This is a genomic window from Nocardia sp. NPDC050408 (assembly GCF_044458905.1).
Taxonomy (GTDB): domain Bacteria; phylum Actinomycetota; class Actinomycetes; order Mycobacteriales; family Mycobacteriaceae; genus Nocardia.
The window spans coordinates 782,898-837,867 of record NZ_JBITIL010000002.1; the positions used below are offsets into that span (position 1 = coordinate 782,898).

Below are 54,970 nucleotides of genomic sequence, written 5' to 3' on the forward strand. Positions count from 1 at the left end.
CGTCCTCACCGGAACAGGGCTGACCGCGGCGACGGCGGTGAACTTCGGCGCCACACCGGCAACCTCGTTCACCGTCGATTCCGCCACCCAGATCACGGCGGTCGCCCCTGCGGGTGCAGCGGGAACGGTGCAGGTCACCGCCACCACAGCGGGTGGAACCAGTAACGGCATCGGCTTCACCTATATCGCGGTGCCTACTCTGACCACCGTGGTTCCCAACGTGGGGCCGGTGGCCGGTGGAACAACAGTGGTCCTCACCGGAACAGGGCTGACCGCGGCGACGGCGGTGAACTTCGGTGCCACACCGGCAACCTCGTTCACCGTCGATTCCGCCACCCAGATCACGGCGGTCGCCCCTGCGGGTGCAGCCGGAACCGTGCAAGTCACCGCCACCACAGCGGGTGGAACCAGCAACGGTGTCGGCTACACCTATATCGCGCTACCCACCCTCACCACAGTCGTTCCCAACGTGGGACCCGTGGCCGGTGGAACAACGGTCGTCCTCACCGGGACGAACCTGACCGCGGCGACGGCGGTGAACTTCGGTGCCACACCGGCAACCTCGTTCACCGTCGACTCCGCCACCCAGATCACCGCGGTCACCCCCGCAGGAACCGGAACCGTACAAGTCACCGCCACCACAGCGGGTGGAACCAGCAACGGTGTCGGCTACACCTATATCGCGCTACCCACCCTCACCACAGTCGTTCCCAACGTGGGACCCGTGGCCGGTGGAACAACAGTCGTCCTCACCGGAACAGGGCTGACAGGAGCCACAGCGGTCAACTTCGGTGCCACACCGGCAACCTCGTTCACTGTCGACTCCGCCACCCAGATCACCGCTGTCGCCCCTGCGGGTGCGGCGGGAACGGTGCAGGTCACCGCCACCACAGCGGGTGGGACCAGTAACGGTGTCGGCTTCACCTATATCGCGGTCCCCACCCTCACCACGGTCGTTCCGAACGTGGGACCGGTGGCCGGTGGAACAACGGTCGTCCTCACCGGGACAGGGCTGACAGGAGCCACAGCGGTCAACTTCGGTGCCACACCGGCAACCTCGTTCACTGTCGACTCCGCCACCCAGATCACCGCCGTCGCCCCCGCTGGAACCGGAACGGTGCAAGTCACCGCCACCACAGCGGGTGGGACCAGTAACGGTGTCTCCTACACCTATGCAGCGGTCCCCACCCTGACCACGGTCGTTCCGAACGCCGGGTCGGTGACCGGTGGAACAACGGTGGTCCTCACCGGAACAGGGCTGACAGGAGCCACAGCGGTCAACTTCGGTGCCACACCGGCAACCTCGTTCACCATCGACTCCGCCACCCAGATCACGGCGGTCACCCCTGCGGGTGCGGCCGGGACGGTGCAGGTCACCGCCACGACCGCTGGTGGAACCAGCAACGGTGTCGGCTACACCTATATCGCGGTTCCCACCCTGACCACGGTCGTTCCCAGTTCAGGGCCGGTAAGCGGTGGGACAGTCGTTGTGATCACCGGAACAGGCCTGACAGGAGCCACCGCGGTCGACTTCGGCGCGACACCGGTGACCTTGTTCGCGGTCAACTCCGACACCCAGATCACGGCCCTCGCCCCTGCGGGTGCGGCCGGAACGGTGCAGGTCACCGCCACCACCGCTGGTGGAACCAGTAATGGTGTCTCCTTCACCTATGTCGCGGTCCCCACCCTCACCACGGTCGTTCCGAACGTGGGACCGGTGGCCGGTGGAACAACAGTCGTCCTCACCGGGACGAACCTGACCGCGGCGACGGCGGTGAACTTCGGTGCCACACCGGCGACCTCGTTCACCGTGGACTCCGCCACCCAGATCACGGCGGTCGCCCCCGCAGGAACCGGAACCGTGCAAGTCACCGTAACCACAGCGGGTGGAACCAGCAACGGTGTCTCCTACACCTATGCAGCGGTCCCCACCCTGACCACGGTCGTTCCGAACGCAGGCCCGGTAAGCGGTGGGACAGTCGTTGTGATCACCGGAACAGGCCTGACAGGAGCCACCGCGGTCGACTTCGGCGCGACACCGGTGACCTTGTTCGCGGTCAACTCCGACACCCAGATCACGGCCCTCGTCCCCGCGGGTGCGGCGGGAACGGTGCAGGTCACCGTCACCACCGCTGGTGGAACCAGTAATGGTGTCTCCTTCACCTATGTCGCGGTTCCCACCCTCGCCACGATCGTTCCGAACGTGGGACCGGTGGCCGGTGGAACAACGGTCGTCCTGATCGGAACAGATCTGACCGGAGCCACGGCGGTCGACTTCGGTGCCACACCGGCGACGTCGTTCACCGTGGACTCCGCTATCCAGATCACCGCCGTCGCCCCCGCGGGTGCGGCCGGAACGGTGCAGGTCACCACCAGCACCGTAGGTGGAACCAGCAACGCCGTCGGTTACACCTATGTTTAGGATCCGGAAGTCTGATAGCTGATGGACTGGGCCGTCGGCGAGCTATTGCCGACGGCCCGATATCAGCTCCCCCCGAACACTGGAATAGACAAAATCCCTTGCGATGCAAGGGATTTTGTCATTTCAAGCGCGTCGCGCCTGCAGAACTGTCGGAAGGTTACGCCACGCCTGCGCCAGGTCGAGCAGTTTCTCGAGGTCGGTATGGAAATCGCCACCACCGATGGGCGACTGCGATGCAACCGTCGAGTACATAGGAGCAATGCCCGTCATCCTTGCTCTCGCCGCGTGTGCGATCCGCTTCGCGTAATCCTCGGGGTTTCCGCCACTTTCGACGAGCGGCCGCAGTCCGGCAGGCATATAGGGCGCGAGATGCATCAGCGCGTCACGTATTTCGACCGTCATCCGGAAAACTCGCGTGGCCGGATCGCGCGGGGCTCCAGTGTCGACCGCCGGGTGCATCACGATCTCCGGGACCGCCGCCGTGAGATCCCGCCACAGCGGATCCAGCCGACGACACACCCGTCCCTCGCGATCCAGGCCCACTGCACGCATAAACGCCATCGACAACGGGAACGCGGGTGCTATGCCGTTGACCACGACGCCGACCGTGAATGCCAGCTCTGCCCGCGGCATATGAGGTCCGAGTTGGGGCCACCCGGTGGTCAATTGAAGACCGGAGAGTAGCAGAGTTCCCCAGACGAACATCATGCTGAGGATCATGCCCGCACCGACAACCCTTTCCGCTGCGGTGCGATCGTCGGCGCGGTACTCGCGGACGACCATTCGAACGAAGACCGCCGTGTTTATCGCGGCCGGCGCGCCGACCGCGATCGCGATGACGATCCCGTCCCACGCGAGGCTCATGTCGACCGGGCGCCCTTCGCTGCTTGCCCTTGCGCCCGCGATCAGAACCGCGACCGTCGATATCAGGGCGACGAGACTGCATCGACGCAGACGACCCCGCAGGGTGTCCGGGGCGATATCGCTCAGGCGGACGCACCCGATGGCGTAAAGGTACGTTGTCGCCATCACGACGCAGCCCAGCGCCAGCGCCAGCGCGGATACCGGACCGGAAGCACCCGACATGGACGCGAACCGGTAGAGGAGCATCGCCGCCGCGCTCCATGCGTACAGCCGATTGATGAGCCGGTCGACGATCCTGTCCCGGAACAGCAGGAAACGGCCCACCGCAAAGACCGCGACGCAGACGGTCAGCGGCCAGGCGATGAATCCGGGAATCAACGATGACAAGGACCTACCCCTCCGGCCGAGCGAATATGTTCTCGCGCACAGTACGCGGCTGTCCGCCACCAGGGTGATAACAAGATGATCCATTGCCCATCGTTTGCGGTCATGGCCCGCCGGTCCGCCCTGGCCGCGGCGTAGGATCCATCCCAGGGCTTGTCGAAAGGCGAGGTCGGGATGCATGAAATGGCTATTACCCAGTACCTTGTCGACGCCGTCTGTGAGCATGCGCAAGGGCGCCCGGTGCACCACGTGACGGTCGAGGTCGGCGCGCTGTGTGCTGTGGTGCCCGAGTCCATGCAGTTCTGTTTCGAGCTTGCCACCGAGGGGACGATCGCTCAGGGAGCACGATTGGACCTGCGCATTGTCGACGGGGCAGCGCATTGTCGGAGCTGCGGGGCGGAATTCCTTCTGCCCGACCTCATCGTGCTGTGCCGTTGCGGCAGCGCCGAGGTCGAGATCACTGCGGGGCGGGAACTTCGAATCGTATCTATGGAGGTGAGTGAGCGATGTGCGCAACCTGCGGCTGCGAAGGCGACGGGGTCGCCGTGATCACCGTCGGACATCAGGACCACGATCACCCGCACGATCATGGCCACCATGAGCATGGTCCCGGGCATGAACACCAGCACTCCCATGAGCACCCTCTGACCACACTGACCCTCGAACAGAAGGTGCTCGCCAAGAACGATGAACTCGCCGCGGCGAATCGTGCGCGATTGCGCGAATGTGGGATCTTGGCACTGAATATGACCAGTTCACCGGGGGCGGGGAAAACGACCCTGATCGAGCGAACCATCCGCGAGTTCGAATCCGTTCCGGTGGCCGTCATCGAGGGTGATCAGGCCACCGTGCTGGATGCGCGGCGCATCGGGGCAACCGGATGCAAGGTCGTACAGGTGAATACCGGCGCGGGCTGCCATCTCGACGCGGACATGATGCGGCGCGCTCTCGACGCACTGGAACCGGCGCCGGGCAGCCTGCTGTTCGTGGAGAACGTGGGCAATCTGGTCTGTCCGGCATTGTTCGATCTCGGCGAGGCGGGCAAAGTCGTGATCATCTCGGTCACCGAGGGCACCGACAAGCCGTTGAAGTACCCGCATATGTTTGCCGCGGCGGAGCTGGTGCTGATCAATAAGACCGATCTGTCGCCATATGTGGACTTCGATCTAGAGCGGTGCGCGGAGTATGCGCAGTCGGTGAATCCGGGCGTAAAAATCCTTCCGGTATCGGCGACCACCGGCGACGGGCTGCCCCTCTGGTACGACTGGCTCGCCGCCCGGCTAACCGTTGGCATCCCAACGCCTTGAAAGCGGTTAGCTCTCAGACCTAGACTCATGTGATCAGATTCACACGCGGAATAGTCGACGTAGCTAACCGGAGATGTATCCGCGTGCCCCCGCTGCGGAAGGTGGCAGTCCGATGCCAACTCAGGAAGCAGTAAAAGCCGAAGACACCCTGATCCACGTCCTCTGGATCAATGCCGGACTCAGCTGTGACGGCGATTCGGTGGCCCTCACCGCCGCCACCCAGCCGAGCATCGAAGAGATCGCACTCGGATCACTCCCCGGTTTACCGAAGATTGCCGTGCATTGGCCGCTCATCGATTTCGAATGCGGTCCGGCCGGCGGCGCCGACGATTTCCTGGAGTGGTTCTTCAAGGGAGATCGGGGCGAACTGGATCCGTTCGTTCTGGTCGTCGAGGGGTCGATCCCCAATGAGCAGTTGCACGACGAGGGTTACTGGTGCGGCTTCGGCAACAATCCTGCGACCGGTCAGCCGATGACGACGAGCGAATGGCTCGATCGGCTGGCGCCCAAGGCGACCGCGGTGGTCGCCGTAGGCACCTGCGCGACGTACGGAGGTATCCACGCCATGGCGGGAAATCCGACCGGCGCGATGGGTGTCCCGGACTATCTCGGCTGGGATTGGAAGAGCAAAGCGGGCATTCCGATCGTCTGCGTGCCCGGCTGTCCGATCCAGCCCGACAATCTGTCCGAGACTCTTACATACCTTCTCTATATGGCCACGGGCCAGGCGCCGATGATCCCGCTCGACGATGCACTGCGCCCGAAGTGGTTGTTCGGCGCCACCGTCCACGAAGGTTGCGACCGCGCGGGCTACTACGAGCAGGGTGATTTCGCCGAAGAGTACGGATCGCCGAAATGCATTGTGAAGCTGGGCTGTTGGGGTCCGGTCGTCAAGTGCAATGTGCCCAAGCGCGGCTGGGTCAATGGTGTGGGCGGGTGCCCGAATGTGGGTGGCATCTGCATCGGCTGCACGATGCCGGGATTCCCGGACAAGTTCATGCCGTTCATGGACGAACCGCCGGGCGGCAAGATCTCCTCGACCGCTTCCGGGCTGTACGGGTCAGTGATCCGCAGTCTCCGCCACATCACCGGCCGCACCGTCGACAAGGAACCGCGCTGGCGGCACAAGGGCGGGAAGCTCGAATCCGGCGCGACACGCACCTGGTAGGGAGATATTTCGATGACAGAGATCATTCCCGATCCGTCGCTTCGCAAGATCGAACCCGACGCCCTGGTAGAGATGGCCTGGGATCCGATCACCCGCATCGTCGGCAGCCTGGGCATCTACACCAAGATCGACTTCAACAGTCGCGAGGTGGTCGAGTGCCACAGCACCTCGTCGATCTTCCGCGGCTATTCGATTTTCATGAAGGGCAAGGACCCGCGCGACGCGCACTTCATCACCAGCCGCATCTGCGGCATCTGCGGTGACAACCACGCGACCTGCTCGTGTTATTGCCAGAACATGGCCTACGGGGTCAAACCACCGCCGATCGCCGAGTGGATCGTGAACCTCGGCGAGGCCGCCGAGTACATGTTCGACCACAATATTTTCCAGGAGAACCTGGTCGGGGTGGACTTCTGCGAGAAGATGGTCGCCGAGACCAATCCCGGTGTGCTCGAACGCGCCGAACGCGCCGAGGCGCCGCACGCCGGTGACCACGGCTACCGCACTGTCGCCGACATCATGCGGGCGCTCAATCCGTTCACCGGCGAGTTCTACCGGGAGGCGCTGCAGGTCAGTCGGTACACGCGCGAAATGTTCTCCCTGATGGAGGGCAGGCACGTGCACCCGTCGACGCTGTATCCCGGTGGGGTCGGCACGGTCGCGACAATTCAGCTGATGACCGACTACATGTCGCGGCTGATGCGGTATGTGGAGTTCATGAAGAAGGTCGTGCCGATGCACGACGACCTGTTCGACTTCTTCTACGAGGCGCTGCCGGGCTATGAGCAGGTGGGCCTGCGCCGCACACTCCTCGGTTGCTGGGGATCTTTCCAGGATCCCGCGGTGTGCAACTTCGACTACAAGGATATGGAGCAGTGGGGTCGGCGGATGTTCGTCAGTCCCGGCATCGTGGTGGACGGGAAGCTGATCACCACCTCGCTGGTCGATATCAATCTCGGCATCCGGATCCTGTTGGGCAGTTCGTATTACGAGGACTGGACCGATCAGGAAATGTTCGTCACGACCGATCCGCTCGGCAATCCGATCGACCGGCGCCACCCCTGGAATCAACACACCAATCCGAAACCGCAGAAGCGCGACCTGGACGACAAGTACAGCTGGGTGATGTCCCCGCGCTGGTTCGATGGCAAGGACCATCTCGCGCTCGACACCGGCGGTGGGCCGCTTGCTCGCCTGTGGACGACGGCGCTGGCCGGGCTGGTGGATATCGGTTACGTCAAATCCACCGGATCCAGCGTGCAGATCAACCTGCCCAAGACCGCGTTGAAGGGCCCGGTCACCTTGGAATGGAAGATCCCGACGCACGGCAGCAACACGATCGAACGCGACCGGGCTCGGACCTACTTCCAGGCCTACGCGGCGGCGTGCGCACTGCACTTCGCCGAGCAGGCGCTCGGTGAGATCCGGGCGGGCCACACGAAGACCTGGGAGCACTTCGAGGTGCCCGACGAGGGCATCGGCTGTGGTTTCACCGAGGCGGTGCGCGGTGTGCTGTCGCACCACATGGTCATCCGGGACGGCAAGATCGCCAACTACCACCCGTATCCCCCGACGCCGTGGAACGCCAATCCGCGTGACTCCTTCGGTACACCGGGGCCCTACGAGGACGCGGTACAGGGGCAGCCGATCTTCGAGGAGAACGATCGAGAGCACTTCAAGGGCATCGACATCATGCGCACGGTGCGCAGCTTCGATCCGTGCCTGCCCTGCGGGGTGCACATGTATCTGGGCAATGGCGTAACCCTGGACAAGGTCCATTCACCAACGCAGACGCTCACCGCGGAATGACGGGTCCTGCCGACGACGGGAGGTACAGCGTGGATGGTCGCCCGCAGCAGCGAGCCGGACCGACCGACGACAACCAGTGGCGGGGCGCGGGTGATCGGATCGACACCCTGCTGGATGCCTGTTCGGCAGGCGGCCCGATGGCGCGCGAGCGCGCCGAGCGTCTTGTGCGTGAGGTCGTCGACCTCTACGGCGCGGCACTCGGCCGGGTTATGGCCGTGCTCGACGACCGGACCGTCGAGGAGCTGACCCGCGACGATCTGGTCGCGAGCCTGCTGTTGGTGCACGGCCTGCACCCGCACGACGTGCGAACGAGGGTGGCGACGGCGCTGGACAGCGTCCGCCCCTACCTCGGCTCGCACGGCGGCGATGTGACGCTCATCGATGTCGCCGACGCTGTCGTGCGGCTCGAGCTGTCCGGCAGCTGTCGCACGTGCCCTTCATCGTCGGTGACGCTGGAACTGGCGGTGGAGGATGCGGTGCGCGCGGCCGCGCCGGAAATCGAGGCTATCGAGGTGGTCGCCGCGGCGGCACAGCCACAGGCGGGGGTGATACCGGCCGAGGCGCTGTTCGCGCGGGTGCACACCGGCGATCCGCCCGCGGGCAGCTGGATCTCGGTCCCGGAGCTCGCGGACCTGGCGGCAGGCGAGGTCTGCGGGTTCACGGTGGCGGACGTGCCGGTACTGGCCTGCAGGGTCGGCACGGACCTGTTCGTCTATCGCGACCGCTGCGCGGCCTGTGGGCGTTCGATGGCGGGGTCCGCGCTGCACCGCAGGATGGGGGCCCCGGCAGGCTCGGCGGTGCTGCGCTGTCCGGGATGCCAGGCCCATTTCGATGTTGTGCACGCCGGAACGCGGCTGGACGGCGACGGGCATCTGGAGCCGCTGCCCGTGCTGGTGCGCTCCGGTGAGATCTCGGTGGCGGTACCCGCGGAGGTCCGCGGATGAACCAGAGCCTGCGCGCACTGCGCCGCATCGCGACCGACCCGACCCCGCCCGCGGCGGCCGGAGAGCGGTGCGAAATGTGCGCCGAACCGGTCGGTGCACAGCACCGCCATGTGGTGGATATCGAAGGCAGACAGCTGATGTGCGTATGTGTGGGCTGCTATCTGCTGTTCACCGATCAGCAGGCCGCGCTGCGCTACCGGGCGGTGCCCGACCACTACGTCTCGTTCCCGGACTGTGTGATCGGTCAGGGTGAATGGGATACCCTCGACATCCCGGTCGGGCTGGCGTTCTTCTTCGTCAATTCGACGCTCGGGCGTACTGTCGCGTTTTATCCGGGACCGGCCGGGGCCACCGAATCCGAACTGCCGCTGCAGGATTGGCGGGCGATCCTGGATCGCCATCCCGAACTCGACCGGCTCGCGCCGGATGTCGAGGCGCTGCTCATCCGGATGCCGGAGCGCGGCGGTCCCGGCGCGGTGCTGCTGCTGCCGATCGATGCCTGTTACGAGTTCGTCGGACGGATGCGGATGTTGTGGCGCGGATTCGACGGCGGCAAGGAAGCCCGAGACTTCATCGCGGAATTCTTCACCGCGATGTCGGCTCGCGCCCGGCCGGAGGTGGCGTCATGAGTCCGGCCTATGCGATGACCTTCGCGGTGCTCGAGGTGCGGCCGGAACCGTACGCGGTCGCCCCGAATCTGTCCGCGCGCATCGGCATCGCCGCGCTGGCCGAGGAGCCGGTGCACGCGATCGCGCTGCGCGCCCAGGTGCGCATCGAACCCTTCCGGCGCGGCTACTCCGACGCCGAAGGCGCGGGGCTGCTGGACCTTTTCGGCCCGCGCGAACGCTGGCACGAAACACAGAAGTCGTTCACCTGGATGCACTGCGCCACCATGGTGTCCGGCTTCTCCGGCGGCGCCGAGGTGGAACTGCCGATGCCGTGCACCTACGACTTCGAGGTCACCGGATCGAAGTACCTGCACGCCCTGCGCGAGGGCACCGTGCCGCTGATATTCCTGTTCAGCGGCACCGTATTCATCAGAGGGGAAACGGGTTTCGCGGTTCAGCAGGTGCCATGGGACCGCGAGGACAAATTCGATATGCCGGTCGCCGTGTGGCGCGATCTCATGGACACCCATTATCCGAACTCCGGCTGGGTGCGGTTGCGCAGGGAGAATGTGGAAGCGCTGGCTGCCTACAAGTCCTCGCACGGTTTGCTCGGATTCGACGACGCCGTCGCGAAACTTCTCACCGAGGAGTCCGCGTCGTGAACGCCGCCATGACCCGCGCCCGTGCCGTCGCCGACGCCGTGCTGTACGAGGGGTATCTGCTGTACCCGTACCGGTCCGACGCCCGAAAGAACCAGTCCCGCTGGCAGTTCGGTGTGCTCGGGCCGCGCGACGCGGCCGCGGCCGGATTCGGTGAGGACGACTCGCTTGCCGCCGAATGTCTCGTCCGCGCGTCCCGAGCCACGCGGATCACGCTCACCGCACGGTTCCTGCAACTGCAGCGCCGAACAGTCGAACTGGACGGAAGCGCGCGCGCCGAACTGATCGTCGACGGTCGCCGATGGGTCAGCTGGGACGAGGCTACCGAATGCGAAATCACCTGCGGCCCCCGGCCTTTGGCGGATTCGACGATGCCGATCGAAGTACCGGGCTGGCAGGCGGTCGAACCGATTCCGGGATCGACGGCGGGCATGGTGGTACGCACCCGAGCACAGATCGAGGGCACACTCGAATTGACCGTCGTCCCCGAGGGCGACTATCGACGCGTCGGAATACGACTGCGCAACAGCGGCGCTGCGGCCGCCGACTCGGACGACGCCACCGTCCGCTCCATGCTCGGCGCCCACGTGATCGCCGAACTCGACGGTGGTGAGTTCATCTCGCTCCTCGATCCCGAACCCGGCGCCGAGACGGCCGTCGAGCACTGCACCCAGCACCGCTGCTTCCCGGTATTGGCCGGCCCGCCCGGCCATAACGGCGTTGTCCTGGTGTCGCCGATCATCCTCTACGACCATCCCGAGATCGCCGAGCAGAGCGCGGGTCAGCTGTTCGACTCCACCGAGATCGACGAAATCCTCACGCTGCGCGTGATGTCGCTCACCGATGACGAGAAGGAACGGGCCCGCGCCACCGACCCGAAAGCCGCCGAAATCATCGACCGCTGCGATCGCATGACGCCCGAGGCCATGCACGACCTGCACGGGCTGTGGCGCGAGCCTGCGCCGCGCCTGGTGCCCGAGGTACCGGAGGACATGAGCTGGTGGGATCCCGCAGCCGACGGCGCGGTGCGCCCGGAGTCCGACGCGATCCCGATCGCCGGGGTGCTCGTACGCAAGGGCAGCCGGGTTCGGCTGCGCCCGACGCGACGCGCCGACGCACACGACCTGTTCTACGCGGGCAGGGCGGCGCGCGTCACCTCGGTGCACGCTGACGTCGACGGCGAAACGCACGTCGGCGTGGTCATCGATGACGATCCGGCGGCCGATCTGCACGAATGGTACGGCCGCTACCTGTATTTCGCTCCCGATGAGCTCGAACCGATTATCAACGGCGACGAGTGAAAGGAATACGGTCATGCAAACAGTCGGTGTGGTCTCCACCGCGGTGGTGGCAGTCATCGTCGTGGTCGGCGCCTATCTCGGCATACGGTCGATCCCCGACCTCCGGCGTTATCTGAAGATTCGCCACATGTGAGATGAGCGCACGCGTGCTCGTTGCCGGGATCGGCAATATCTTCCTCGGCGACGATGGGTTCGGCCCCGAGGTGGTCCGTCGGCTACCCACGGCGTCGGCGCAGGACCAGCGGATCGTCGACTACGGCATCCGCGGGTTACACCTGGCCTACGACCTGCTCGACGGGTGGGATGCGCTGGTACTGGTGGACGCCCTGCCGAATACCGGCGATCCCGGCCACGTGCAGATCATGCGCGCCGAACCCGAGTCGGATGCGACGACGGCCATGGACGCGCACGCGATGAATCCGGAAGCGGTCTTCGCCGCGGTGCGCGCGCTCGGCGGTGTCGTGCCGCCGACCGTCGTCGTCGGCTGTCAGGTCGACTCGGTAGCCGAGGGGATCGGTCTCAGCGCTGCCGTCGCCGCGGCGGTCGATCCTGCCGCAGCCGCGGTGGCGCGCGTCGCGGCGCAATTGCGCGCTGGACAGGAGGTGTGAGCATGTGCCTTGGCATTCCGGGGCGGGTCGTGGAGATTCCGGACGGCTACCACGGGCAGATCGCCGTGGTCGAGGTGTCCGGTGAGAAGCGCAAGGTCAATATCGGTCTGCTCGACGAGGATCAGCCCGCCGCGCCGGGTGATTGGGTGATCATCCACATGGGATTCGTCATCGAGAAGACCGACGCCGATGGCGCGGAGCGGGCGATGGCCGGGCTGCGCCTGCTGGGCAGTGGAGATCAGCCGTGAGTGCCGATCGCGTTCGCCGCCGCCTACTCGTGCGCGGCGTGGTGCAAGGCGTCGGATTCCGGCCGTTCGTTTACACCACGGCCGTCGAGCTCGCGCTGACCGGCCGTGTTGCCAACGACACCGACGGCGTCGTCATCGAGATCGAAGGCGCCGAGGCATCGGTGCGCGAGTTCATTCGCCGGGTGCACGACTCACCGCCGCCGCTGGCCGCAGTCGCCGCGGTCGAGCAGACCGCGGTCGAAATCCGCGGCGGCACCGGATTCCTGATCGGCGATACCCTTCGCGGCGGTGCCGGACGCACCTTGGTCTCGCCCGATGTAGCGATCTGTACGGACTGCGCGCGCGAACTGCGCGACCCCGCCGACCGCCGCTACCGCCACCCCTTCGTCAACTGCACCAATTGCGGCCCGCGATTCACCATCATCGCTGGGCTGCCCTACGACCGCGAGCGCACGTCCATGGCCGATTTCGCCATGTGCGCGCGCTGCGCCCGCGAATACGCCGACCCCGCCGATCGCCGGTTTCACGCCCAGCCCATCGCCTGTCCGGACTGCGGGCCCACTCTGTCCTACACCGGGCCCGGTGAGCTGGGGCGGCCGCTCACCGCGGCGCGCGAATTGCTGTGTGCCGGAGGTATTCTCGCGGTCAAGGGCATCGGCGGCTACCACCTCGCCTGCGACGCCGGCAACGACACGGCCGTGGCCGAATTGCGTCGCCGCAAGCGGCGCGGCGACAAGCCGTTCGCGGTCATGGTCGCCGACCTGGACACCGCGGCGCGGATCGTGACCATCGATCCCACCGGCGCGGCCCTGCTGAGCGGTCCGCAACGGCCGATCGTTCTGCTGCCGCGCGGCGAGCGGCCAGTTGCCGACACGGTCGCACCCGGCAACCCCGACCTCGGAGTCATGCTCGCCTACACCCCATTGCATCTGCTGTTGTTCGGCCTCCCTGGCGACCCGCCCGGCCCCGACGTGCTGGTGATGACTTCCGGCAATCTCGGCGGCGAACCGATCTGCTACGACGACGCCGATGCCCGCACCCGCCTGGCCGGGCTGGCCGACGCCTGGCTCGGCCACAACCGGCGCATTCTCGTCCCGTGCGACGACTCGGTGGTGCGCGTGGTGGACGGCGCCGAGCTGCCGGTGCGCCGCTCCCGCGGCTACGCGCCGCTGCCGCTGGCGCTGCCGATCCCGGTTCCGCCGACTCTGGCGGTCGGCGCCGACCTGAAGAACACCTGCGCCGTCGCCGACGGACGGTACGCCTGGCTCAGTCAGCACATCGGCGACATGGACGATCTGGCCACTCTGCAGGCATTCGATACGGCGCGATCGCATCTGGAGGAACTCACCTGCGTGCACCCGACCCAACTCGCCGCCGACGCCCACCCCGGCTACCGTTCGACCGCGTGGGCCCGCGCGAACGCGGCCGACCGACCGGTGCACACCGTGCAACACCATCACGCGCATCTGGCCGCGGTGATGGGCGAGCACGGGGTCGATGCGAACCAGACCGTGCTCGGCATCGCCTTCGACGGCACCGGGTACGGACCCGACGGCGCGGTCTGGGGCGGTGAGGTGCTCGTCGCCGGATACAAGGGCTACCGGCGCATGGCGCACCTGTCCTATGTGCCCTTGGCGGGCGGCGACCTCAGCGTCCGCAAGCCCTATCGGATGGCGCTGTCGCATCTGCGCGCCGCGGGCATCGAGTGGTCCCCCGGTATCGCCTCGGTCGACGCCTGCCTCGACGCCGAACGGGCCGTGCTCGCGCACCAATTCGACACCGGGCTCGGCTGCGCGCCGACCTCGAGCATGGGCAGGCTGTTCGACGCGGTCGCCTCCCTGACCGGGGTGCGGCACGTCGTCGACTATGAGGCGCAGGCCGCGATCGAACTCGAAGGTCTGGCCCGCGGAGCCGATGGTGCGGTGGGCCGATACCGGTTCGCTTGGCGTGACGGCGATCCCGCCAGGATCGATCCTGCCCCGGTACTCGCCGAGGTCGTCGCCGATGCGGCGGGCGGCATACCGCCCGCGGTCATCGGCGCCCGATTCCACGCCGCCGTCGCCGACCTAGTGCACGACGCGGCACGGCGATTCGCCGCGCCCGAGTCGGTGATCGCGCTGTCGGGCGGTGTGTTCCAGAACGCGCTGTTGTTGTCGAGCTGTACCCGTCTGCTGCGGCGCGACGGATTCCGTGTCATCAGTCATCACAGACTGCCACCGAACGACGGCGGGATCGCGTTCGGACAGCTCCTGGTAGCCGGTGCGGTGTGAGTGAAGGAGACAAGCGATGTGTCTTGCGGTTCCCGGAAAGGTGCTCAGCGTCAACGAACGCGACGGCACGCTGATGTCGGAGGTCGACTTCGGCGGCGTGCACAAAGACGTGTGCCTGCAATACATCCCGGACGTGGCGGTCGGCGATTACGTCGTGGTGCACGTCGGGTTCGCGATCCAACGCCTGGATGAAGAATCCGCATTGCGGACGCTGGCCGAGTTCGAACATCTCGGCGTACTGAAAGAGGAGTTCGGCGACGGTTTCGCGATCGCGGCGAAGCAGGCCGGCGTCGACAACCCCGAAGCCCCGCAGCCCGGGGACGGCAATTCCGACACATCCGCGGCGGGCGCGACCGTCGACGACCAGGAGGCGAAGTCATGAAATACCTGGACGAATTCAGCAATCCCGAGCTTGCGAGGAACCTGCTCGACCGTATCCGCGCGACCACAAGCAAGCGGTGGTCGATCATGGAAGTGTGTGGCGGACAGACACATTCGATCATCCGCCACGGCATCGACCAGCTGTTGCCGGATCAGATCGAGATGATTCATGGGCCCGGTTGCCCGGTATGCGTCACCCCGCTGGAAGTGATCGACAAGGCACTCGAGATCGCCGCACAGCCGGGTGTGATCTTCTGCTCCTTCGGCGACATGCTGCGGGTACCCGGCAGCCACAAGGATCTATTCCGGGTCAAGAGCGAAGGCGGCGACGTGCGGGTGGTCTATTCGCCACTGGATGCGCTGGAACTGGCCAAAAACAACCCGGATCGGCAGGTGGTGTTCTTCGGCATCGGATTCGAGACCACCGCGCCCGCCAACGCGATGACGGTGTACCAGGCCCGACGGCTCGGCATCGAGAATTTCTCGCTGCTGGTCTCGCATGTGCTCGTCCCGCCCGCCATCGCGGCGATCATGGAGTCGCCCAGCTGCCGGGTCCAGGGATTCCTCGCCGCCGGGCACGTGTGCACGGTGATGGGCACCGGCGAATATCCGCCACTGGCAGCGAAATACAAGGTTCCGATGGTGGTCACCGGATTCGAACCGCTGGACATCCTCGAAGGCATCCGGCGCACCGTGCTCCAGCTCGAACAGGGACGCCACGAGGTCGAGAACGCCTATCCCCGCGCGGTAGCCGCAACCGGGAATCCAGCGGCCAAGGCAATGCTCGAGGACGTCTTCGAGGTCACCGACCGGGCGTGGCGCGGCATCGGCGTAATCCCCCGCAGCGGCTGGCGGCTGTCGCCGCGTTACCGCGACTACGACGCCGAACAGCGTTTCTCCGTCGGAGATCTGCACACCGCCGAGTCTTCGATCTGTCGGTCCGGTGAAGTCCTCCAAGGCTTGATCAAACCGCACGAGTGTGCGGCCTTCGGCAAGGAATGCACCCCGCGAAACCCGTTGGGTGCCACAATGGTTTCCTCCGAAGGCGCCTGTGCCGCGTACTACCTGTACCGGCGTCTCGATCTTCCCGCGGAGGCCGCCCATGCGTGAGACCAACGGCAGCGGGGCAGCCGCATCGCCCCCGCTCGACATCGATGGTTGGGTCTGCCCGATGCCGCTGCGCGATGCGCCCAATATCGTGATGGGACACGGCGGCGGCGGCGCGATGTCGGGTGAGCTGATCGAGCACCTGTTTCTGCCCGCATTCGGCGCGGCCGCCGATACCGAGCTCGGCGACTCGGCGGTGCTCCGCCTCGGCAATGTGCGGCTGGCGTTCTCCACCGATTCGTTCGTGGTCAAGCCGCTGGTGTTCCCCGGCGGCTCGATCGGTGATCTCGCGGTGAACGGCACCGTGAACGATCTGGCGATGTCCGGTGCCCGGCCGGTTGCGCTCTCGACCGCGTTCATCCTCGAAGAGGGCACCGCGCTGGCCGAGATCGCCCGCATCGCCGAGGCCGTCGGTACCGCCGCGCTCGCGGCCGAAGTCCGGTTGGTCACCGGTGACACCAAGGTCGTCGACGCCGGGCACGGCGATGGCATCTTCATCAACACCGCGGGCATCGGACTGGTCCCAAAAAGTGTCGACATCCGGCCCCAGCGGGCAAGGCCCGGCGATATCGTGCTGGTCAGCGGTGAGATCGGACTGCACGGTATCGCGGTACTGAGCTGCCGGGAAGGCCTCGAGTTCGGCACGACCCTGTGCAGCGATACCGCGCCACTGCACGGATTGGTCGCGACCATGCTCGCCACCGGCGCGGATGTGCATGTGCTGCGCGATCCCACGCGCGGCGGAATGGCGGCCTCCCTGAACGAGATCGCCCGCGCCGCGAGTGTCGGTGTCGAGCTCGACGAACGGGCGATCCCGGTGCCCGTCGGGGTCCGCGATGCCTGCGGGTTGCTCGGTCTCGATCCGCTGTATGTCGCCAACGAAGGCAAACTCGTCGCATTCGTACCCCCCGAGTACGCCGAACGCGTCCTCGACGCCATGCGCGCGCATCCGCTCGGCGCCCACGCGGCTGTCGTGGGTCATTGCGTTGCCGAACACCCGGGGATGGTGGTGGCCCGCACCGCCCTCGGTGGTACCCGCGTCGTCGATCTGCCTGCCGGAGAACAGCTACCGCGAATCTGTTGAACACGGCGGTGACTCCGCCGACGAGTTGGAGAGATGGGACCGTGGGATGGCAACAGTCACCACGAGGCTGCGAGCTGCCTGGACCGGATTCGACGGCGGACAGCGTCGCAGCATCCTCGGCATGGCAGCAACGATCGTCACACTGCACCTCGTGGGATGGGGCACGCTGCTGTTGCTGATCGTGCCCGGCTCGTACCTGGTGGATGGCGCGGTATTCGGCGTCGGGCTCGGCGTCACCGCCTACACGTTGGGCATGAGACACGCCTTCGATGCCGACCATATCGCGGCGATCGACAACACCACCCGAAAGCTGGTGGCGGACAAGCAGAAACCGCTCGCGGTCGGCTTCTGGTTCGCCTTGGGCCACTCCACCGTCGTCTTCGTGCTCGTCGGTCTGCTGGCCCTCGGGGTTACCGCGCTGGCGCGGAACCTGGAAGACGAGAACTCGCGATTGCAGCGGTGGACCGGGGTGTTCGGCACATCGGTCTCGGGCACATTCCTGATCCTCATCGGACTGCTGAACCTGATCGCGCTGATCGGGATCTGGCAGGTCTTACGCGCTATGCGACGCGGCGGCTACAGCGAAGAGCAACTAGAGCGCGCACTGGACTCGCGCGGCCTGCTCAACCGGATCCTGGCGCCGGTCATGCGCGCGGTGCGCAAGCCGTGGCAGATGTATCCGGTGGGACTGTTGTTCGGGCTCGGATTCGACACCGTCACCGAAGTGGGTTTGCTGGTGATCGCCGCAGGCGCGGCCGCCACCGGACTGCCCTGGTACGCGATTCTCGTTCTGCCCGTTCTGTTCTCGGCGGGCATGTCGCTGTTCGACACGCTGGACGGCTCGTTCATGAACTACGCCTACGGCTGGGCCTTCGCCGGACCGATCCGCAAGATCTACTACAACATCGTGGTCACCGGTCTCTCGGTCGCGGTGGCGCTGCTGATCGGTGTCCAGGAGCTCATCTCCATCCTCACCGAGAAACTCGATGTCACCAGCGGGGTGCTCGCCTGGATCGGCGGCCTCGACCTCGCCACGATGGGCTTCATCATCGTCGGCCTCTTCGCGCTCACCTGGGCCGGCGCCCTCGCGATCTGGCATTACGGCGACATCGAAAGCCGCTGGAGCGTAACGCTATCGGAGGAATCGACGTGATGGACGGTGTGGAGATGTTCGCGCGCTACGCGTACGCGCCCAACCACCTCGGCTACTGCGGGCCCGAGCACACCGCGGCCCTGCGTGAACGCGATGGCGAGCGTGTGCGGGTCCTGGCGCGGGGCTTCTCCGGCGCATGGCCCTACCTGCGGGTCATGTCGCGCATGACCGGCATCACCGACCCACTCGATGAGCGACTGGTCGCGTCCTATTGGCTGGGGGGAGGCATCGGCGCCGAGCTCGACGGCCCCGAATTCCTCGCTGAGTTGCTGCGACTCATCGCCCCGATCGCGGGTGTGTACTGGTCCCATCTGGGGTCCGACCTCGCTGCGGAGGCCGCCGCGAACCACAGCTTCCACGTCTTCGGTGTCTACCCGTGGACCAGGATGCTGGCCGCCCCCGGCGACCAGCCCTTGGAAATCCTCGACAACTGCCGAATCACCGCCGCGACGGTACTGGATCGCCACCGCAATGACCTCACCGTCGGGACCCACCGGTTGCGCTGGGACGGCGCACACTTGTCACTGTCGGAGACGATACGGCGAACCATCCCGGTGTGGACCGACGGCTACGCCGCGCTCCCGGATGCGGCGCCGGGGGACGATATCGCGCTGCACTGGGGACAGCCGTGCGGGCAGTTGACGGCCGAGCAAGTCGACGACCTCACTAACAGCACGCAACGGCAACTGCGCGTGACGAATCAGCGTTTGGCGGCTGTCCCCCACTGATGTTCGTAGCGTGGCCGCGAACGGGCGCGTATGCGAGCTCTCAGATCAGGCTCTTGTTTTTGCGGATGCGCCAACGCAGGTCTCGCATCAGCGCGTGAGTGGGGGCGAAGCGCAGGAAGCGGGGGATGAAGCGGTTGACGAAGCCGACGAACAGGAAGAGGTGTTCGAAGCGGCGTTGATCGGAGTCGGTCCATTCGACCTGGAGTTGTTGTTTGAAGTACGGAGCCAGGAAGCCGATCGTCAAGAACTTCAACAGGTTTCGGAATGGCAGCCGCAGATACCAGTGGATCATGCGCAGATTGAGCAGATCATCGAGGTAGGCGCGGACCTTGTCGTCGAGGACGGCGTGGCTGCTCGCCTCGTTCCAGTAGAGATCGAAGTCTTTGCGGGTGGCCGGCCACATATCCTTGGTGACCTGCACACCGGTGGCCAGGGTAGAAGCGGTCTGATAGAACTGCTCGGCCTGCTCATCGTTCATCTTGCCGTGCAACAGCTGATAGGTGTCTTCGAAGCCGATGAAAAGGCAAGCGGCGACCCACTTTTGGAGGTCACGGTTGAAGGCGTTGTATTTCACCGGGCTGTCGGGACTCGAGCGCACCTGACGGTGGGCGACGTTGATCGCCTCGCGGTAGGCATCGATCTCGTCCTGGGTGCCCAGGATCGCCACCGCCAGGTACTGCGTGGTGGTCCTGGCCCGCTTCCACGGATGCACCATTAGCGCGCCGGACTCGACTCGGCTCTCCGAGACGCCATAGCCGACACCGGGTCGGGCCATCTGCATCACCACATTGGCCGCGGCACCGGCGAAATTCCAGAAGTCCAGTGCGTCAGCGAGTTTCAACGGCCGCCTGGTTTGCGAGCGATGGATGGCCGGAATGTGGATTCGGGTTTCCTCGCTGGTCAGCGGCACCGGCGTCGGCAGCGGTTGAGCGGTGGCGGTCATCGGATTCCTTCCGTTGTCGGGTTCCGTAGACGTCGAGCGAGATGGGCGAGCCCCAGCCATGCCGACTACGCGGAACGATCACGGCCACGCTCTGATGAATAGAGCGTAACTTGCCGAGGCGGCGAGAACCGATCAATAGTGAAAATTACAAGTCAGAAGATACTTATGCTGGGCACACCATCATGCACCGATGAGATCAGCTATGAATAGTGGGTAACATCAGGAACTCGACATCGCCTAACCTCGATCGCGCATCGGGCAGCCACCATCACATGGAAGGCAGTCGATTCGCTCCTGCCTGGAGAATCCCCTGGCCGACATAGGAGCGCGGGTTATCGACATGCTCCGAATGTGGTCACGACGAGATCGTCCGATCCCCCACAGCATGAGAACCACACGAGCACAACCGATATCGACTATCGAAGGCCGCTCAGTGGAGCAGAAGGTCCTTATAGGCTTCGAGGATGCCGCGGATGGATGGCGTCACGAGCAGCTCTCCGTCCAGGGATGCCCATACGTAATCGGCGTGGGCGGACAGGACAATCGGGCTGGTGTCCGCCACTTCTACGGCGAAATGCAAGCGCCGCACCGGCTTTCCGGCCGGAGACAGGTAGTCGAAATCACCGACGTGGTGGCCGATGCCGGTGACGGTCAGGCCGGTCTCTTCGCGGACTCCGCGAATCAGTGCGGCGGAGACCGATTCGCCCGGTTCCACGGTGGCGCCCGGAAGCTTGCGGGTGAGCGGGAGCGGCCCTGTGCTGTGGGCCTCCAATAGCAGCACTTCCCCACCCCGGTCGATGATCGCGCCGACTCGTAGGCCGACACCATCACGTTCGCCGCGCGGAAGCGCCTCATCGAACATCGACACCGACATCGGCGGACTCACCAGCCTTCGGTCATGCGGACGCGCCGCATTCGGGTGAAAGCAATCATCCCAATATTAACGTGCAGGCCTGCCGCACGACAGCAGGCACCAGAGGTGCGTTCGCGCAATTGATTTCGCCCGGTTGCCCGCCGAGGAAGCGAACCGCCGCCGCCCCGGTTTTTAACTAGCGGGTTTCAAGTATTGAACGCATTGGTTTCGATGCCTAACCTGACGGTCATTCGGGGGATTCGCACTACCGCAGTTCGGAGCTTCAGCCGATGACGAGGTGCCCCGCTTCGCCTCGAACGCCGAGCAACTGGCACGGACAGCCTGTGGGGCGGCGAAGACTGGCTGCCGCTTGTCGGTAGCTCGAGATTGTCTGCTTATGTATCGTCATGTCTGCACTTACCGTCGGGTGACGAACGTTTCGATACGAACGGCCGCGCAGCGGATAGTGCCGGGAGGTTCGCAAGTCGTTTGGGTCCACGAATTGTTGTCGCGCAACGGTAGCTCGGATGAACGACGGAGAGGGGCGTAGGTGGCAACAGCTGCGCAATTGCGAGCAGTGCTGGCGGTATTGCAGGCCGATGTGGAGCACACCGCTTCCGGCTGGTCGGCCGAGCTGCCCGTCGAACGCGCCGAACTAGCGGGTCGGCTACACGGATTGCTCAGTAGTGAGCTGCGGGACTTGGTGATCCAGGCACCACTCGGGCAGTGCACGGGCCCCTGGTCGATGGCCGCGACCGCGGAGCAAGACGCCGTAGGCGATGTATCGGCGCAGGCACAGTTCGACGCGCGGTGGCTGCGTCACAACATCGCCACACTCGCCTCCCGAAATGCCCCCACCCCCGTGCCCGCGCTACTGGCTGCCGCGGTTCAGGCCGTGGATGCCGCGACGACTTTGCTCGCGCTGGCCCGCGATCCCCGCGGCGAGGGCAGTCAGGCCGCGTGGCAGGCGGTAATCGATGATCTCGCGATCGCATTCCATCTGGTCAACGACGAACATGAGGCCGTCACGCAACCGATCCGCTGACGGCGGCATCTGAAAAGCACCGGTTCCGGGCGCATGATCGACCGACCGGAACCGGTGACGATGTCAGTCGTCTTCGGGGATGTCGGTATAACGCTGCAGGTACAGTTGCTCACCCAGCTTCTCGAGCAGGTCGAGTTCGGTCTCCAGGTAGTCGACGTGCGATTCCTCGTCCTCGAGAATGGACTCGAAGATGCGCGCGGAGGTGACATCACCGCGCGAGCGCATCAGCTCGATACCGCCGCGCAGCCGATCCACCGCCTCCATCTCGATCTTCAGATCGGCCCGCAACTGTTCGGGGACGGTCTGGCCGATGCGCAGCGGGTTGAGCTTCTGATAGTTGGGCAGTCCCTCCAGGAACAGGATGCGATCGGTGAGCACCTCCGCATGCTTCATCTCATCGATGGACTCGTGGCGTGTGTGCTTGGCAAGTTTGGTGAAACCCCAGTTCTCCTGCATCTTGGCGTGCAGGAAGTACTGATTGATGGCCGTTAGTTCGGCTGTCAGCTGCTCATTGAGCACCGAGATGATTTCCTTATCGCCTTCCATGAATGTGATCGTGTCACAGCTCACAATCGGTGAAACGGTAAGGACGGCCTATCGTGTCGGGCTACGCTGCGGGCGCCTCGACGGCGTGGGCAGGGGCCTCGCAGGCCCGGCCGACCAGCTCGGAAAGACGGCGGGTACAGCTGCCGCAGCCGGGCTTCCAGCCGCACGCCTTTTTGACCTGCGCGGTCGAGCTGGCGCCTGCGGCGACACAGCTGTGCACGTCCGATTCGGAGACGGCGTTGCAGATACAGACGTACACGGATGCCTCATTGTGCGAGCGGGACACTTCACGAGGTTAGCCTCATCTAACGAGGTAAGCCTCCCCTAATGTATAGCACCTCCATGCCGATCCCTGTCAATAGCCTCTCGCCACTATTCGAGGCCATCCATCGAGTGCACGTTGGCGGCGGCAGCGGGGTGACCGAAGGCAACGGCATACCGGCCGCACCTGGTGAGCACCGATCTCACCAAACTCCTCAGATCACACGAGGTGCCGACCCTCTGAGCGGAAATGAAACGGCCGGTCCTTGCCACATTGCGGCAGGAACCGGCCTTGGACGTCCGTGGATTACATGCCCATCATGGAACGCAGGAAGTTCACGGCCATCCAGAACATATCCATCATCATCAGGGTCTCACCTTCTTCGCCAATAGCCCTCGTAATCCGCCATACCCAGCGACATGACTGTTACGCAACGACTCCAGCGACCGGGCCGACCGCCGCGTGGGTTTCCCTACGCACCCGTCACGTATGGACCGGCACAGCCGACAGCCGGGTCCGAGCCATCTCGTACTCATCGACGAGGCGTTCGATGACGGCGGCGGCCGGGCGTACCGAGTCGACACTGCCGATCCCCTGGCCGGCGCCCCAGACATCACGCCAGGCCTTCGCATCCTTCGCGCTGCCACCGGCGAAATTCATTGCCGCGGAGTCGGATCCGGGCAGCGCATCGGGGTCGAGTCCGGCGGCGATGATGCTGCCGCGCAGGTAGTTGCCGTGCACACCGGTGAAGAGATTGCTGTAGACGATGTCCGAGGCGGTCGAATCGACGATCATCTGTTTGTAGTCGGGTGCCGCGTTCGCCTCGTCGGTGGCGATGAACATCGACCCGATATAGGCGAAGTCCGCGCCCGCGGCCTGTGCGGCCAATACCGAGTTACCGTGGGCGATCGATCCGGACAGCACCAGCGGTCCGTCGAACCAGCTCCGGATCTCATGGATCAAGGCGAACGGCGACTGGGTTCCCGCGTGGCCGCCCGCACCCGCCGCCACGGCGATGAGTCCATCGGCGCCCTTGTCGACGGCCTTGCGGGCGAAGACATTGTTGATCACGTCGTGCAGCACGATGCCGCCGTAGGCGTGGATGCGTTCGTTGACCTCCGGCCGCGCACCGAGCGAGGTGATCACGATGGGGACGCGGAATTCCTCGACCACCGCGAGATCGTGGTCGAGCCGGTCGTTGGTCTTGTGCACGATCAGGTTCACGGCGTACGGCGCGCTCGGCGTCTGCGGATGTTCGGCGTCGAATTCGGCCAGCGCCTCGGTGATCCGGGTGAGCCAGTGCCGCAGTTCGGATTCCGGGCGCGCATTGAGGGAGGGGAAAGACCCGACAATGCCCGAGGTCGACTGGGCGATGACCAATTCCGGATTCGACACGATGAACATCGGGGACGCGATAACGGGCAGACGCAGTCGGTCGCGCAGGACGGGCGGCACGCTCATGGAATCTCCTCGAACACGGCCGGTAGTTGGGAATGCACTGCTCGGGGTGGCCGCGACGGAAATCAGGATACTTTATTGCGCACGAGAACCACGCATGTCGTGCCGAATCCCCGGGTATGCACAGGTTCGGACGCAGCGGCCGCAGCCTGTGCGGCCGTGTAGCGCGGGGCAAGGCTCACAGCAGTGAATATCCGCCGTCGACCGTGATCGTGGTGCCCGTGATGTAGGCCGAGGATTCGGCGGCCAGGAACAGATAGATGCCGGGCAGGTCGGCGGGAGTTCCCCAACGCCCGAGGGCGGTGTGGCCGACGATATCGTTCTCCCGCTCGGCATCGCGGTGCCAGTGCGCTCCCATCCCGGTGTCGAACCAGCCGAGCGCCACCGCATTGACGGTGATCGCACGTGGTCCGAGTTCCTGCGCCAAAGCCTGGACAAGCGCGTGGGCGCCACTCTTGGAGGCCGCGTATGCGGAAAGTCCGGCACGCGGCCGCTGACCGATGACCGAACCCGTGACGATGATCCGACCGCCCTCCCCCATCACCGCCGCTGCCGCACGCGCGCCGAGGAAGGTTCCGGTCAGGTTCACGTCGATGATGTCTCGCCAGACGGCGGGCTTGGTCTGCGTCACCGTCGAAACCTCCGGTGACACACCGGCATTGCAGATCCACGCGTCGACGCCGCCGAAGCGCTCGACCATGCGTTCGGCGACGGTGTCGTTGAACTCGTCGTCACGCACATCACCCGCGCACACCAAAGGCTCACCCCGCAGGGAGTCGGCCACCGCGCGCAGCGCGTTTTCCGATCGCGCGACCAATCCCAGCTGCGCCCCCGCGGCATCGAAGGCGGTCGCGAGCACCCGCCCCAAGCCGCGTCCGGCGCCGGTAATGACTACGCGTCGACCCGATACGTCGGCATGCCCCATACCCATTGCATCTCACCGTCCATCCACCGATAAATTCTTCGACCGGTCGGTACACTCAACCGTGAACGTAGCACATAAACCGGAGGCATCGAATAGTGAGCAGCAATCCAACGCCCGCCAAGGTCGGGCTCGAGCCGCATCCCGCCGACGAGCGGCTGGCCATCCTGCGCATCGAGCGCCATCCGGTGAACGCGCTCGACCAGGAGATGTGGGATCTACTCGAAACCGTTGCGGCGGAACTGCACAGCAGCACGACCTATCGAGCGGTCGTCATCACCGGCGGCGAACACTTCGCGGCCGGCGCCGACGTGAAGGAGATGCTCGGCCTGTCCCCCGAGGCGTTCGGACAGCGAAACCGGGTACTGCAAAAGGCATTTCACGCCCTGGCCACGGCCCCGCAGATCACGATCGCGGCGATCAACGGCTACGCACTCGGCGGCGGCTGCGAGTTGGCACTGGCCGCCGACTTCCGCATCGGCGGTCGCGGCGCCATCCTCGGCTTGCCCGAGATCACGCTCGGGATAATGCCCGGCTCCGGTGGGACGCAACGTCTTTCGCGGATTGTCGGACTCGCCGAAGCGAAGGATCTGATCCTCACCGGACGCCTCGTGCGCGCGGAGGCAGCCTTGCACATCGGCCTCATCGATCAACTACTCGACGACGCCGATGTGTTCGACGCCGCCGTAGAGCGAGGCCTCTCCTACGCCCGCGGCCCGCTCGCACTCCGGTACGCGAAGCAGGCGATCGAGGACGGGTTCGACATGTCGATCGAGGACGGGCTGGCGTTGGAAGCCGACCTGATCACCCGATGCTTCGCCAGCGAGGACGGACAGCGCGGTCTGCGCAGCTTCGTCGAGGACGGCCCGCGAAAAGCAACCTTCCTGGGTCGCTGACTTTCATTGTATGTACTGACCGATTGGTCTAAAATACGATGACCGTGGCCACGGATCGACAATGGAGTACGACAGGAGTCGCGAATGAGTGAGTTGAGTTTCGAGGGCCGCGTCGCGGTGGTTACCGGCGCGGGTCGCGGCATCGGGCGAGCCCACGCTCGGCTCCTGGCCGAACGCGGAGCAAGTGTCGTCCTAAACGACCTCGGTGGATCGATCGAGGGCGACGGCGCCGACACCACACCGGCCCAGGCGGTCGTCGACGGCATCATCGCCGCAGGTGGTTCGGCCGTGGCCGACGGCAACGACGTCTCGACACCGGCCGGGGCCCAGGCGATCATCGACGCCGCGGTGGACCGGTTCGGCCGCATCGACATTCTGATCAACAATGCGGGCATCGTCAGGTACGCGGGCCTGCCCGATGTCGAACTGGACAATGTCGAGCGACACCTCGCCGTACATCTGCTCGGCTCGTTCAACACCATGAAGGCCGCCTGGCCGCATTTCCTGAACCAGAGCTATGGCCGGGTCGTACTGACCACGTCGAGCGGCGTCTTCGGCATGGACGTCAACCTGCCGTACGCGACAGCGAAGGCGGGCCTCATCGGGTTGGCGCGCAGTGCGAAACTCGCGGGCGAACCGCACGGGATCAAGGTGAATCTGCTTGCGCCCGCGGCCTATACCCGCATGGCCGGTGGCGACCCCGATACCGACGAGAATGCCGCGGCTGCCGCAGCGGCCATGCCGTCGGAGTCGGTGGCTCCGATGGCCGCCTTCCTGGCGCACGAAAGCTGCCCGGTCACCGGTGAGATCTACACCGCGGGAGCGGGCCGATTCGCGCGGCTGTTCCTGGCCTCCACCGAAGGCTATCTGGCCCAGGGCCCGGCCACGATCGAGGAAGTCTCCGCACACTGGGCGGCAATCAATGATGAGACCGGCTATTACGTGCCGACAGATCTGATGAATTGGTCCGCCACATTCCTGAAGCATCAGTTCGCTCAGATGACACAGAGCTAGGCAGCAGCCCGTCGCTTGCCGCACCCGATGGGAGAGGTACGGCGAGCGACGGGATTGCTAGTGATCGAGCCCCTTCGCGAGCAGCACACCGAGCACGGAACGCCCGTGCGCCAGTTCGGCTTCGGTCGCCGACTCGTCGACCCGCTCGACCAGGATTCCGTTCAAGAAGATCTCGCAATAGAAGCGAGCGAGCTCGTCTACTTTCAGATCCGCGCGCCGACCCACCCACTGGTATGTGTAGTTGTGCAGGTTCAGGTACGCGAGCGTGGTGAGCTCCAGATCCCGCACCCGCAACTTGCCTTGTCGATGCCCGTCGGCGAGCACATCGCGAATCTGCGATTCGAAACGCTGGCGCTTGGCCCGGAAGCGAGTGCGGTATTCACCCTGCAGTTGGTGGTGCTCATGCAGAAAGACCCACACATGATCTTGTCGATGCACGATCTGCCGAAGTAGCGATTCCGACAGCAATCGCAGGCGCGTCTGGAAGCCGATATCGAGCCGGACGATCGCCGACGCTTCGGTGAGCAGCGGATCCATTACGCGGTCGTGGATCTCGGCCAGCAACTCTTCCTTGGCACCGATGTAGTAGTACAGCGCACCGCGGGCCAGTCCGGCGGCAGCGCCGATATCGGCGACCCCGGTGCTCGCATAGCCGTTCTTCGAGAAGAGCTCGACGGCGACATCCACCACTTGCTCCCGCTTGCGGTGGTAGCGGGCGGTTTTCGCACGTTCGGTACGCGTTGTAGGCATCGCGACGCTCCCTTCCATCGAACAAAACAGTTCGGTGCAGGTCAGGCTTTACACCTCACCTGCACCGAACCGAACCCTGGATGCCGGCGGCCCGCGTCAGACGGTCGCGACGGGGGTCAGCGGGCTGCCCATCGTCCCGGGCAGGCGCAGTGGCGGCGCGGTCAGCAGGAAGCGGCTGCGCTGGTGTTCCCGCAGCCAAGTCGCCAATTCCTCGGTGTACCAGAGCTCACCCAGCGGGATGCCGAGTTTGAACAGGCACAGGTTATGGATCGGCAGCAGTGTGTGCGGGGTCTCGCTATCCGGTGCCCAGCCCTCGACCGCGTAGTTGTCCGAGACGAGCGCCGAGATCTGCGATTCGGCGATCCACTCCAGCAGCGACTCATCCGTCGCGTCGAGGTAGGGATACATGGCCTGGATCTCCGGCCCCGGATTCTTCTCCCAGGCGAGAACCTGAGTGGCGAACCCGGTGTGCAGCAGGAGCATGTCACCCGGTTCCACCACGACATCGTCCTTCGCCATGATGTCTTTGAGCATTTTCAAATCGACCGGCTGCCAGTCGCTTCCGAGGTGCGACACATCGATCAGGACACCGCGACCCTGCATGCCGTGCGCGGCCATGTGCTCGCAGCCGAGATGCTTGGCGAAGGAGACGCTCCCGCTGCCGTCACCCTTGGCGTCCTCCTGTGGACCGACGATATCGGTGCCGGGGCGAAAACCGTTGTAATACACCGGTTCCGCGACACCGTCGCCATCCGCGTCGAACAACGCGCCCTGATGCGCCAGCGAGTCCCACTGCGTGGAGTACTGCAGCCAGAGCGTCACGACGTCGTCGCTCCACAGATCGATGAAGCTGGGGGCGATCTTGTCGCGCGCGACGACGTTGTAGAAGGTGTCCTGGTTGTGCGCCAGATCCTCGGTGGGCCGCAGGATCGGCGGATACCGGCGCTGGTTCAGCGCGGTACCGCCCGGATAGTCCAGCGGCAGGCTCAGGCTGAAGGTGATGCCGTGTTCGACCTCGCGCACCCCTTGCAGAACCTTCTCCGGGGTGAGCAGGTTGACCCGCCCCAACTCATCGTCGTCGCCGAAATCGCCCCAGTTCGAGCCGGGCGGGCGCTGCTTCCACCGTTTGGTCACGGGTTGCTCCTATCTCTCTTACATCACGTAGGTGGTCTTGCGGTGCTGGAACCGCCATGCGCTGTCATCGCGACGCAGGGTGTCCTCGTAGCGGCCCGCGATCAGCACGGCCCAACCCGATTCGCCGCGCTGCAGGAAGACCAGGTCGCTGTTGGCGGTCGCCTCATCCTCGGACCAGGAGGTGATGACGGTGTTGGCCACCAGGTGCCGCTGCGGTTGGGTCGGCAGCAATCCGGCATAGACCTGACGGATGGCTTCATGGCCCTCGAAGGTGCCGACGCCCATGATCTCGCTGACGCCATCGGGGCTGAACAGCGCGACGATATCGTCGGTACGTCCGTCGTCGAGCGCATGCGCGTACGCGGCGATGGCGGTGTGGACCCCGTGCGCGACCTGCGCCTGGGTGGACTCACTCATTGATTCTCCAAAGATGTTCTGGTTCCGGCGGATTCGGCGTCGCTAGGTCAGGTACGTCGTCTTGCGGTGCTGGAACACCCAGGCTCCGTCACTGTGCCGCAGCGTGTCCTCGTATCGACCGACGACCTGCACCGCCCACCCCGTCTCGCCGCGCTGGAAGAAGGCCACATCGCTGACGGCCGTCGCCTCCTGCGCGCTCACCGCGGTGATCAAGGTGTTGGCCACGAGGTGACGCTGTGGTGCCGTCGGCGCCCAGCCTTCGAATGCCGCCCGCAATGCGTCGTGACCGCTGATCGGGTCCATGCCCGGAATCTCGAGCACCCCGTCAGGTGCGTACAGAGCCACGATTTCATCGGCCTGCCCCGCGTCCTGTGCCTGGGTGTGGGCGCCGATCGCCGCACGGACACCGGCCGCGATCCGGGCTTCGTTGGATTCGCTCATTTTCTCTCCATCGTTGAACGAAAATTGCCTGCTCGAGCGCTATTAAGCGGCCGCTTCCTCAACCTTGGACAAGATGAATGCCGAGTACTCGTTCGCGGCGAGTTCGGCGATCAGCCGCTGCAGGTTGGGCCGCCCGGTCGGATTCAGCAGCTGCTTGACCGCCTTGCCGGGAATGTTCGACCCGAAGAAATAGCTGCTCTCCAAGAACAGCGACCCGCTGCCGTTGACCGTTTCGGTCCACTCCGCCTCCGCGGCGGGGTCCGCCTCGATGACTTCGTAACCGTTGTCGCGCGCGTGCACCAGCGCACCGATGACGCAGTCCACTTGGTCACCGGCGTAGCGCGGATTGTTGCCGAGTGCGCCGTGCGGTCCGCCGGGGAAGAAGAAGTTCGGGAAACCCGCCGTCGCGATGCCCAGGTAGGTATTGGGCCCTTGCGCCCAATAGTCCTCGAGCGCAAGGCCATCGCGGCCGCGGACGCCGAGCCGATTGAGTGCACCGGTACCGAAGTCGTAGCCGGTCGCCCAGATGATGATGTCGAACTCGCGAAGGCCTTCGGCCGTCTCGATTCCGGCCTCGGTGATACGGATGATCGGGGTCTCTTTGAGCGCGACGAGCGAAACGTTCGGCTTGTTGTATGCCTCGAAGTAGCCGGTCACGAAGGGGGGACGCCGACCGGCGTAGATGTGGTCCTTCGGGATGAGTTTCTCGGCCGTCTCGGGATCGGTGACGATGCCGCGAATCTTGTCCGCGATGAATTCGCAGAATTCCTTGTTCACTTCGGGGTTGGTCGTGAAGTCGATGTAGTTTTCGGTCAACTTCGTGAAACCCGGGCTGTTCCACATCTTTTCGAAGAAGGCCTGTCGCTGTTCGGCCGTATCGTCGGCAGAAAAGCGGCTGGGCAAGTCATGCAGGAATCCGCTCGGCGAGGTGTTCAGGGTCTCGCGGATGCGTTCGAAGTCGGCCTTGATCTCGGCCCGTTCCTGCGGGGTGAGCGGCGCGTTGTTCAGTGGCGTGCACCAGTCCGGAGTCCGCTGGTACACCGTCAACGCTGCGACCTGGTCGGCGATGGCCGGAACGATCTGCACGCCGCTGGATCCGGTGCCTATGATGGCGACGCGCTTGCCGGTGAAATCGACCGGGGTCGTCGGCCAGCGGCCGGTGTGATGCTGTTGGCCGCCGAAGCTCTCGCGTCCGGGCACCTCCGGGATGAACGGCACCGAGAGCACACCGGTCGCGGCGACGAGGAAGCGCGCGCGATGCTCGGTGCCGTCATCGGTGCGCACCGTCCAGATCCCGGCCGACTCGTCGAATTCCGCGGCGGTCACCCGGACGCCGAACCGGATGTGCCGGCGCAGATCGAATCGGTCGACCACGAAGTTGAAGTAGCGTTCGTTCTCCGGCTGGCCGGTGAACCGCTCCGACCACTCCCACTCTTCCCACAGTTCCTTGGAGAACAGGTAGCCGTAGGTGTAGCTTTCGGAGTCGAAACGCGCTTCGGGATAGCGGTTCCAGTACCAGGTCCCGCCGACGCCGTCGCCCGCCTCGAGCAGTTCGACTGTGAAGCCCTCCTCGCGGGCCCGGTACAGCTGATAGATGCCCGTCACGCCCGCGCCGATCACCAGGACGTCGACCGCGTCAGCTGTCGCACCAGCGGCGTTCGCCGATCCACTCATACGTTCTCCAATTCTCGAATGGGTCGCCTGCTGTACGACGCCAAAGATGTTTCGACCGGTCGGTCTATGACGTTGGTCACGAGACTAGAGCCGAATCCGGTCGGAATCAACAGCCCCTCCAGCATTGATTGTACCGACCGATTGTTCTAAGATTGCCGACTACCAGTAGCACCACGGAATGCGATGGGAGTCGCTGATGACAACCAAGGACACCGACTTGCGCACCGAAGGTCTCGCGGTGATGCGCGCGGCCCTCCCCGGCGTCTTTCCCGAGGGCGATATCGACCTGCGTGACGGCCAGATCGGCGAGGACCTCGTCGAGATCGGTCTGGTCAGCGTCTGGGCCCAGCTGTGGGGCCGGGAGGGGCTCACGCCACGCGATCGCAGCCTGGTCACCCTCGGCATCCTGATCGCACTCGGAGCCGAGAACGAGTTCGGCCACCACGTCCGAATCGGCTTGACCAACGGACTTACCAAGGACGAGATCGCCGAGGTCATCTACCACTCCAGCGGCTATGCCGGATTCCCGCGCGCGACCGCGGCACGTACCGCCGCCAGGGCCGCGCTGGGTGAATAGCCCAGCCCGGCAACCGATTTCGACGCAAAGGAACGAAAATGTCACTTGCAGGCAAGATCGCCGTCGTCACCGGCGGCGGTAGCGGGATCGGCAAGTCCATCGCGACCGTACTCGCGGCCAAAGGCGCCGCGGTCGCGATCTGGGATCTGAACCTCGAAAACGCCGAGAAGACCGCCGCCGCGATCCGCGAGGCGGGCGGTACAGTCATCGCGGTGGCGGGCGACGCGGCGAATGCCGACGCCATCGCCGAGTCGGCAGCCCGCACCCACGCCGAGCTCGGACCCGTCACCGTGCTGGTCAACAATGCCGGAATCACCACATACGAGCCCTTCACGAGCTTGGCCGAGGAATCCTGGGATCGGATGATCGGGATCAATCTCAAGGGTCCCTTCCTGGTCACGCAGGCACTGATCCCCGACATGCTCACGGCCGGGTGGGGCCGGATCATCAATATCTCCTCATCGTCCGCGCAGACCGGAGCCCCGGGCATGGCCCACTACGCGGCATCCAAGGGTGGCGTGATCGGCTTGACGAAGGCGTTGGCGGTCGAGTTCATCGAACAGGGAATCACGGTCAACCACGTTCCGCCCGGATTCATCGATACCCCGCTGACCCGCCAGACCATCGATGTGGAAGCGGCGGCGGCGCATATGCCGATGAAGCGGGCCGGGCAGCCGGAGGACATCGGCCACGCGGTCGCCTACCTGGCCTCCGACGAAGCCGGTTATGTCACGGGACAGACGCTCAGCGTGAACGGCGGACGCTACCTGTTCTGACAGCTCGATCCGCCGATGAAGCCGGGTTCGCGGCTGGGTGGATTCGACTCTGGGTGGGAGTGCTCGACATTCCCACTCCCCGGCAACGGCACCGTGGTAGTCCCCAAGGATCTGGAGGCGAATCCGGCCGACGCGGGTGCACTGACAACGCGACGTGCCCGGAGCGGCCCGCGCTCCGGGCACGCTAGCGCGGGTCAAACGCCCTCGGGAACCTCCGCGAGCTTCTTGGAGTTGTCGAAGCCGACGATATCGGCGAGGGTGCCGCCCAGGATGGCCGCACGATCCTCGTCGGGGACCTGTCCGGTACCCGTCCGCCACGACCGGTCCATCACGCCCAGGTACGAGACGAGCCAGCCCGCGCTGTACTCGACCAGGTTGAAGTGCAGATTCGGAAAGCGTTCACATACGCCGCCGCCGACTATGTCGGCGATGATGCCCTGCGGGATCGCCGAGGCGGTATTGCCGCCACCCATAGTCGGCCCGCCACCATGTCATCGGTGAGCTGCCCCTTGCCCATATTGACGGCCATCATCAGCCCCTTGACGGTGACCGCCGTCTCCGAAGTTTCCTCCTTGACCGAAACCCCGCCGGTGGCGACGTGGAAGAACACCGGCATTCCGTTGGCCTGCGCGGCCGCCCAGATCGGGTCGTAATGCCGCGACCAGTACGGCACCGGCGGACGCTCCGGCAGCAGGATGGCCCCGAGTCCGGCGCGGGCACAGCGTTCGATCTCGGCGACCGCGTCCGGAACATCGGTGACAGGGATGGCGGCGGTCGGGCGCATCCGGTCCTTGTATCGGAGATACTTGTACCGGTCGGTCCAGTCTTTAAAATGAGGATACTGTTCGCTACCAGGCGACGGGCAGTTCGTAGATGCCGTAGGCAAGCGAATCACCCTTGAACCGCAGCTGGTCGAAGTCGACTCCCAGCCGCAGCGTCGGGATGCGGCGGTAGAGGGTGCCGAATACGACCTCGAGTTCGATGCGTGCGAGCTGCTGGCCGATGCACTGGTGCGGACCCCAGCCGAACGCATGATGATGGCGCGCCTCGCGCTGGAGATCGAGCTTCTCGGGCTCAGGGAAGGCCACCGGGTCGAAGTTGGCCGCGGGCAAGGAGCTGATGATGCCCTCCCCCGCTCGGATCGTGTGACCTTCGACCTCGATGTCCTCGGTGGCGATGCGCCGCTGCAACAGATGCGGGATGGTCAGGTAGCGCAGCAGTTCCTCGACCGCGCCCGCGATGACCTTCCGATCCTCGGTTTCGCGCAGCAGCGCCAGCTGGTCCGGATTCTGCAGCAGTAGCGCGGTCGCGAGCGTGATCATATTCGCGCTGGTCTCGTGACCCGCGATGAGCATGATCATGCTCATGATGGTGGCGCCTGGCATATCCAGCTCGCCCGCCTTGACCCGCGCCGCGAGGTCCGAGACCACGTCCTCTTCGGGGTTTTCCATCTTGGCCACGATCAGCTTGCCCAGGTAGGCGCCGAGCGCCGCATTCGAGGCGTTGTTCTCTTCCGGGGTCAACTCCCGACCATTGGTGATCTTGGCGTGTTCCTCGAAGAAGTCGTGATCCTCGTACGGGACGCCGAGGAGCTCGCAGATCATCAGCGACGGCAGCGGCAGCGAGAGCGCCTCCACCAGATCGGCCGGATTGGGCCCCGCCAACATCTTGTCGATGAGTTCGTCGGTGACCCGCTGGATCGCCGGGCGAACCTTCTCCATCCGCCCGCGCGTGAACGAGTTCGTCAGCATCCGGCGCAACCGCGCGTGCTCGGCGCCGTCGGTGTCGAACAGCGTCTTCGGCCGGTCGTGGATCGTCTCGGCGATGGCCGGGGTCATATATGGGAATCCGGGCAGATGGTCGTTGGCGCTGACCCGCGGGTCGGCCATGACCTGTCGCTGCGCGGCGTGCGAGGCGATCAGCCACGGGGTCCGGCCGTCCCAGGTACGCACCCGCGAGAGCGGCAGACCCGCGGTGTGCAATTCACGCAATTCCGGCGGAGGCAGGAAGGGGCACTTGGCATCTCGCGGCGTCGGGTATTCGGGGATATCCACGGTCTCGGTCATGATCGGCTCTCCTTGGGTCGACATTTCATTCCTCGATCGAGATCGCCATCGCGGGACAGATAGCCGCCGCCTGACGGACGTCCTCGGCCTGTTGGGCCGATGGATGTTCGTTCAGCAGCACCACGATGCCGTCCTCGTCGCGCTGGTCGAAGACCTCGGCAGCGGCGGCAACGCATTGTCCGGCCGCGACGCACTTGTCTTCGTCGATGACAACCTTCATGGGGTCTCTCCTGGTCTTTCGGTGAATTGAGCTGGGGCTGAAGGCAATCAGGGCCGAGCGCTGGCAGCGGCCGGACTGGCGAGCGCATCGACGATTTCCTGTCGGCGCAGGCGAGTCTGTTTGGGCATATTCCAGCCGAGGACACCGGTGACCACACCCGAGTCGCGGTACCGCGCGACGAACCTTCCGCCCGCCTGGTCACCGTCGACGAGGTCGACCTCGGCGCCGATGGGAAGCCTGCCGTGCACCTGGATCTTCACGTCGAATTGATCGGTCCAGAAGTAGGGCACCGGCACGTATGGCTGGTCCTCCCCCATGATCACACCTGCGACGGCCGCGGCCTGCTCGGTGGCATTGGTCCGGTTCTCCAGGCGGATCAACTCGCCGAATTGCTCGTGATGCCACCGCGCCAGATCGCCGACGGCGTAAATTCCCTCGGCGGCGCGGCAGCGAGAATCGCAGACCACACCGTTATCGAGCTGCAGTCCACTGTCTTTCAGCCAGTCGGTCGCCGGGGCCGCGCCGATCGCGACCACCACCACATCGGCGGCCAGCAACTCGCCGGTGTCGAGCCGCACGCCGGTAACCCGACCGTCCGCGCCGTCCAAGCCGACGACGCCGGTGCCGAGTCGCAGTCGCACACCGCGATCGGTGTGCAAGTCCGCCAACAGTTTCGACACCATCGGGCCGACCTGCAAAGCCATGGGGGCTGGCTGCGGACCGGTCATCGTCACGTCCAGCCCGAGTGTGCGTGCGGTGGCGGCGATTTCGGCACCGAGGACACCCTCGCCGACGACGACCAACCGCGAGCTGATCAGGAGATCCGCCCGTAGCGCCAATGCGTCGTCGAGGGTGCGCAATACGTGCACGCCGGTCAGGTCGTCCTGACCGGGCAATGTCCGCGCCCGCACACCTGTGGCGAGGACCACCGCCTCCGCCCGCAATTCGTGCCCGGCAGCAGTGCGCACGGTTCGGGTCTTCGGATCCAATCCCGTCGCCTCGGCGCCGAGTACGAATTCGGCATCCAACGCCGCCAGCATCTCCTGCTTGCGCAGCGCGGCCCGATCCGGTGCCCACGCACCGGAGAGCACCTGCTTGGACAGCGGCGGCCGATCGTAGGGCGCATGCGACTCATCGCCGAGCACCGTTATCGGACCTTGAAACCCCTTGCGCCGCAGCGATTCCACCGTCGACAGTCCGGCCGCCGACGCACCGACCACCAGCACTCGATCCGGCGCGGTCACGCGACTGCCTCGTGAACAAACCTCATCTGCGACTCCCGTTCGATTGCCTCGTGCCGGGCAACAATCGAATGTTAGACCTATCGGTCGGTACAATCAAGGAAAGTCGTCGGCCCCGCAGCAGAGATCAAGCTCGGCCATGAGCGGCCGAGCCCGACAAAGAGTAAACCTATTTCCCGGCCGCGACCTGCACCGCGGCATAAGCACCGCCATCGACGAGCAGGTCGATGCCATTGAGGAAACTCGCCTGATCGGACAGCGCGAATGCGACTACGGCGGCCACTTCACCCGCTTTGCCCATCCGCCGCAGCGGGGAGCCCTCGACGAGTTTGCCCATGATCGGATGTTCTTCGGCTTCCTGTTTGCCCTGCGGCGTCGCGATGATGCCAGGCGATACCGAACAGATGCGCGCACCGGCCGGACCGAGGCACAGCGCCTCCCGCTGGACGAACCGGTGCACGCCGCGCTTCGCCCAGCTGTACGCGATGCCCGAATTCTCGATGGATACGCCGAGCGTCTCACGCATGCGCTCCAGGAACTTATCGTCGAGCGGATCATCCAGGATCGCCAAAGCGGTGGGATCGGGCACGCTGGGATCGAGCAGCGGCGACATGGACGCGAAGCACACCAGCGCCGTGCCCGTCGAGGCGAGCGGCCTCAGCGCCTCGGCCAGTCGAGCCGTGCCGATCAGGTCGACCTCGAAGATCCGGCGCCAATCCCCCATACTCGGCGAGATGCCCGCCGCGTGCGCGACCGCACGCAGTGTGCCGAGTTCGCTTGTGCGCGCTGCGAGTCGGGCCAACCCGTCGACGTCGGTGATGTCGAGAACGAATGGTTCAGTGCTCGCGCGCCCGGCCTGGTCCAGTTCCTCGGCCGCCGCGGTCACCGTCGCCTCGTCCCGGTCGACGAGCAGCAATACATCCACCGTGTCGACCATGCGCTGCGCACACGAATTGCCCATGCCTCGGCCCGCGCCGGTCGCGATACCTACTGTCGTCATCCGATCCTCCTGTTGCGGCCGCGGGCCCGGCCCGGCAGTCCTCGAGCTGCGGAGCGCGCCGCACAGGTAATCAGCTTGAGCGAAAACCGGCGCCATTGGCGAGAAACCCGGAGAATGACGTTCTCCACTCCGAGGTGGACGTTACCTCGACGATGCCGGCGATGACGTGCCGGGGCTAGGGAGCGCGGTCCCGAATGGATGGTGTACCTGGCTACACCATGGCCGACTCATCGGGCCGCCACCCCGTGGCGGTACTCAACCGGGGTGCAGCCCGCGAAGCTGCGGTGGGCGCGACTGAAGGCGCTGGCGCTGCCGAAGCCGACCGACATGGCGACCTCCAGGATGTTTCACTCCCGGCTGCGCAAGTGCGACCATGGCCCGAATCAGCCTGGCCTGCACCAGGAAATCCCGCCAGGTCATATCGGCGGGCGCAACGGCCCCATCCTGATGAGACCAATGTCGGGATGAGCCCGTCGCTACCTAAACCTCGGTCAAATCCGAGCTCGCGCAAAGCTTCTGGTTTTCAGCCCGGCGTGTCGTGCGGAGAGTCGCTGTGCGACAGCGTCCGAGGGTGTGCGAGAGCCGCGTGAACTCAGGCGGTCCCGTCGCGCAATACGCGCTTGAGCACCTTCCCGGAAGGAGTTCTCGGCAAAGAGTCGATGCATTCGATCTCCGCGGGCACTTTATATTTCGCCAAGCGGGTGCGACAGAAATCCTTCAGCGCCTCGGCGTCGAAGTGGCTGCCGGCGCGCAGCACCACGAATGCCTTCGGCACCTCGCCCCAGCGCGGATGGGGCATGCCGACGACCGCCGCCTCGACCACATCCGGATTCTCGTACAGCACCCGTTCGACCTCCGGGGTGGCGATATTCTCCCCGCCCGAGACGATCATGTCCTTCTTGCGGTCCTCGATGTAGAGGTAGCCGTCTTCGTCGAGGCGGCCGATATCGCCGGTGTGAAACCATCCGTTGCGCAGGGCCGAGCGGGTGGCCGCCTCGTCACGCCAATAGCCGGACGTCACCTTGGGCCCGCGGATGACGATCTCGCCGAGTTGTCCGGCCGGAACAGGGGTATCGCGCTCGTCGACAATGGCGACCTCGACATCGGCCACCGGCCGCCCGACCGAGCCGACCTTCGATCGCATGTGCTCGACATCGTTGACGGTATCGCCGGAGACGGTTTCGGTGAGACCGTAGGCGTCGGCGAACCAGACATCCGCGAACGCATCGGCGATCCGGTCGAGCAGCGGGATGGGCATCTTCTCGCCACCACCGGTGATGAAGCGGATCGATGAGGTGTCTCGCTCGGCGATATCGGGCAGTTGCAGCAGTGCGTTCATCATCGACGGCGCCAGCCAGACATTGGTCGGGCGAAGCTGTTCGATCGCGTCCACTACCGCGGCGGCGTCGAAACGGCGAATCAGGCTCAATCGCCCACCAGCGTGGAAGGTGGCCAGGCCCGGCAGATCCATTCCGCCGACGTGGTAGAGCGGGCCGCAGACCAGGGTGTTGTCCGCGGCGGTCAGCGAGAACTCGAGGATGTGCGCAAGATTCTTCCAGGTCAGGTTCTGGTGGGAGATCATCACACCCTTCGGGCGCGAGGTCGTTCCCGAGGTGTACATAAGTCGTTGCAGCGCATCGGGTTCCACATCGACCACGTCCGTCGTCCGGCCGATATTCGGCGCGACCAGCGCGTCGTATTCCAGCCACGACGGATCAGGTGCCGCATCGAGCGTCACGCGGTGTCGCAGCTGCGGCAAGGACGGGGCCAATGCGTCGATGCCCGTGGTGAACTCGGACTCCGTGACGATGGCACCGGCATTCGAATGCTCGAGAATGTACTGCCATTCCGCCGGAGACAACCGATAGTTGAGCGGCATGATCGCGGCGCCGATGTGATTGGCCGCGAGCATGGTTTCCACGAATTCGATCCGGTTGTACAGCAGCACGGCGACGATGTCGCCCGGTGCGACTCCCAGCTCACGCAGCGTGAGGGCCAGCGCATGCACGCGGGTGCGCAGTTCGGCGTAGGTCAACGCCCGATCGCCTTCGGACAGTGCGATTTCGGCTGCGTATTGTTGCGCGTTCCGGTCGAATACGGCGGCGAAGTTGAACATTCACGGGCCTTCGCTGTGAAGAGGAAGCTGAAAGTTTTCTGTACCGATCAGACTAATCAACCGTGGCGCGGCAGACAACCATTCGCGACGGTTGCGCCACATCACGGCAATGAGTAGCCGCCGTCGACGACCAGGGAATGCCCGGTGACCCAACGCGATTCATCGCTGGCGAGATAGACGACCGCGCCGGTGATGTCGGCGGGCGCACCGAATCCGAGCGGATGCTTCGCCTCGATCGCATTCATCGCTTCGGCGGGCAGGCCGTCGTGCACAGCCGTCGGAAAGGTGCCGGGACATACGGCGTTGACCCGAATCCCCTCCTTGGCGTATTCGAGTGCGGCGACGCGGGTCAGGTGGATCACCCCAGCCTTCGAGGCGCAATATGGCGCGGCATAAGCCCAAGCGGTCAGCCCACTGACGGAGGCGATATTGACGATGGAGACATTCGACTTCTTGCGCAGCGCGCGGGCTACGGCACGGATGCCATGGAAAGTGCCGGTCAGGTTGACAGACATGGTGCGCTGCCAGTCCTCGGTGGACAGGTGGTGGATGCGGGCGTTCGGCGACACGATGCCCGCGGTGTTCACCAGCACATCGACGGTGCCGCTGCGCTCGACCGCGGACCGGATGAGTGCGTCGAATTCGTCACCATCGGCGACGTCCAGCCGCTCCGCTGCCACGGTAATTCCCTTGGCGCGCAATGTATCCGCTAGCGAAGCCATGCCATCGACATCGACATCGGCGAGGACGAGATCGCGAACCCCCTCCTCGGCGCAGCGCAGCGCGACCGCCGAGCCGAGCGCGCCACCTGCGCCGGTCACCACCGCGGTCTTGCCTTCGAGCCTCGAACCCATGCCGGCCTCCCATGTCGGGACTGTCAATTAATTAGAACACTCGGTATACAAAACCAAAACCGCAATTCTGTCAAGGTCTCGCGGGCCGACCGCCGGAAACGCCGAACGCCGCGTCGGACAACACACGGTTGTCGAACGCGGCGTTCGGATCGACCAGATGCTAGGCGCTACTCGCCACCGTCTGCGCCTCGACCTGCGCCTCCAGCGCCTCGAGATCACATTCGCCGTCAGCGAAGCCATTGAAGAGGGTGTGGCAGTAGGACTTCGACAGGAATTTCGCATCCCACCGCTTATCCGGATCGAGCCACTGATAGGTGCGGTTGTGCATATTGAGAAACTGCAACATGGCCAGGGTCGGATCGGCCTTGCGCAGCGATCCGTCGTCCATCGCGTCGACCAGTAGCGACCGCACGACATTCTCGACTTCCTTGCGCTTCTCGAGCATGCGGGACAGATTCTCGCCGGTCAGTTGGCGATAGTCGTGTTCGTACACCCAGATATGGTCCAGGCGCCCGAATATGACATTCAGCAATTCCTCGGACAACAACCGAAGTTTGACCAGCGGCGCAGCATCCAACTCCTGGATGCGCGCGGCGACGACCAACAACGGGTCGAGCACCCTGCCCTGGATTTCGACGAGCAGATTTTCCTTGGAGCCGATGTAGTAGTACAGCGCACCCTTGGCAAGGCCGACCGTGTCACCGATCTCGATGATCCCGGTCGCGGCATAACCCTTTTTCGCGAATAGCGCCGCGGCCGTATCGATGATTTCCTGTCGCTTGACCTCGTAGGCAGGTCCGTGTCCTGGTGGTCGAGCCATTTCATCCCTCCCTCGGTCGCGTGCGAACCGAGTATACGCAGAGTGAACGGTCGGTAGAAACTACCGTCTCGGCGTCGGTCACGGGTGGGCGTCCAAGGATTCGCGAATCGCGGCCTCGATGCGCGCCTCGTCGGGCAGCCAGATCTGCTCCAGCGTCGGGCTGTATGGCGCGGGTGTCGGACCGGCCGTCACTCGGATCACCGGCGCGTCCAGGTACCAGAATCCCTCGCGGACGGCGCGGGCGGCCAGTTCGGCGCCGACGCCGAATTCACCGACGGCCTGATGGACGACCACCAGACGATTCGTCTTGCGCAGCGAGGTCAGGACGGTATCGAAGTCCAGCGGACTGATGGTCCGCAGATCGATGACCTCGACCTCGATGCCCTCGGCGGACAGGCGATCGGCCACGGCGAGGCAGTCGTACATCATCTTCGAATACGAGACCACGGTCGCGTCGACGCCGGGTCGTCGCACGATCGCCTTGCCGAGGGGCACAATGTGATCCGCCGACGGCTCGGGCCCCTTCTTGCCGTACAGCAGGCGGTTCTCGATGAAGATCACCGGATTGGGATCCTGGATCGCGGCGCGCAACAAGCCGTAGGTATCGGCCGGAGTCGACGGCATCACCACCGTCAGCCCGGGGATGTGCGCGAGCAGACCCTCCAGACTCTGAGAATGCTGGCTGCCGGAGGATTTGCCCGCACCGAACTGGGTGCGCACCACCAGTGGCATGGTCACCGCGCCGCCGGTCATGAAGCGCAATTTGGCCGCCTGGTTCATCAATTGATCCAGGCAGACGCCGATGAAGTCGAAGTACATCAGTTCGACGACCGGGCGGTAGCCCGCCATCGCCGCACCCACCGCGGTCCCCATGATCGCGCTTTCGGAAATCGGGGTGTCACGGACGCGGCCCGGGTATTTCTCGGCCAGACCGCGCGTCAATCCGTAGACATTGCCGCCCTTTCCGACATCGATGCCCGCCAGGAAGACGGTCGGATCGTCCGCGAGCTCACGATTCAACGCATTGGTGATCGCATGCATGATTTTCAGCGATCCGTCGGTCGGTGTCGCCGGTTCCGGTATGTCGGCACGTGGTGTGGTGACGAAATCGCCGGCCGTCTCGGCGGCGGGGTACGGTGCGGCGGTGGCCTGCTCGATCGCGTGCTCGATCACTGCGTCGACCTCGCGCTCGACGACGGTCAGTTGCTCGGCCAGCCCGCGCCCGCGCATGGTGTCGCCGAGCAGTACCAGCGGATCGCGCTTCTTCCATTCGGCGAGTTCTTCGGCGTCCCGGTAGCTTTCGGGATCGCCCTCGTAGTGCCCGTGCCAGCGGTAGGTGGTGGCCTCGACGATCATCGGGCCCGCACCGGCGCGCAGCTGAGTAACGAGCTCGCGCTGTAGCGCCGCGACCTGCACGACATCATTGCCGTCCACCCCGTGGTATTCGACGCCGTAGCCCGCCGCGCGCTCGCGCAGGGTCGCCCGGTGCTGGTCGGCCGCCGCGGAGAATTCGGAGTAGCCGTTGTTCTCGCAGAAGAAGATGACAGGCAGGTCCCACACCGCGGCCAAATTGACCGATTCATGAAACACCCCCTGGGCGATGGCGCCGTCGCCGAAGAAGGCGACGACCACGCCGCCGCCCCGGCGCAGCTGGGCGGCGGTGCCGGCGCCGACCGCGATCGGCAGGCCCGCACCTACAATGCCGTTCGCGCCGAAGATCCCCTTGCGTGGATCCGCGATGTGCATGGAACCGCCGCGCCCCTTGCAGGTTCCGCTCTCCTTGCCCATGAGCTCGGCGAACATGCCGTCGACATCGAGGCCCTTGGCGATGCAGTGGCCGTGGCCACGATGGGTCGAGGTCACCACATCCCGGTCGTCCAGTGGCCAGCAGGCGCCGACCGCGGATGCCTCCTGACCGATGGACAGATGCAGGAATCCCGGTATCCGGCTGTCGCGGTAGAGCCGGGCGGCGTGCTCTTCGAACCGCCGAATCGTCAGCATTCTCCGGTACATCTCGGTCAGCGTCGCCGCATTCCCCAAGTCCGTTGTCCGCGAATTGGATTCAGTCATTGTCATGGATTTCTCACCGATCGGTCGACGGCCTCGCACTCGGTGCGACTGTTGACGTGCGGCACCGATGGTAAATATTATACCGAGTGTTCGAAAAAACAAGAGTCGCTGTTGGCGACCAGACGACAGGACGGACTCGCTATGGATCTAGACCTGCCAGCCGAGGCGATCGAGCTACAGAAGCTGTGCCGTGACTTCGCCGAACGGGAGATCGAGCCGCATGCCGAGTCCTGGTCGGAGCAGGAACGATTCCCGTCCCAGGTCTTCTTGAAAATGGGCGAGTTGGACCTGACCGGATTGCTCGTCGCCCCCGAGTACGGCGGCACCGATGTCGGGTTCGTCTCCTATGTGGCCGCCATGGAAATGATCGGCGCGGCGGATCAGTCGCTGGCCGCCTGCTGGAACGCCCACTCCACCATCGCCTCGCTACCCCTGGCCACCTTCGGCACCCAGGAACAGAAGGCGAAATGGCTGACGCCGCTCGCGCAGGGCACCCATATCGGCGCCTTCGGACTGACGGAACCGACCGCGGGCTCGGATGCGGCCGGTATCCGGACCACCGCTCGGCGTGACGGTGACGGATGGCTCATCAACGGCACCAAAATGTTCATCACCAATGCGGGCACCGAGATCAGTCTCGGCGTCACGATTCTCGCGGTGACCGGCACCGATAATGACGGAACCAGAAGGTACGGAACGTTTTTCGTGCCGACCGGCACACCGGGCTATACCGTCGGCCATCCGATGAAGAAGCTCGGCTGGCATGCGATGGATTCGCGGGAGCTGATCTTCGACGATTGCTGGATCCCGGGCGAGAACCTGATCGGCGACGAGGGCAACGGATTACGGCAGTTCCTCGATGTGCTCGACGGCGGCCGCATCAGCGTCGCGGCACTGGCGCTGTCCCTGGCCCAAGAGGCGCTCGATCTCGCTGCCACCCATGCGTCCCAACGCGAACAGTTCGGCAAGCCGCTCTCGGCGTTCCAGGCGGTACAGCACAAGCTCGCCGATATGGCCACCGAGGTCGAAGCGGCACGCGCCCTCGTCTATCGCGCCGCATGGCTCGCCGACGAGGGCAGGCCGTTCGGCCAAGCGGCGGCCATGGCCAAGTTGTACGCCTCCGAGGTGGCCAATCGAGCGGCCAGCGCCAGCGTCCAGATCCACGGCGGCTATGGCTATATGCGCGAGTCGAAGATCTCGCGCTTCTATGCCGATGCCAAGATTCTCGAAATCGGCGAGGGCACCAACGAGATTCAGCGCAATGTGATCGCGCGGTATGTGGTGCGCTCGTCCCGAGCCTGAATGGGGTGGGTGGGCAGCCGACCACTGCCCACCCACCTGGTCAGAAAGTCGGCAGCTGGGGGCGCTTCTTGACGTAACCACCGGCGTCGACACGCATCTGCATGCCGGTCACCCACCGGGATTCCTCGGAAATCAGAAAGAGCACGGCGTCGGCGATGTCCTCGGGTTCGACATAGGGGTTGCCCATGCCGGTGGTCGCGGGAAAGGAGACCAAGGCATCCTCGCGCGTCGGATTATCCAGATCGGGCCGGAACGAGCGGTACATGAGCTCGTTGTTGAGCATGTCGGTATTGACGTTCGTCGGGTGCACCGCATTGGCCCTGATCTGCCGGGATGCGAGTACGGTCGCGAGATCGTGGATGAAGGCGGCGACGGTGCGCTTGGCAAAGGAGTAACCGAGACCGCCGGGACCGTTGGCGGGGTTGTCGACGCTCGCCGGAATCAGCGCGGCCAGCGATCCGGTCGCCACGATCGAGGCCCCCGCCTTCAAATGCGGCAGGGCGGCCTCGACGGCGTGGACGACGCCGTTGAAATCGACGGTGATGGCATCGATGAAGGCCAGTGCACTGTCCTGCGGACCCAACGGGGCGATACCGGCTTGTGCGACAACGCCATCGAGCCTGCCGAACTCGGCAACCCCTTCGGCCACGGCGGCCTTCAATGCGGCCGGGTCGCGCACATCGGCCTTACGGGCGACGATGCGCCGCCCGAGCTTGTCGACCAGGCGGGCGGTTTCGTCGAGGTCGTCCTGACTCGCCAGCGCATAACCGTTGGTGGGGATGTTCTCGCACAGATCGACGGCGATGATGTCGGCGCCCTCCTCCGCGAGCCGCAGCGCGTGTGCGCGCCCCTGACCGCGGGCGGCTCCGGTAATGAAGACGACTTTGTCCTGTACTCGACCCATCGTGAGTTTCCTTCCATCGACTCTGGCGGCACGGCGGGACACTCGAATGCGGGCGCGGATCCACTCCGGCGCTGCCGTGGACACGGCGCGGCCGCGCGATCCCGGCGAGCTGGTGCCATGAGCATAGTTAGTTCGACTGTAAATGGGTAGACTGAATATTGCTTGATTAGTTGACGAAGGCACAGTTTCCGCTGAGTGAGAAGTAATCAGGTGTACACAATAAGCGGAGTGATATAGAGTTTGTGTGCCAGCACACAGCTGGCTTCGGCTCTGCGCTGCGTATGTCGAGGGCGGAGCAAGCCCCATTTGCGGGACTACTCCGGCGCGCCGCGATCTGGACGAGGGAGCACAAGATGCCATTGCAGCCATGGATGAAGCTGCTGTCGACCGATGACCACCTGATCGAGCCCCCACGGCTGTGGGTGGACCGGTTGCCCGCGAAGTACCGGGAGGCCGGTCCGCGAATCGTGGAGCAGGATCGGGAGGGCTACGCCGCACCCGCGGAGGTGTGGACCTACGAGGGCCGCGTGTACCCCTACATCGGACTGAATGCCGTCGCGGGTAAGAATCCCGAGGAGTTCGGCACCGAACCGACCCGCTACGACGAGATGATCCCGGGCTGCTATGACCCGAAGGCCAGACTGCGCGATATGGACCTCGACGGCGTCTGGGGCGCGCTGTGCTTTCCCTCCTTCCCGCGCTTCGCGGGCACGGTATTCCTGGAGAGCCAGGACAAGGAACTCGCGTTGCTGTCTGTGCGGGCGTGGAACGACTTCGTGCTCGACGAGTGGTGCGCGGCCGGTCCGGCCGACCGCCTGATCCCGCTGAGCATTCTGCCGCTGTGGGATGTGCAGGCCTGTGTCGCGGAGATCCACCGGGTCGCCGCCAAGGGCTCGAAGGCGATCTCCTTCCCGGAGAATCCGGCGCCGCTGGGGTTGCCGTCGTTCTACAGCGACCATTGGGACCCGATGTTCTCCGCGCTCGAGGAGACCGATATGCCGCTGTGCCTGCACTTCGGCACCTCGGGCAAGCCGCCGAAGACCTCAGAGGAGGCTCCGTTCGCGGTGACCATCTCGCTGTTCGGCTGCAACTCCATGTTCGCCACCGCGGACCTGTTGTTCTCGCCGGTGTTCCATCGGCACCCCAAGTTGAAGGTCGGCTTATCCGAGGGCGGCATCGGCTGGATGCCGTACATGTTGGAGCGGATGGACGGCACCTGGGAGCGGCATCGCTTCTACCAGAACATCAATCAAGACGTTCGCCCCTCGGACCTGTTCAAGAAGCACTTCCATGGCTGCTTCATCGATGACCGGTTCGGCATCGAGGTGCGCCACCACATCGGGGTCGAGCGCATCACCTGGGAATGCGATTACCCGCACTCCGACTCGTACTGGCCCAAGAGCCGTGCCTACGCGGCCGAGGTACTGGCCGATGTACCGGACGACGAGGTACACCAGATGGTCGAACTGAACACCCGTCGGCTCTACAACCTTCCGGCATGAGCGATCAGCCCCGGAGGCGGCGGCGCCGCGTACCCACACAGGGCCCCGATCATGCCGCAGGAGGTACCGCATGAGCCGCAAGCCCGAGTCCGAGCGCTCCGACTGGACGGAACTGGATCTGCTGACCCGCGAGGAGGCCTACGGCCGCCTGCAGGAGGAGATCGGCGAGGTCGAGGCGCGGCTGCCCGAACTCGGTGCGGCCGACGCCGCCGAGCGCGAGTTGCTCGAAACCCGGCTCCGCGCGCTGCGCGAGGCAGCCGCCGATCTGCTCGGCCGCTGACTCGTCACGTCGGTCAGCGGCACGGAAAGCATTGCACAACAATAGAACTGAGGTTGGTATGGGGCGTGTAGAGGGCAAGGTCGCACTCATCACCGGAGCTGGGCGCGGCCAGGGTCGCTCGCATGCGGTGCGGCTGGCGGAAGAGGGGGCCGCCGTCGTGATCACCGATGTCTGCCAGGAGATCAGCAAGGCGCTGCCCTATCCGCTGGCGACGAAGGAACAGCTCGAGGAGACCGCGAAGCTGGTCGAGGCCGTCGGCGGGCGGTGCGTCGTAGTCCAGGCCGACGTGCGCTCGCTCAGCGATATGCGGGCCGCGGTGGACGCGGCGACGGCCGAATTCGGTCACCTCGACACGATTGTCGCCAATGCCGGGGTGATGAGTGCCGGTCGCGCCTGGGAATTGTCCGAGGAGGAGTGGGACGTCACCATGGACGTCAACCTCAAGGGCGTTTGGAATACCGTGCGTGCCGCGGTACCCGGCATGATCGCCGCCGATGCGGGCGGCTCGATCATCATTACCAGCTCGGCCGCGGGTATCCGGGGCCATGTGCCCTACGCCCACTATGTGGCGAGCAAGCACGGGGTGGTCGGCCTGATGAAGGCGCTGTCCAATGAGCTTGCCAAACACCGGATTCGGGTGAACACCGTGCATCCCACCGGCGTCAGCGACACTGGCATCACGGTAGGCGTGCCGATGGAGGAACTGAAGGAACGCGAGCCACTGTTCGCGCTGGCCGCGATGAATACGCTGCACACCCACGTCGAGCCACGGGATATCTCGAATGCTGTGCTGTTCCTCGCTTCCGACGAAGCGCGCTACGTGACGGGACTGCAATTCACCGTCGACGCGGGTTCGACCACCAAGCCATGAGCGAGCGAACAACCGACACAGCCACGTTCGTGGTCGTGACGCAGCCGAGCGGCAGCGCGGCGCGGTCATGACTACGCTCCCGACGATCGGATTCCCGGGGCGACGGCGCGTCAGGTGGTGCGCGCCTATGCCGAGCCCGTCATCACGGCGGGCGCACGCGCCGACGGCGATGTTGGTGACGGAACTGCTGACCATCGCCTACGCCGGGCCGATGAATCTCGGCGAAATCTCTACTCTCGAGAACGGAGTTGTTCGATGAAGATCACGATCGACAGTTCGCTGTGTTCCGGACACGCCCGGTGCGCGGCCGCGGCCCCGGAGTTGTTCGAACTCGATGACGACGGCTACGCCCTGCCGTTCGAAGGCGAAGTGCCCGCGGATCTGGAGAATGCGGCGCGCGAGGGTGAAATGGCCTGTCCGGAGCGCGCGATCACCATCGAGTAACACCGTTCATCCCCAACAGCCCGAACTCAACGCCTCGTCGAGAACCTGCCCGCAGGTCTCTGGACGGGGCGCTCGTGCTCGACCACCCCCGCCGCTAGGCGTTATTGAGGTAGGCGAGTACCGCAAGCACCCGGCGATGTCCGCTATCTGTCGTCGGCAGCCCGAGTTTCTGGAAGACATTGCCGATGTGCTTGCTGACCGCGCGTTCGGTGACAACGAGTGTTTCCGCGATCGTGGCGTTGTCGTGCCCGGCCGCCATCAATTCGAGTACTTCGCGCTCCCGTGGCGTCAGCGAGTCCAGGGGTGAATTCCGGCGGCGGGTGAGCAGTTGACTCACCACCTCGGGGTCGAGCGCGGTGCCGCCGCCCGCGACCCGCTCCAGCGCCTCCAGGAATTCGTCGACCCGACCCACCCGGTCCTTGAGCAGATAGCCGACCCCACTGGCTCCGCCGCCGAGCAATTCGGCGGCATAGGACTCCTCGACGTACTGCGAGAGCACGAGCACCGGCAATCCAGGCAACTCCTTGCGTGCGGCCAGCGCCGCCCGCAGACCCTCGTCCCGGAAGGCCGGCGGCAGCCGGACATCGAGCACCGCGATATCCGGACGGTGAGTGAGCAATGCGGGCACAATCTCCGGTCCGCTGCCCACCACGGCCACGACCTCGTGTCCGGCCGAGGTCAGCAATAGGACGAGTCCTTCCCGTAGCAGGGCATTGTCCTCGGCCATCACCACGCGCACGGCAGATCCACCTCGATTTCGGTCGGACCCCCGACGGGGCTGGTCACAGTAAAGGTCCCATCGAGTGCGGCGACCCGACGTTGCATGCCGAGCACACCGGACCCCTCGGAACCGTTGCCCCGCAACATATCCTCGACTCCGCCACTACCCTCGTCACGCACTACCACGCGCAATCCATTGGGTATCCGCGTGATTCGCACATCGGCCCGCTCGGACCCGCTGTGCTTGGCCGCATTGGTCAATGCCTCGGCGACGACGAAGTAGGCCGCCGCCTCTACCGCCGCCGGGGCGCGCGGACCCTGCGACACCTCGTCTACGTCCACGGTGACATCGAGACCACTGTCGGTCGCGAGTGCCAGGATCGCACCGGCGAGGCCGCGGTCGGTGAGGATCGGCGGGTGGATCACCCGCACGATGTGGCGCAGTTCGGTCAGCGCCTCCTCGGTGAGTTGCTGTGCCTCGTCGAGCAGTTTGCGCGCGTTCGCGGGATCGCGGTCCATGGCGCGCTTCGCCAGACCGATCCGCATGGACAGCGATACCAACCGCGCCTGCGTGCCGTCGTGCAGATCGCGTTCGATGCGGCGCAATTCGGCGCCGTGTGCGGCGATCGCACTGGTACGGGTCTGCGTCAGCTCGTCGACCCGTGCCGCGAGCCACGCCTTGGGCGGGGGTCGCAGCAGTGAGCGAGACCAATTGGCATCCAGATCGGCTAATCGACCGATCAGCGGTAGTACCAGCGCTTTTCGGCCGAGCACACCGCACCACACCCCGTCGACGGGCAAGCCGATCAGCCACAGCGGTATCGCCAGATAGGCCAGGGCGCCGTAGAAGTAGTAGGCCAGCATCCAGCGCAGGTCGGCGAGCGTCGTCGGGTCGCGCACGACCGCGCGCAGACTCTGCCGCAGCGGGCCGCTGATCGACGAATACGCCTCGGGGACGGCGCGACCGGTCCATGTCGCCACTTGGCGCCGCTTGCTACCCGCGAACTGGCGCACCAACTGGACCGTCACCGGCACCATCCCGATGCCGACCAGCGACAGCGCACCGGCCAGCGTCAGCAACAGCATGGCAATGAACAGGTACGAGCCGAAGGCCAGCGCCGCGGCATTGGCCAGCTGGGCGGTTGCCCGCGCCGCCTGTCGCACCGTTTTCCGCATGTGACCAGGCTATGCGAAGCGATGCCCGCCGACGGTGTAGCGCGGTACCGCCGAGGGGTGTAGCCAGGTACACCTCGACTTCGGGACCGCACTCCCTCGTTGCGACGAGCCGGAGACGGAATCGTTTACGCCAGACGTTAACCGGCTCCGATCTCGAAGGAATCGACATGAAGTCCGTCCAAACGCGGCTCTCCGCGAAGCCCACCCTCTGGCTGCTGTTCCTGTTCAACCTCGCCATCGCGCTGGCAGTCGGCTTCGAACCGGTGGCCGACAGCCTCGGCCTCGACGGTATCCAGCAGATCGCCACTTGCGTCGCCATGGGGCTGGTCTCGGTGGGGGCGGGCGCCGCCCTGCTGCGCAGGCGCCTGCAGCTCGTCTGACCCCGACCACCAGACCTACGAAAGAGATTCAGCCATGTATGTACCCGAGAGCGTACTGGTAGTCGGTGCCTCCGCGGCCGGACTGTCCACCGCGGAAGCCTTGCTGCGCAATGGATATCAGGGCAGCGTCACCATCCTCGGCGCCGAGCCCGAACTTCCCTACGACCGGCCGCCGCTGTCCAAGCAGATTCTGGCGGGCGCCTGGGAACCCGAGAAGGCCCAACTGCGCCCCACCACACATCTGGCCGCGATGCCGATGGATCTGGTCCTCGGCGAGACCGCGGTCGCCCTCGACCCGGTGAACCACATCGTGCACGCCGAATCCGGGCTGGCCGTACAGGCCGACGCCGTCGTGATCGCCACCGGGGTGCACGCCCGCACACTGCCCGGCGCGGACGGCCTGGCCGGTGTGCACGTGCTGCGTAATCTCGCGGACGCAGTCGCCCTGCGCGCGGATCTGCTGCGCGCCACTCGGCTCGTGGTGGTCGGTGAAGGCGTACTCGGCTCCGAAATCGCCGCCACCGCACGGACTATGGGCCTGGACGTCACCGTGGTCGGCCCCCTGTTGGCGCCGATGGCCGGACAACTCGGTCCGGTGATCGCACCCCTGCTCGGCGATCTGCACACCGAACGCGGGGTGCGGATGCGGCTCGGCACCGGAGTCAGCGGATTCATCCACGACGGCGGCCGGGTCGGTGGGGTGCGGCTGGATACCGGGGAGGAACTGCCCGCCGATGTCGTCGTGGTCGCGGTCGGCGCGGTCCCGGCGACCGAATGGCTGACCGACAGCGGACTGACGCTGGACAACGGCGTGGTGTGCGACTCCTATTGCCGTGCGGCCCAAGGTATTTACGCCGCGGGGGATGTCGCCCGCTGGTATGACGACCACGTGGGCGGCCTGGTCCGGATGGAGAACCGCACCAACGCCACCGAACAGGCCGCAGCGGTCGCCGCCAATCTGCTCGGCGCCGAACAGTCCTACACCCCGATCCCCTACTTCTGGACCGATCAGTTCGACACCAAGATCCAGGTCCACGGCACCCTCCCGACCGGAGCGGACGTCGAGATCGTGAACGGTTCCACCGACGAGCGCAGATTCGTCGCCCGTTACACCCTCGAGGGTCGAGTCACCGGCGTCGTCGGCTGGAACATGCCCAAACAGACCCGCCTGCGCAGGCAGGAAATCGTCGAGGCCCGGTCGGCCGCGACCAGCCGGGCCTGACAAACGTCGGCGCTAACAAACAAGGAGTCCCCCATGAAAGTCACCATCGACGAAGACAAGTGCGTCGCCTGCGGACAGTGCGTGGCCGTCGCCCCCGATGTCTTCGACCAGCGCGACGAGGACGGCATCGTCATCCTGCTCGACGCGAACCCACCCGAGGATCAGGCCGCCGATGTCCGGGAGGCCGCCGCGGTCTGCCCGGCGCTGGTCATCACCATCCAGGAATAACCGTCCGCGAAAGCAAACCCGGCAATGAATGCCATCGCCGATATCGTGGAATCCAGCCGCCCGCACAGCGTGACCGCTTCGACGGTGGCGGCACCGCCACCATGGTGGTGGTGCCGCTCAGGTGGCAGTCATATCGAGGACGATCTTTCCGGTGGTGCGGCGTTCGGCAACGTCGGTCAATGCGGTGGCGATTTCGGCGAGCGGATGGACCTGGGAGACGAGCGGACGCATCCCGTCACGAACCATCGCGGCCAGCGCACGATCACCGGCTGCTACGGCATCTTTGGCGTACTGGCGCAACATCCGGATCTCGAAGCCTCGTACGGTCGCTTCTTTGAGCAGTACGAGATTCAGCGGAATGCTGGGAATCTTCCCGTCGGCATACCCGACCGTGACGAATCGGCCGCCGCGCCGCAGTCCGCGCAGGGCGGCCTCCGAGTAGTCGCCGCCCACCGGATCGATCACCAGGTGGACGCCTTCGCCGCCGGTGACTTCGCGCAACCGCTTCTTCAGATCCTCACGGACATAATCGATTCCGGCCTCGGCGCCGAGCTTGCGCGTGACCACGAGCCGGTCCTCGCTCGACGCGGCCGCGATGACGTGTAGTCCCAACCGGGTGCCGACATCGACCGCGGCCGAGCCGACCCCGCCCGCCGCGCCGAGCACCACCGCCCACTCCCCCGCTTTCCCCTCGCCGATGGTGACCAGCGAGTGGTAGGCGGTCGCGTAGGTGACGTGAAACGCGGCGGCGTGCACCATATCGAGACCGTCCGGAATCGGGCGCAAACCCGCGGCGGGCACCACGATCTGTTCGGCGAACGCACCGGTAAGCGCGGCTCCGGCCACCGGCGAACCCACCGGCGGACCCGCCACTCCGGGCCCCAAAGCCGTTATGACACCCGCGAATTCACTGCCGGGTGTGAAAGGCAGCGGTGCCGATACCTGATATCGGTTCGCGATGACCAGCACATCCGGGTAGTTGACCGCAGCGGCATGTACCCGGATCAGCACTTCGCCGGGACCGGGCTGGGGATCGTCGAGCTCGACGACCGACAGTCCAGCGGGCGCACCGTATTCGGTGCAGCGCGCCGCCCTCATCGAGTCCGCCCAACCGACGGCATCGCCGGATCGCGTGGCAGGCCGAGCACCTGTTCGGCGATGGTATTGCGTTGGATCTCCGCGGTTCCCGCACCGATCGTGGAGGCCCGGGTGCGCAGAAAGCCCCACACCCAGCGACCCCGCTGCACGGCGTGCGGATCGCGCCGACCGAGCACACCGTAGGCGCCGAGCATATCGACGGCGAATTCGTGCAGGTCCTGTTCGAAGGTCACGATGAACAGCCGCGATGTCGACGATGCGGGCCCCGGCTCGCCCTTTGCCATGATGTCGGCGATCGTGCGCATGCCAGTCAACCGCATGATCGACACCCGAATCTCGAAGTCCGCCAATCGATCACGCACCAATGGATCCGAGGTCACCCCCCGCTCATGCGCCAGCTCGATCAGCTCATCGAGTACGCGCCGGTACATCGCGGCCTGGTTCATCGCCCCGGCCGCGCGCTCATGGCCCAGGCTGGTGCGCACCAGTGGCCAACCGCCGTTTTCCGTGCCGATCCGATTGACGACCGGCACCCGCACATCGCTGAAGAAGATCTCGCAGAAGTGCGCGTCGCCGGTCAGATCACGCAGCGGCCGCACGCTCACGCCGGGTGCGTGCGCATCGATCAGCAGATAGCTGATCCCCTCCTGCCGCGATCCCGGCGGACCGGTGCGGACGAGGGTGAAGATGATGTCGGCGATATCGGCGGCGCTGTTCCACACCTTCTGCCCGTTGACCACATACTCCGCGTCGGGATCGTCGGGACCGCCGCCCTCGAGCCGCGCCGAGGTGCGCAGCGCGGGCAGATCCGATCCGGCACCCGGCTCGGAATACCCCTGCGCCCAAACCATATCGCCGCGCAGCATGGGAGCCAGGAAGCGCTGCTTCTGCTCGGCCGTGCCGTATTTGATGATCGTCGGCGCGGCGATGCCCAGACCGGTGCCCAGCGGGCCAGGCACCCGTGCCCGCGCGTACTCCTCCTGGTAGATCACCTGACGCCCGAAGCTCAGCCCCATCCCACCGTATTCCCGCGGCCAGCTCGGACCGGCGTATCCGGCGTCGAAAAGCGTTGCCAACCAGGCCTTCTGCCAGGCCAGTCGCTCGGCCGGATCCTTGGGTCGACGACCGGGATGATGGTCGGTCAGGAACGCCCGCAGGCGTGCCCGGAACTGCTCATCGGTCTCGACCTGCTCCTCGCTGAACGTGAGAGTCACCTGGCTCCTCCATGGTTGCGATCGGTGCGGCGCTCAGCGCGGCGCCATGCGGATGGCGCCGTCGAGCCGGATGGTCTGGCCGTTGAGGTAGGGGTTCTCCAGCATCTCGATGGCCAGGCGGGCGTAGTCGTCGCCATCACCGAGGCGCTTGGGATGCGGCACGGTGGCAGCCAGGCTTTCGCGGATGTCCTCGCGCAGCCGGGCGAGCATGGGGGTGTCCATGATGCCAGGCGCGATGGTGTTCACCCGGATCTGCCAGCTGGCCAGATCGCGGGCAGCGACCAAGGTGATGCCGTGCACGCCCGCCTTGGATGCGGTGTAGGAGGTCTGTCCGATCTGGCCGTCGAATGCGGCGACCGATGCGGTGAGGACGATGGAACCGCGGTCGCCGTCGACGATCTCGTTCGCCGCCATGCGGGCGGCGGCCAAGCGCAGCACGTTGTAGGTGCCGATCAGGTTGATCCGCACGACCTCGGCGAAGGTCGCGAG

Annotated in this window: 61 protein-coding genes (1 of these 61 running past the window's edge); 32 read left to right on the forward strand and 29 right to left on the reverse strand. The window is 65.4% G+C overall.

Translation table 11 applies throughout. The features are described from left to right. Positions 1-2,422 (forward strand): beta strand repeat-containing protein (locus ACIBJI_RS08345; protein ID WP_397083506.1); only part of this gene is annotated, 2,422 nt, incomplete at its 5' end. 123 nt (positions 2,423-2,545) lie between these two features. Here ACIBJI_RS08345 and ACIBJI_RS08350 read toward each other — a convergent pair. Then, entirely contained in the window at positions 2,546-3,673 is a 1,128-nt protein-coding gene (locus ACIBJI_RS08350) for an MAB_1171c family putative transporter (protein ID WP_397083508.1), read from the reverse strand. Positions 3,674-3,844: 171 nt separating this feature from the next. On the opposite strand from ACIBJI_RS08350, the gene ACIBJI_RS08355 reads away from it, so the two are divergent. The 17 genes from ACIBJI_RS08355 (at position 3,845) to ACIBJI_RS08435 (ending at position 19,045) form a co-directional block, all read left to right on the forward strand. Next, positions 3,845-4,219, forward strand: coding sequence for a hydrogenase maturation nickel metallochaperone HypA (locus tag ACIBJI_RS08355; RefSeq protein WP_364343065.1), 375 nt, complete (start codon positions 3,845-3,847; stop codon positions 4,217-4,219). Further along, a complete protein-coding gene (hypB, locus tag ACIBJI_RS08360) occupies positions 4,177-4,977 on the forward strand; it encodes a hydrogenase nickel incorporation protein HypB (RefSeq protein WP_364342305.1) in 801 nt (266 codons plus the stop codon). The genes ACIBJI_RS08355 and hypB overlap by 43 nt, the downstream gene beginning before the upstream one ends. Before the next feature lie 112 nt (positions 4,978-5,089). After that, the gene (locus tag ACIBJI_RS08365; RefSeq protein ID WP_364342308.1) at positions 5,090-6,145 is read left to right on the forward strand and encodes a hydrogenase expression protein HypE; all 1,056 of its coding nucleotides are present in this window, start codon (positions 5,090-5,092) and stop codon (positions 6,143-6,145) included. 12 nt (positions 6,146-6,157) lie between these two features. Beyond that, entirely contained in the window at positions 6,158-7,954 is a 1,797-nt protein-coding gene (locus tag ACIBJI_RS08370; RefSeq protein ID WP_364342311.1) for a nickel-dependent hydrogenase large subunit, read from the forward strand. A 29-nt stretch (positions 7,955-7,983) separates the two neighbouring features. After that, a complete protein-coding gene (locus ACIBJI_RS08375) occupies positions 7,984-8,898 on the forward strand; it encodes a NifU family protein (RefSeq protein WP_397083511.1) in 915 nt (304 codons plus the stop codon). Then, positions 8,895-9,527 carry a DUF5947 family protein gene (locus ACIBJI_RS08380; protein ID WP_364342317.1) on the forward strand — a complete coding sequence of 211 codons (633 nt, stop codon included), beginning with the start codon at positions 8,895-8,897 and terminating at the stop codon, positions 9,525-9,527. Before ACIBJI_RS08375 ends, ACIBJI_RS08380 begins: the two co-directional genes overlap by 4 nt. Next, complete coding sequence (locus tag ACIBJI_RS08385) at positions 9,524-10,168, forward strand: DUF6084 family protein (RefSeq protein ID WP_364342320.1); 645 nt, start codon at positions 9,524-9,526, stop codon at positions 10,166-10,168. Before ACIBJI_RS08380 ends, ACIBJI_RS08385 begins: the two co-directional genes overlap by 4 nt. Then, complete coding sequence (locus ACIBJI_RS08390; protein WP_396958205.1) at positions 10,165-11,466, forward strand: hypothetical protein; 1,302 nt, start codon at positions 10,165-10,167, stop codon at positions 11,464-11,466. Before ACIBJI_RS08385 ends, ACIBJI_RS08390 begins: the two co-directional genes overlap by 4 nt. A 13-nt stretch (positions 11,467-11,479) precedes the next feature. Further along, a complete protein-coding gene (locus ACIBJI_RS08395) occupies positions 11,480-11,599 on the forward strand; it encodes a DUF6893 family small protein (RefSeq protein ID WP_396958204.1) in 120 nt (39 codons plus the stop codon). 1 nt (position 11,600) lies between these two features. After that, complete coding sequence (locus tag ACIBJI_RS08400) at positions 11,601-12,074, forward strand: hydrogenase maturation protease (protein WP_364342323.1); 474 nt, start codon at positions 11,601-11,603, stop codon at positions 12,072-12,074. 2 nt (positions 12,075-12,076) lie between these two features. Beyond that, positions 12,077-12,322 carry a HypC/HybG/HupF family hydrogenase formation chaperone gene (locus tag ACIBJI_RS08405; RefSeq protein WP_364342326.1) on the forward strand — a complete coding sequence of 82 codons (246 nt, stop codon included), beginning with the start codon at positions 12,077-12,079 and terminating at the stop codon, positions 12,320-12,322. Further along, complete coding sequence (gene hypF, locus ACIBJI_RS08410) at positions 12,319-14,592, forward strand: carbamoyltransferase HypF (RefSeq protein ID WP_364342329.1); 2,274 nt, start codon at positions 12,319-12,321, stop codon at positions 14,590-14,592. Before ACIBJI_RS08405 ends, hypF begins: the two co-directional genes overlap by 4 nt. 16 nt (positions 14,593-14,608) lie before the next feature. Next, positions 14,609-14,974: a HypC/HybG/HupF family hydrogenase formation chaperone gene (locus ACIBJI_RS08415; RefSeq protein ID WP_364342332.1), complete on the forward strand. Its 366-nt coding sequence runs from the start codon at positions 14,609-14,611 to the stop codon at positions 14,972-14,974. Beyond that, a complete protein-coding gene (hypD, locus tag ACIBJI_RS08420) occupies positions 14,971-16,083 on the forward strand; it encodes a hydrogenase formation protein HypD (protein WP_364342334.1) in 1,113 nt (370 codons plus the stop codon). Before ACIBJI_RS08415 ends, hypD begins: the two co-directional genes overlap by 4 nt. Next, the gene (gene hypE / locus ACIBJI_RS08425; protein ID WP_396958201.1) at positions 16,076-17,164 is read left to right on the forward strand and encodes a hydrogenase expression/formation protein HypE; all 1,089 of its coding nucleotides are present in this window, start codon (positions 16,076-16,078) and stop codon (positions 17,162-17,164) included. The genes hypD and hypE overlap by 8 nt, the downstream gene beginning before the upstream one ends. A 46-nt stretch (positions 17,165-17,210) precedes the next feature. Beyond that, the gene (locus ACIBJI_RS08430) at positions 17,211-18,317 is read left to right on the forward strand and encodes a HoxN/HupN/NixA family nickel/cobalt transporter (protein ID WP_396958200.1); all 1,107 of its coding nucleotides are present in this window, start codon (positions 17,211-17,213) and stop codon (positions 18,315-18,317) included. After that, positions 18,317-19,045 carry a DUF6390 family protein gene (locus tag ACIBJI_RS08435; RefSeq protein WP_396958199.1) on the forward strand — a complete coding sequence of 243 codons (729 nt, stop codon included), beginning with the start codon at positions 18,317-18,319 and terminating at the stop codon, positions 19,043-19,045. The genes ACIBJI_RS08430 and ACIBJI_RS08435 overlap by 1 nt, the downstream gene beginning before the upstream one ends. 40 nt (positions 19,046-19,085) lie before the next feature. Here the strand turns inward: ACIBJI_RS08435 and ACIBJI_RS08440 are convergent, their stop codons facing one another. Continuing rightward, positions 19,086-19,988: an oxygenase MpaB family protein gene (locus ACIBJI_RS08440; RefSeq protein WP_364342340.1), complete on the reverse strand. Its 903-nt coding sequence runs from the start codon at positions 19,986-19,988 to the stop codon at positions 19,086-19,088. 430 nt (positions 19,989-20,418) lie between these two features. Further along, complete coding sequence (locus ACIBJI_RS08445) at positions 20,419-20,874, reverse strand: NUDIX hydrolase (protein WP_364342343.1); 456 nt, start codon at positions 20,872-20,874, stop codon at positions 20,419-20,421. 517 nt (positions 20,875-21,391) lie between these two features. Between ACIBJI_RS08445 and ACIBJI_RS08450 the strand changes: the two genes are divergently transcribed. Beyond that, positions 21,392-21,886, forward strand: coding sequence for a hypothetical protein (locus tag ACIBJI_RS08450; RefSeq protein ID WP_364342346.1), 495 nt, complete (start codon positions 21,392-21,394; stop codon positions 21,884-21,886). A 63-nt stretch (positions 21,887-21,949) separates the two neighbouring features. On the opposite strand, the gene bfr is transcribed toward ACIBJI_RS08450, so the two are convergent. The 4 genes from bfr to ACIBJI_RS08470 all read right to left on the reverse strand — a co-directional run bounded on the left by bfr (position 21,950) and on the right by ACIBJI_RS08470 (position 25,083). Then, positions 21,950-22,432 (reverse strand): bacterioferritin, encoded by a 483-nt coding sequence (bfr, locus tag ACIBJI_RS08455; protein ID WP_396958198.1) that lies wholly within the window; start codon positions 22,430-22,432, stop codon positions 21,950-21,952. 61 nt (positions 22,433-22,493) lie between these two features. Next, entirely contained in the window at positions 22,494-22,718 is a 225-nt protein-coding gene (locus ACIBJI_RS08460; RefSeq protein WP_364342352.1) for a (2Fe-2S)-binding protein, read from the reverse strand. Between the two features lie 459 nt (positions 22,719-23,177). Continuing rightward, a complete protein-coding gene (locus ACIBJI_RS08465) occupies positions 23,178-24,155 on the reverse strand; it encodes a nitronate monooxygenase family protein (RefSeq protein WP_364342355.1) in 978 nt (325 codons plus the stop codon). Between the two features lie 175 nt (positions 24,156-24,330). Then, entirely contained in the window at positions 24,331-25,083 is a 753-nt protein-coding gene (locus ACIBJI_RS08470) for an SDR family NAD(P)-dependent oxidoreductase (RefSeq protein ID WP_364342359.1), read from the reverse strand. An 89-nt stretch (positions 25,084-25,172) separates the two neighbouring features. Between ACIBJI_RS08470 and ACIBJI_RS08475 the strand changes: the two genes are divergently transcribed. Continuing rightward, a complete protein-coding gene (locus ACIBJI_RS08475; protein WP_396958196.1) occupies positions 25,173-25,970 on the forward strand; it encodes an enoyl-CoA hydratase/isomerase family protein in 798 nt (265 codons plus the stop codon). Between the two features lie 84 nt (positions 25,971-26,054). Beyond that, positions 26,055-26,984: an SDR family NAD(P)-dependent oxidoreductase gene (locus ACIBJI_RS08480; protein WP_397083515.1), complete on the forward strand. Its 930-nt coding sequence runs from the start codon at positions 26,055-26,057 to the stop codon at positions 26,982-26,984. Positions 26,985-27,041: 57 nt separating this feature from the next. Here ACIBJI_RS08480 and ACIBJI_RS08485 read toward each other — a convergent pair whose 3' ends face one another. From ACIBJI_RS08485 to ACIBJI_RS08505, 5 genes are all read right to left on the reverse strand, one after another. Further along, positions 27,042-27,734, reverse strand: a complete 693-nt coding sequence (locus ACIBJI_RS08485; protein WP_364342368.1) for a TetR/AcrR family transcriptional regulator — start codon at positions 27,732-27,734, stop codon at positions 27,042-27,044. Positions 27,735-27,830: 96 nt separating this feature from the next. Then, on the reverse strand, positions 27,831-28,868 hold the full coding sequence (locus tag ACIBJI_RS08490; protein WP_364342371.1) for a cyclase family protein: 1,038 nt from the start codon (positions 28,866-28,868) through the stop codon (positions 27,831-27,833). Positions 28,869-28,886: 18 nt separating this feature from the next. Then, entirely contained in the window at positions 28,887-29,285 is a 399-nt protein-coding gene (locus ACIBJI_RS08495; RefSeq protein ID WP_364342374.1) for a nuclear transport factor 2 family protein, read from the reverse strand. Positions 29,286-29,327: 42 nt separating this feature from the next. Further along, a complete protein-coding gene (locus tag ACIBJI_RS08500) occupies positions 29,328-29,726 on the reverse strand; it encodes a nuclear transport factor 2 family protein (RefSeq protein WP_364342377.1) in 399 nt (132 codons plus the stop codon). Between the two features lie 42 nt (positions 29,727-29,768). Further along, on the reverse strand, positions 29,769-31,400 hold the full coding sequence (locus tag ACIBJI_RS08505; RefSeq protein ID WP_364342380.1) for an NAD(P)/FAD-dependent oxidoreductase: 1,632 nt from the start codon (positions 31,398-31,400) through the stop codon (positions 29,769-29,771). Between the two features lie 196 nt (positions 31,401-31,596). Here ACIBJI_RS08505 and ACIBJI_RS08510 point away from each other — a divergent pair, with 196 nt between their 5' ends. Together ACIBJI_RS08510 and ACIBJI_RS08515 are read left to right on the forward strand one after the other, a co-directional pair. Continuing rightward, positions 31,597-31,977, forward strand: a complete 381-nt coding sequence (locus ACIBJI_RS08510; protein ID WP_364342383.1) for a carboxymuconolactone decarboxylase family protein — start codon at positions 31,597-31,599, stop codon at positions 31,975-31,977. Positions 31,978-32,015: 38 nt separating this feature from the next. Further along, the gene (locus tag ACIBJI_RS08515) at positions 32,016-32,753 is read left to right on the forward strand and encodes an SDR family NAD(P)-dependent oxidoreductase (protein WP_364342386.1); all 738 of its coding nucleotides are present in this window, start codon (positions 32,016-32,018) and stop codon (positions 32,751-32,753) included. A 194-nt stretch (positions 32,754-32,947) separates the two neighbouring features. Here ACIBJI_RS08515 and ACIBJI_RS08520 read toward each other — a convergent pair whose 3' ends face one another. The 11 genes from ACIBJI_RS08520 to ACIBJI_RS08570 form a co-directional block, all read right to left on the reverse strand. Further along, a complete protein-coding gene (locus ACIBJI_RS08520; RefSeq protein WP_364342389.1) occupies positions 32,948-33,226 on the reverse strand; it encodes a hypothetical protein in 279 nt (92 codons plus the stop codon). Next, positions 33,172-33,648: an amidohydrolase family protein gene (locus ACIBJI_RS08525; protein WP_364342392.1), complete on the reverse strand. Its 477-nt coding sequence runs from the start codon at positions 33,646-33,648 to the stop codon at positions 33,172-33,174. Before ACIBJI_RS08525 ends, ACIBJI_RS08520 begins: the two co-directional genes overlap by 55 nt. Further along, complete coding sequence (locus ACIBJI_RS08530; RefSeq protein WP_364342395.1) at positions 33,602-34,819, reverse strand: cytochrome P450; 1,218 nt, start codon at positions 34,817-34,819, stop codon at positions 33,602-33,604. Before ACIBJI_RS08530 ends, ACIBJI_RS08525 begins: the two co-directional genes overlap by 47 nt. 25 nt (positions 34,820-34,844) lie before the next feature. Then, complete coding sequence (locus tag ACIBJI_RS08535) at positions 34,845-35,039, reverse strand: 4Fe-4S domain-containing protein (RefSeq protein ID WP_364342398.1); 195 nt, start codon at positions 35,037-35,039, stop codon at positions 34,845-34,847. Between the two features lie 47 nt (positions 35,040-35,086). Further along, on the reverse strand, positions 35,087-36,283 hold the full coding sequence (locus tag ACIBJI_RS08540) for an NAD(P)/FAD-dependent oxidoreductase (protein WP_396958190.1): 1,197 nt from the start codon (positions 36,281-36,283) through the stop codon (positions 35,087-35,089). A 166-nt stretch (positions 36,284-36,449) separates the two neighbouring features. Continuing rightward, entirely contained in the window at positions 36,450-37,280 is an 831-nt protein-coding gene (locus ACIBJI_RS08545; RefSeq protein WP_397083519.1) for an SDR family oxidoreductase, read from the reverse strand. A 227-nt stretch (positions 37,281-37,507) separates the two neighbouring features. Next, complete coding sequence (locus ACIBJI_RS08550) at positions 37,508-37,624, reverse strand: AraC family transcriptional regulator (protein WP_364343078.1); 117 nt, start codon at positions 37,622-37,624, stop codon at positions 37,508-37,510. 248 nt (positions 37,625-37,872) lie between these two features. Next, the gene (locus ACIBJI_RS08555; RefSeq protein WP_397083521.1) at positions 37,873-39,396 is read right to left on the reverse strand and encodes a long-chain fatty acid--CoA ligase; all 1,524 of its coding nucleotides are present in this window, start codon (positions 39,394-39,396) and stop codon (positions 37,873-37,875) included. Positions 39,397-39,497: 101 nt separating this feature from the next. Next, on the reverse strand, positions 39,498-40,250 hold the full coding sequence (locus tag ACIBJI_RS08560; protein WP_396958187.1) for an SDR family NAD(P)-dependent oxidoreductase: 753 nt from the start codon (positions 40,248-40,250) through the stop codon (positions 39,498-39,500). A gap of 160 nt (positions 40,251-40,410) precedes the next feature. Continuing rightward, positions 40,411-41,070, reverse strand: a complete 660-nt coding sequence (locus ACIBJI_RS08565) for a TetR family transcriptional regulator (protein ID WP_397083523.1) — start codon at positions 41,068-41,070, stop codon at positions 40,411-40,413. 78 nt (positions 41,071-41,148) lie between these two features. Beyond that, complete coding sequence (locus ACIBJI_RS08570) at positions 41,149-43,146, reverse strand: pyruvate dehydrogenase complex E1 component subunit beta (protein ID WP_397083525.1); 1,998 nt, start codon at positions 43,144-43,146, stop codon at positions 41,149-41,151. Between the two features lie 135 nt (positions 43,147-43,281). Between ACIBJI_RS08570 and ACIBJI_RS08575 the strand changes: the two genes are divergently transcribed. Further along, on the forward strand, positions 43,282-44,442 hold the full coding sequence (locus ACIBJI_RS08575) for an acyl-CoA dehydrogenase family protein (RefSeq protein WP_397083527.1): 1,161 nt from the start codon (positions 43,282-43,284) through the stop codon (positions 44,440-44,442). Between the two features lie 40 nt (positions 44,443-44,482). Here ACIBJI_RS08575 and ACIBJI_RS08580 read toward each other — a convergent pair whose 3' ends face one another. After that, entirely contained in the window at positions 44,483-45,346 is an 864-nt protein-coding gene (locus ACIBJI_RS08580; protein ID WP_397083529.1) for a mycofactocin-coupled SDR family oxidoreductase, read from the reverse strand. 353 nt (positions 45,347-45,699) lie between these two features. On the opposite strand from ACIBJI_RS08580, the gene ACIBJI_RS08585 reads away from it, so the two are divergent. The 5 genes from ACIBJI_RS08585 (at position 45,700) to ACIBJI_RS08605 (ending at position 48,443) form a co-directional block, all read left to right on the forward strand. Continuing rightward, a complete protein-coding gene (locus ACIBJI_RS08585; RefSeq protein ID WP_397083531.1) occupies positions 45,700-46,848 on the forward strand; it encodes an amidohydrolase family protein in 1,149 nt (382 codons plus the stop codon). Positions 46,849-46,918: 70 nt separating this feature from the next. Next, positions 46,919-47,128: a hypothetical protein gene (locus ACIBJI_RS08590; protein WP_364342428.1), complete on the forward strand. Its 210-nt coding sequence runs from the start codon at positions 46,919-46,921 to the stop codon at positions 47,126-47,128. A 58-nt stretch (positions 47,129-47,186) separates the two neighbouring features. Continuing rightward, positions 47,187-47,999, forward strand: a complete 813-nt coding sequence (locus ACIBJI_RS08595) for a mycofactocin-coupled SDR family oxidoreductase (protein WP_364342431.1) — start codon at positions 47,187-47,189, stop codon at positions 47,997-47,999. 127 nt (positions 48,000-48,126) lie between these two features. Further along, positions 48,127-48,258 carry a hypothetical protein gene (locus ACIBJI_RS08600; RefSeq protein WP_364342434.1) on the forward strand — a complete coding sequence of 44 codons (132 nt, stop codon included), beginning with the start codon at positions 48,127-48,129 and terminating at the stop codon, positions 48,256-48,258. After that, complete coding sequence (locus ACIBJI_RS08605; protein ID WP_357465927.1) at positions 48,255-48,443, forward strand: ferredoxin; 189 nt, start codon at positions 48,255-48,257, stop codon at positions 48,441-48,443. Before ACIBJI_RS08600 ends, ACIBJI_RS08605 begins: the two co-directional genes overlap by 4 nt. Before the next feature lie 94 nt (positions 48,444-48,537). Here ACIBJI_RS08605 and ACIBJI_RS08610 read toward each other — a convergent pair whose 3' ends face one another. Continuing rightward, positions 48,538-49,182: a response regulator transcription factor gene (locus tag ACIBJI_RS08610; RefSeq protein WP_364342439.1), complete on the reverse strand. Its 645-nt coding sequence runs from the start codon at positions 49,180-49,182 to the stop codon at positions 48,538-48,540. After that, positions 49,170-50,339 (reverse strand): histidine kinase, encoded by a 1,170-nt coding sequence (locus ACIBJI_RS08615; protein WP_364342442.1) that lies wholly within the window; start codon positions 50,337-50,339, stop codon positions 49,170-49,172. The genes ACIBJI_RS08610 and ACIBJI_RS08615 overlap by 13 nt, the downstream gene beginning before the upstream one ends. 167 nt (positions 50,340-50,506) lie before the next feature. Here ACIBJI_RS08615 and ACIBJI_RS08620 point away from each other — a divergent pair, with 167 nt between their 5' ends. The 3 genes from ACIBJI_RS08620 to ACIBJI_RS08630 are packed head-to-tail and all read left to right on the forward strand — an operon-like array spanning position 50,507 to position 52,169. Further along, positions 50,507-50,719, forward strand: a complete 213-nt coding sequence (locus tag ACIBJI_RS08620) for a hypothetical protein (protein WP_364342445.1) — start codon at positions 50,507-50,509, stop codon at positions 50,717-50,719. Positions 50,720-50,753: 34 nt separating this feature from the next. Then, the gene (locus tag ACIBJI_RS08625; protein WP_364342448.1) at positions 50,754-51,941 is read left to right on the forward strand and encodes an FAD-dependent oxidoreductase; all 1,188 of its coding nucleotides are present in this window, start codon (positions 50,754-50,756) and stop codon (positions 51,939-51,941) included. 33 nt (positions 51,942-51,974) lie between these two features. After that, complete coding sequence (locus ACIBJI_RS08630) at positions 51,975-52,169, forward strand: ferredoxin (protein WP_063038717.1); 195 nt, start codon at positions 51,975-51,977, stop codon at positions 52,167-52,169. A 117-nt stretch (positions 52,170-52,286) separates the two neighbouring features. On the opposite strand, the gene ACIBJI_RS08635 is transcribed toward ACIBJI_RS08630, so the two are convergent. The 3 genes in view from ACIBJI_RS08635 to ACIBJI_RS08645 are tightly spaced (at most 33 nt apart) and all read right to left on the reverse strand, a layout consistent with a single transcriptional unit that may run on beyond the window. After that, complete coding sequence (locus tag ACIBJI_RS08635; protein ID WP_364342453.1) at positions 52,287-53,267, reverse strand: NADPH:quinone oxidoreductase family protein; 981 nt, start codon at positions 53,265-53,267, stop codon at positions 52,287-52,289. Next, entirely contained in the window at positions 53,264-54,481 is a 1,218-nt protein-coding gene (locus ACIBJI_RS08640; protein ID WP_364342456.1) for an acyl-CoA dehydrogenase family protein, read from the reverse strand. Before ACIBJI_RS08640 ends, ACIBJI_RS08635 begins: the two co-directional genes overlap by 4 nt. A gap of 33 nt (positions 54,482-54,514) precedes the next feature. Further along, positions 54,515-54,970 carry the 3' portion of an SDR family NAD(P)-dependent oxidoreductase gene (locus ACIBJI_RS08645; protein ID WP_397083536.1) on the reverse strand. The gene runs 312 nt beyond the window's last position, so only the last 456 of its 768 coding nucleotides appear in the window; the start codon falls outside the window, past its right edge; the stop codon is at positions 54,515-54,517.

Excerpts from the sequence above, each read along its gene's own strand:
- bfr (WP_396958198.1), bottom strand. The coding sequence starts at position 22,432 with ATGGAAGGCGATAAGGAAATCATCTCGGTGCTCAATGAGCAGCTGACA.
- ACIBJI_RS08590 (WP_364342428.1), top strand. The coding sequence starts at position 46,919 with ATGAGCCGCAAGCCCGAGTCCGAGCGCTCCGACTGGACGGAACTGGAT.
- ACIBJI_RS08505 (WP_364342380.1), bottom strand. The coding sequence starts at position 31,400 with ATGAGTGGATCGGCGAACGCCGCTGGTGCGACAGCTGACGCGGTCGAC.
- ACIBJI_RS08555 (WP_397083521.1), bottom strand. The coding sequence starts at position 39,396 with ATGTTCAACTTCGCCGCCGTATTCGACCGGAACGCGCAACAATACGCA.
- ACIBJI_RS08515 (WP_364342386.1), top strand. The coding sequence starts at position 32,016 with ATGTCACTTGCAGGCAAGATCGCCGTCGTCACCGGCGGCGGTAGCGGG.
- ACIBJI_RS08575 (WP_397083527.1), top strand. The coding sequence starts at position 43,282 with ATGGATCTAGACCTGCCAGCCGAGGCGATCGAGCTACAGAAGCTGTGC.
- ACIBJI_RS08415 (WP_364342332.1), top strand. The coding sequence starts at position 14,609 with ATGTGTCTTGCGGTTCCCGGAAAGGTGCTCAGCGTCAACGAACGCGAC.
- ACIBJI_RS08585 (WP_397083531.1), top strand. The coding sequence starts at position 45,700 with ATGCCATTGCAGCCATGGATGAAGCTGCTGTCGACCGATGACCACCTG.
- ACIBJI_RS08380 (WP_364342317.1), top strand. The coding sequence starts at position 8,895 with ATGAACCAGAGCCTGCGCGCACTGCGCCGCATCGCGACCGACCCGACC.
- ACIBJI_RS08485 (WP_364342368.1), bottom strand. The coding sequence starts at position 27,734 with ATGCCTACAACGCGTACCGAACGTGCGAAAACCGCCCGCTACCACCGC.
- ACIBJI_RS08565 (WP_397083523.1), bottom strand. The coding sequence starts at position 41,070 with ATGGCTCGACCACCAGGACACGGACCTGCCTACGAGGTCAAGCGACAG.
- ACIBJI_RS08560 (WP_396958187.1), bottom strand. The coding sequence starts at position 40,250 with ATGGGTTCGAGGCTCGAAGGCAAGACCGCGGTGGTGACCGGCGCAGGT.
- ACIBJI_RS08480 (WP_397083515.1), top strand. The coding sequence starts at position 26,055 with ATGAGTGAGTTGAGTTTCGAGGGCCGCGTCGCGGTGGTTACCGGCGCG.
- ACIBJI_RS08500 (WP_364342377.1), bottom strand. The coding sequence starts at position 29,726 with ATGAGCGAATCCAACGAAGCCCGGATCGCGGCCGGTGTCCGTGCGGCG.
- ACIBJI_RS08620 (WP_364342445.1), top strand. The coding sequence starts at position 50,507 with ATGAAGTCCGTCCAAACGCGGCTCTCCGCGAAGCCCACCCTCTGGCTG.
- ACIBJI_RS08400 (WP_364342323.1), top strand. The coding sequence starts at position 11,601 with ATGAGCGCACGCGTGCTCGTTGCCGGGATCGGCAATATCTTCCTCGGC.
- ACIBJI_RS08465 (WP_364342355.1), bottom strand. The coding sequence starts at position 24,155 with ATGAGCGTGCCGCCCGTCCTGCGCGACCGACTGCGTCTGCCCGTTATC.
- ACIBJI_RS08440 (WP_364342340.1), bottom strand. The coding sequence starts at position 19,988 with ATGACCGCCACCGCTCAACCGCTGCCGACGCCGGTGCCGCTGACCAGC.
- ACIBJI_RS08355 (WP_364343065.1), top strand. The coding sequence starts at position 3,845 with ATGCATGAAATGGCTATTACCCAGTACCTTGTCGACGCCGTCTGTGAG.
- ACIBJI_RS08570 (WP_397083525.1), bottom strand. The coding sequence starts at position 43,146 with ATGACAATGACTGAATCCAATTCGCGGACAACGGACTTGGGGAATGCG.
- ACIBJI_RS08395 (WP_396958204.1), top strand. The coding sequence starts at position 11,480 with ATGCAAACAGTCGGTGTGGTCTCCACCGCGGTGGTGGCAGTCATCGTC.
- ACIBJI_RS08510 (WP_364342383.1), top strand. The coding sequence starts at position 31,597 with ATGACAACCAAGGACACCGACTTGCGCACCGAAGGTCTCGCGGTGATG.
- hypB (WP_364342305.1), top strand. The coding sequence starts at position 4,177 with ATGTGCGCAACCTGCGGCTGCGAAGGCGACGGGGTCGCCGTGATCACC.
- ACIBJI_RS08635 (WP_364342453.1), bottom strand. The coding sequence starts at position 53,267 with ATGAGGGCGGCGCGCTGCACCGAATACGGTGCGCCCGCTGGACTGTCG.
- ACIBJI_RS08530 (WP_364342395.1), bottom strand. The coding sequence starts at position 34,819 with ATGACCGAGACCGTGGATATCCCCGAATACCCGACGCCGCGAGATGCC.
- ACIBJI_RS08600 (WP_364342434.1), top strand. The coding sequence starts at position 48,127 with ATGCCGAGCCCGTCATCACGGCGGGCGCACGCGCCGACGGCGATGTTG.
- ACIBJI_RS08625 (WP_364342448.1), top strand. The coding sequence starts at position 50,754 with ATGTATGTACCCGAGAGCGTACTGGTAGTCGGTGCCTCCGCGGCCGGA.
- ACIBJI_RS08580 (WP_397083529.1), bottom strand. The coding sequence starts at position 45,346 with ATGGGTCGAGTACAGGACAAAGTCGTCTTCATTACCGGAGCCGCCCGC.
- ACIBJI_RS08470 (WP_364342359.1), bottom strand. The coding sequence starts at position 25,083 with ATGGGTATGGGGCATGCCGACGTATCGGGTCGACGCGTAGTCATTACC.
- ACIBJI_RS08595 (WP_364342431.1), top strand. The coding sequence starts at position 47,187 with ATGGGGCGTGTAGAGGGCAAGGTCGCACTCATCACCGGAGCTGGGCGC.
- ACIBJI_RS08605 (WP_357465927.1), top strand. The coding sequence starts at position 48,255 with ATGAAGATCACGATCGACAGTTCGCTGTGTTCCGGACACGCCCGGTGC.
- ACIBJI_RS08630 (WP_063038717.1), top strand. The coding sequence starts at position 51,975 with ATGAAAGTCACCATCGACGAAGACAAGTGCGTCGCCTGCGGACAGTGC.
- ACIBJI_RS08545 (WP_397083519.1), bottom strand. The coding sequence starts at position 37,280 with ATGACGACAGTAGGTATCGCGACCGGCGCGGGCCGAGGCATGGGCAAT.
- ACIBJI_RS08615 (WP_364342442.1), bottom strand. The coding sequence starts at position 50,339 with ATGCGGAAAACGGTGCGACAGGCGGCGCGGGCAACCGCCCAGCTGGCC.
- hypE (WP_396958201.1), top strand. The coding sequence starts at position 16,076 with ATGCGTGAGACCAACGGCAGCGGGGCAGCCGCATCGCCCCCGCTCGAC.
- ACIBJI_RS08385 (WP_364342320.1), top strand. The coding sequence starts at position 9,524 with ATGAGTCCGGCCTATGCGATGACCTTCGCGGTGCTCGAGGTGCGGCCG.
- ACIBJI_RS08520 (WP_364342389.1), bottom strand. The coding sequence starts at position 33,226 with ATGGGTGGCGGCAATACCGCCTCGGCGATCCCGCAGGGCATCATCGCC.
- ACIBJI_RS08370 (WP_364342311.1), top strand. The coding sequence starts at position 6,158 with ATGACAGAGATCATTCCCGATCCGTCGCTTCGCAAGATCGAACCCGAC.
- ACIBJI_RS08405 (WP_364342326.1), top strand. The coding sequence starts at position 12,077 with ATGTGCCTTGGCATTCCGGGGCGGGTCGTGGAGATTCCGGACGGCTAC.
- ACIBJI_RS08430 (WP_396958200.1), top strand. The coding sequence starts at position 17,211 with ATGGCAACAGTCACCACGAGGCTGCGAGCTGCCTGGACCGGATTCGAC.
- ACIBJI_RS08535 (WP_364342398.1), bottom strand. The coding sequence starts at position 35,039 with ATGAAGGTTGTCATCGACGAAGACAAGTGCGTCGCGGCCGGACAATGC.
- ACIBJI_RS08365 (WP_364342308.1), top strand. The coding sequence starts at position 5,090 with ATGCCAACTCAGGAAGCAGTAAAAGCCGAAGACACCCTGATCCACGTC.
- hypD (WP_364342334.1), top strand. The coding sequence starts at position 14,971 with ATGAAATACCTGGACGAATTCAGCAATCCCGAGCTTGCGAGGAACCTG.
- ACIBJI_RS08495 (WP_364342374.1), bottom strand. The coding sequence starts at position 29,285 with ATGAGTGAGTCCACCCAGGCGCAGGTCGCGCACGGGGTCCACACCGCC.
- ACIBJI_RS08435 (WP_396958199.1), top strand. The coding sequence starts at position 18,317 with ATGGACGGTGTGGAGATGTTCGCGCGCTACGCGTACGCGCCCAACCAC.